Origin of the sequence: Arthrobacter sp. MW3 TE3886 (genome assembly GCF_041262145.1) — a bacterium.
Taxonomy (GTDB): Bacteria; Actinomycetota; Actinomycetes; order Actinomycetales; family Micrococcaceae; genus Arthrobacter.
Genome location: NZ_JBGCAN010000001.1, coordinates 2,233,077 through 2,290,747, shown reverse-complemented (window position 1 = coordinate 2,290,747; position 57,671 = coordinate 2,233,077). Strand labels below are relative to the sequence as shown.

The window sequence follows — 57,671 nt, the reverse complement described above, 5'->3', positions numbered from 1 at the left end:
CCGCGGCGACCTCAATGACCGCCTCGTGGCCACGGACGGCTATGGTCGCGTTCACTGGCACACCCGTCGGCCCACTAACGGTGACGGCGTGGGCAGTGAATCCCGCCGCGACTGCCGCACCGACGGTGCCCTCTCCCCCGTCGGCAATCGCAATGGAATCCACCGTCAGGTCTGGTCGCCCGGCCAAAAGGCCGCTGGTGAGATGCCACGCGACCTCGTCCGAGTCAAGGGAGTGCTTGAATTTATCCGTAGCGATCAGTACACGCACGAGGAGTCCTATCGGGATTGTCCGGGAAAGAAAGGGTCACCTTCGGGTGGCGACGGAGTGAATCGCCACGACCGTGTGGCTAGTTGATGCCGTTGAGTGACAGCAGGCTGTTCCACCGCTCTGCCGCCAGCTGCGGCTGCTCCAATGCACCGGCGGCGTCAGCAAGACGAACGAGCTCGGACAGGTGGGGCAGACTGCGGGCTGCGTGCAGTCCCCCGATCATGCTGAACGCTGCCTGGTGGCCATTAAGCCAGCTCAGGAAAGCCACGCCGGTTTTGTAGTGGTACGTCGGAGACTCAAAGATCTTCCGGGACAGTTCTTCCGTCGGCCCCAGGATCCGGCGGTAAGAATCGGGATCTCCGGCATCCAGTGCCTGCAGGGCAGCCGATGCGGACGGACCAAGTGCTGCGAAGGCGCCGAGCAAGGCGTCGGAATGGCCGTTGGCGTCACCGGCGATCAGGTCAACGTAATTGAAATCATCGCCGGTAAACATGGTCGCCGTGGCTGGCAGGAGTTCACGGACATGGATTTCCTTGCGGGCGTCGAGCAGGCTCATCTTGATGCCCGAGACCACGCCTGCGTTGTCGGCGACGATGTCAAGGGCCGTGGTTGCCGCTTCCTGGAAGTGCTTGGACCCGAAGTAGGCATCCAGAAGGGGGTCGAAGGCGGCGCCCAGCCAGTGCAGTATGACGGGGCGGGAGGCCCGGGACAGAACTTTCGAATAGACGCGGCGGTAGTCATCGGCATCGGCGGCCGCTCGAGCCAGATGCCGGCTGGCCATCAGCACGACCCCGGCCCCCTGTTCTTCGGCAAAGTGCAGCTGACTGGTGTAGGCATCGACGACGGCATCGAGGCTGATGACCTCGTCCTCGATGTGGTCGGTGTTTACGCCGACCACAAGTGCGCCATTGACGCTGCGTGCCTCCGCCGCGCTCCGCTTGATCAATTCTCGCGTTGCTACAGGATCAAGGCCCATGTTCCGCTGCGCGGTGTCCATGGCATCGGCGACTCCCAACCCCCAGGACCACAGGTGGTGCCGGTACTGCAGAGTAGTGTCCCAGTCGATATCGGCCGGGGCCCCGGGAACGTTGTCTCCCAACTGCTTCGGCACGACATGAGCTGCGGCATACGCCGTCCGGCTTTGCAGCGGGGCCGAGGGCTTCGTGTAGGCGGGTGCCTCCCGAAGCTCGTGGCGGATCAGGCCGTTTTTGCCAACGAAAAGCGCGCTGCTCACAGTTCACATCCCAGGAATCGTGCTGTGATGAGCGCATCCTCAGCGCTCCGCGGTACAAGAAACTTCCTCGTCACTTCATCACTCCAAACATTAGTAGGTAAATGGGCGGCAGCATGGCCGGCCCCGTGCGGTAGGGCAGTCGGTATCCCGCGTCTCCGCGTCTCTGCCAGGGGTTGTGGTCGCCAGGCCGGCTCGAGGTAGCCTGTTCCTGGCGGAGGGCGGGTCAGGCCGGGCAGGGTGTCAGCGTGAGGCCGTCGGTGCACAGATGCGGTGTTCGGCACCAGGTGGCTACATCCACGAGCCATACGACGGTGCCGTCTCCCGCGAGGTCATCGACTCTTGAGCGAGTCATCCACCTGGATCCGCGCCATACGTCAACGTGTTCGCCGGGAACAAACTGGATCCAGCACATTCTGGCGGGCCAGGTGCGCGTCATTGGTTCCGGGACCCGGGGTGGTCGATGACCACGTCGCGGCTGTCCGATTTCATTTTTCCTCCAGATCATTGGCGCCCCTCCGCGGTCCCGATGGCGCGGGCGGCACGATCGGGAGGCCCGCGGCGAGCTAGGTCAGCGAGTAGCCGCCATCCACAGGGACGACGGCGCCGGTGACGTAGCGGGCGGCGTCGGAAGCGAGGAAGAGAACTACTTCGGCGACATCCGCCGGGGTTCCCAGCCGTTGGAGAGGCAGCCTCGTCATGATGGGTCCCAGGACTTCCGGTTTGGCCAGGTTGTCCTGCGTCATTGGCGTAGTGATGTAGCCGGGAGCAACTGCATTGACCCGCACACCCTGCGGGCCGAGCTCGACCGCCAACCCCCGGCTCAGCTGAACCAGGGCCGCCTTCGTCGCTCCGTACGGGACAATCCGCGGGAGAACCCGCTCAGCAGCCATCGACGTGATGTTGATTATCGACCCCTGCACACGGGACAGCGGGTCGGCCGCTGCGCGCATGAGGCGATAGACGGCGGAGAGATTGATATCCAGAAGGCGCTGCCACTCGTCTTCGTCGACATCAATGGCGTCCTTGCGCAATTGGACACCTGCCGCATTTACCAAAACATCCAGGCGCCCGGACTCTTCAGCGGCCGTATTGATCGCCTCCCGCGCGACCTCAGGCTGCCTCAGGTCCCCCACCATCCACCGGGCCCCCATGCATTCTGCAGTCTCCTGCACACGGGGATCAGCATCGATAAGAAGCACATCGGCTGTTAGCTCGCGAAAAGCCTGGGCGATGACCGATCCTATGCCGCCGGAAGCTCCCGTAACGACGACTGTGCGGCCTGAAAATTCATCCTGCTGGGAGCTCACGGTTGGTCCATTTCTGTGTCTGGGGAGTGGGTCAGCACGGGCCGACAGCCTGTCATCCACCCATGACACCACAGAAAGTAACCGGTTACAAGGGTCTTGCTCGTGGCGCCTTCCGCATAATAGGCTCTAAAGATGCCCCGAAGCGAAGGCCAGTATTTTTACTCAGAAACCGGTTACATCCCGGTGGATGAATTCTGAACCGAACAGGGATCCGGCAATTCGGGGAACCCGAAAGGCGGGCGGTCGCCAGTGGCCCTGCGAAACGAAGGGTTTGTGCTGTGGGTGGAGGGCGTGGCCCTTCGGCCTTGGCCCGGAGCCAGGACATCAGCCGTCCCGGCCACGGAGGCGCGGATGCCGGGCTTCGCCTGATTACGTATCCACAATCCATAGGAATCGGTGCAATGAACCTTGATCGCTGCAGCATCAATTCAATTACGCTCCGCGCAGCTCGCCTGCAGGAGCTTATCGATGTCGCCGTCAGCCATAGCGTGCCCGGAGTGGCCTTGTGGCGCGACGTTTATTCCGGAGCGGGAGTTGTTTCAGCCGCTAAACAGATCCGCAGTGCCGGACTCCGGGTCACCAGCGTTTGCCGGGGAGGCATGTTTCCGGCGCGCTCGGCTTCTGAACGGGCTGCGATCGCCGCGGACAACCGCCGTGCCGTCGACGAAGCACATGAACTGGACGCCGAATGCCTGGTCATGGTCTGCGGAGCGTCCACCACGAAGGACCTGGCGGCTGCTCGCGAGCAGATTGAAAGCGGGCTGCGTGGGCTTGCCCCGTACGCTGCCGACGCAGGTGTGCGACTGGCGATCGAGCCGATGCACCCGATGATGATTGCCGACAGATCAGCCATCACCTCGCTCACCGAGGCGAATGACGTCGTCGAGCGCATCGGTGCGCCAAACCTCGGAATTGCCTTGGACGCGTATCACGTATGGTGGGACGTATCCATGGCAGCGCAGATTCAGCGGGCCGGCAAGAAGTTGTTCTCGGTGCAGGTTTGCGACTGGGTCACACCCATCACTGGCCAATTGAGCAGCCGCGGCATGCCCGGCGAAGGCGTCATTGACCTTAAGGACTTCGTGTCCCAAGCCGACGGCGCCGGTTACGAGGGACTCATTGAAATTGAGGTCCTAAGCGACCGCTGGTGGTCGGAATCGCTAGAGAATGCGACCCGAGCTGCCCTCAGCGGATTTGCTGGAATATAGAGGCCCCATTTGATGGCGCAGAGGGTTGAGGAGTCAGCATGGTAGAAAGCGTGCGTCAACGGAAGCGGCAGGGCCCTAAGACCGGAGTGACCATTAAAATGGTGGCGAGGGAAGCCGGCGTGTCGACAGCTACCGTGTCCCGGGTCCTCTCGCAAACAGGATCGGTCAATCCCGATCTGGAGGAACGGGTCAGGCGCGCCGTTAAGACTCTTGGTTACCAGCCCAATGCTGCTGCCCGCGGCCTGTCCATCGGCTCATTGCGCAACATTGGGATCATCATGCCGGACATGACGAACCCCTACTTTTTTCACGTGGTTGATCAGATCACCAGAGGGGCATCCGACGATGGCTATCGCGTACTGCTCGCCAGCTCCTATGGCGATCCCGACCGTGAGCTTGCAACTGCGCTTGAACTGAGGCCCCAGGTCGACGGACTCGTACTGCTCTCCTCCCGGATCGAAGCCGCAGGGCTCAGGCAATTGGCCCGGACCGATACGCCGACCGTGCTGGTCAACCGCGTGGAGCAGGGAGTGGAGCTTCCTGTCGCCGCGGTCGACAATGTGGCCGCCACCATGCAGCTGTGCGGGCACCTTCTAGGCCTGGGGCACAAGAAGATCGTCTACCTGTCTGGCTCCGAACTTTCCTGGCAGGACCAGGAACGCTGGAAAGGCATCCAGCTCGCCCGGCACATGGGGCTGGAGGCAGTTCGGGTACAGGCCGAGGGAACCATCGAATCCTCCTATGAGGCCACCGACCGCGCGCTGGAGGCCAAACCCACTGCCATTGTTGCCTTTAACGACCTTGGCGCCCTCGGAGCCCTCTCCCGGCTGCGCGATCTGGGCATCGATGTTCCCGGGCAGATGTCGGTTACCGGTTTTGATGACATCCCCCTCGCACGCCACATCCAGCCTCATCTCACCACGGTGCACAGCCCGACGCAGGAGCTGGGCGATCTCGCCTGGTCCTTGTTATCCCAGAGGCTCTCCGGTTCTGCCACAACCGAGGTCCAGTACGCCGTAGCGGAGCTTGTGGTGAGAGATTCGACCGCCGCTGCTGCCGTCTCTAAAGTATCGATCCAGTAGGCGTTTAAAGGCTGCTTCAACCCCTGGCGAGGGTAAAAGAAGAATTTTTCCGCTTTTTACTGGATCGGTCCAGTAAAGGTGTGTAACATCATTATTGGTAACTCAGGTCACAGCGGACTTGAGAGGAGAGGCAGCAATGGCACGAGCAACACTTGCAGACGTAAGCCTTCACGCGGGCGTCTCTCGTTCAACCGCATCGCTGGTTCTCAACAACAGCCCGGAAATTCCTGAAGCTACTAAGGAACGGGTCCGCGCCTCGATGGCGGAGCTCGGTTACGTGTACAACCGGCGGGCAGCGTCCCTGCGCAATCAGAAGTCCATGGCGCTGGGACTTGTCGTCACTGAGGTCCGGAATCCTTACTTCGCGGAGCTCGCAATGACGTTGGAGGATGTAGCTTACGCCCACGGCTACGCCCTGTTCGTCTGCTACAGCCGCGATGATGTCAGTCGGCAGGATGTGCTGATCGCCAGACTCCTGGAAAGAGGCATCGACGGACTGGTCCTCCTCCCCGCCGCCGCGACGGAAGCAGCCAACATTGACCAGCTGCTGGAAGGCAGCCGCACGCCGCTCGTCCTGCTGGCCCGACATTTCGGACTCCGGCATGACTACGTCGGCGCAGACAACCGACTGGCCGGGGAGCTGCTGGGCCGCCACCTTGGCGCTCTTGGCACAAAGACTGTGGCGATGATCGGCGGGCCCGTGGGCACTTCTGCGAGCCTGGAACGGGCGGAAGGCCTGAGCGCTGGCCTGGCGGAATCCGCTGTCCGGTTCACGCCTCCCGAGCGGTACTCAAGTCCCACTACCGCGCTGGGCGGCGCGCAGGCGACCGCGGCACTGCTGGATAGGGGAACCCTTCCCGATGCCATAGTGGCCTTCAGCGATGTGACCGCTGTGGGTGTCTATGCCGAACTCAGCGCCAGAGGCCTCGAACCCGGCAGAGACGTAGCAGTGGCAGGTTTCGATGACATTCCCGGGGCTGCGCATCAGGTCCCGCCGCTGACAACGGTGGCGACGTTTCCCGCGGCGATCGGGGAAAAGTGCGCCGAACTCCTACTGCAAAGAATTGCTGAACCCAAGCCCTCAGAGCGGGACACGAAACAACACCCTCCGCACATCCTTATCACGCCGGAACTACGGATCCGGGCCTCGACAGCGTCGTGGCGTCCCCGGAACACCTCGAGCTAACACCGCGCACTAACTGCCCGACCGCCGACCCCGCTCGGCCTCACAGCACCACAACCAGGCCACCCCGACCCGGGTGCCTTATGTTGTCGCGTCCGAAAGAAGCAAGGAACATGAACAAGAAACCCATTCTGACACCGCGACAGGCAGCGGACCTGATCAACGACGATGACGTCATATCCGTCAACTCGTCCTCTGGTCTGGGCTGCCCCGACGCCGTGCTTGAAGGCATCGGGACTCGCTTTAGCGAAACAGCGAGCCCCCGCGCCCTGACGACCATCCACCCAATCGCCGCAGGAGACATGTGGGGAATCAAAGGCATCGACCATCTGGCCAAGCCTGGACTCCTGCGCCGTGTTATCGCCGGGTCCCTTCCCTCCGGGCCCTCCAGTTCAGAACCGCCGCTCATCTGGCAAATGATCGAAAAGGATGAGATCGAGGCCTACAACCTCCCCTCGGGCATCATTTATCAGATGCACCGGGCCGCCGCCGCAGGGCAGCCCGGCGTTACAAGCAAAGTAGGCCTCGGGACCTTCATTGATCCGCGCAACCAGGCCGGACGGATGAATGCCGCAACCCCGCCGGCCATCGTCGAGTTGACCGAGCGCAAAGGCGAGGAATGGCTCTTCTTCGAGGCCATTGCTCCCAACGTGGCAATCATCCGTGCAACGACGGCGGACGAGTTCGGCAACTTGACCTTCGAAGAGGAAGCATCGATGCTCGGCGCCCTGGATCTCGCCTATGCCGCTCACAACAACGGCGGCATCGTCATCGCCCAGGTTAAACGGATCGCCGAAGGCCGTACCCTGAACCCCCGGGACGTCCGCGTGCCTGGAATCCTGGTAGATGCTCTCGTCCACGCACCCGAACAGTGGCAGACCACTCAAACGCCTTACGACCCGGCCATCTCAGGACAACAACGTAGGTCGCTGAGCACGCTGCCCGCGGTGCCCTTCTCACTGGAGAAAGTCATGGCCAGAAGGGCCAGCCTCGAACTGCAGAGCGGGGAGACCGTCAATCTCGGGTTCGGCGTCGCCGCCCTCGTCCCCCACGTCCTGCTGGAAGAGAACCTTCCACAGGAAGTCAGCTGGGTCATCGAACAGGGAGCCGTGGGAGGCGTTCCGCTCCTGGACTTCGTCTTCGGAGTGTCACAAAACCCTGATGCCGTCATGCCGAGCATTGACCAGTTCACCCTTCTCCAGGGAGGAGGGTTCCACCGAACGTTCCTGTCCTTCCTGGAAATCGACCGGCGGGGAAACGTCAACGTCCACAGCCTGCCCAAACGGCGCCACGTCACGGCCGGAGTGGGCGGATTCGCGGACATCACCTCTGCAGCGTCCGACATCGTCTTCGTCGGCGCATTCACCGCTGGCCGAAAGGACATCGTCATTGAGGACGGACAGCTGAACATACGGCAGGACGGCCCCCACACCAAGTTTGTCCAAAGCGTCGACGCCATCACCTTCTCCGGACAACGGGCACTCGACAACGGCAGAAGGGTCAAATACATCACCGAACGCGCCGTGCTGGAGCTACGCCCCGAGGGGCTGACCGTCACGGAGATCGCACCCGGGGTGGACCTGGAAAGGGACGTCCTGGCCAAATCGGACTTCCCACTGCTGGTCAGCGGCGCCCTGACCACCATGGACGCAGCCCTTTTCGTCGCTGAACCCATGGGCCTCAAACTCCCCCAGGTAGCCCCACATTCGCGTCTTGAACACCTGCAGAACACGGGGAACCGATGAAACCTGTCGAATCCATGACCGGCTTGAAGAACGACCTGGGTCCGGGAACCGTGCACTTCAACCTGAACGCCGACGGAGTGGCGACGCTAACCCTTGACCGGCCACATAAACTCAACGCCCTCAGCCTTGAGCTGCTGGCAATGCTCGAGGCCTCCCTCAAGGAAATCGAGGAATCCGACGCCAGAGTGCTCGTCCTTCGAACCACAGGCGACAGAGCATTCTGCGTCGGCGCCGACATCGCGCAGTTTTCCGCCTTCACTCCCGTTCAAATGTGGAAGACCTGGATCAAGGAAGGCCACCGGATTTACCGGCAGCTGGCCAACCTCAGCCAGCCCACAATAGCTGTCATCGACGGGCCCGCTCTTGGTGGTGGCCTGGAACTGGCTCTCGCCTGCGACTTCCGGGTTGCCGGGCCTTCGGCGAGTTTTGGACTCCCCGAAGTAGGCATCGGCACCATCCCCGGATGGGGAGGAACGGAACGCCTCACGAAACTGGTCGGCGAAGGACGTGCCAAGCACCTCATCCTGACCGGTCGTCGAATCACGTCAGACACCGCGCTGGCGTGGGGGCTGGTGACCGAGACGGCCGATGCAGACTCGCTGGAGGAATCGGTGCACGCCCTGGTCGGTGACCTCCTTAGGGGAGCGCCGATAGCGCAGCAAACCGCGAAGCAGCTCATTCATGCAGCCTCCCAGGGAGCCGATTCGGCACTCCTGGAAGCGATCGCCAGCGGATTCACCACCGCTACTGCCGATTTCCGAACCGGAATGAGCAGCTTCCAAGAGAAAAAACCGGCCGTTTTCACCGGCCGCTAGAAGCCCGACCATCAACTGTTCGACTCGGCAAGATCCCTTGCCACTCACGATAGGTAATGAAAAATGTCAATTAACAGTGACGTTAAGGACGCCCCGGGAAACCCCGAACAGGTGACCCGCGGTGACCTGCGCAGGGCGGCCTGGGCAAGTTCCCTCGGCAGCGCCCTGGAGTACTACGACTTTGCGCTCTACGGCCTTGCCTCGGCGCTGATCTTCGGCCCGCTCTTTTTCCCCGGAAGCAATCCGAGCACCGGACTGATCCTCAGCTTCGGGACCTACTTCCTGGGATTCGCCATCCGCCCCCTCGGAGGCGTGATCTTTGGCCGGCTCGGTGACAGGCTCGGCCGGAAATTTGTTCTGGTCACCACGATCAGCCTGATGGGCGGCGCCAGCACGCTGATCGGCTTCCTCCCGACGTACAACGGCGCCGCAGGCGACTGGTTCCATACCGGCGCTGGCATCTTCGCACCGATCCTCCTCATCATCCTCCGTCTCCTCCAGGGACTCGGTGCGGGAGCCGAAATGGCCGGGGCATCGATCCTGATGACTGAATACGCGCCCCGCAGGGAACGAGGATTCTGGGCCGCCCTGCCCTTCATGGGAGTTCAGCTCGGAACCGTAGTGGCAGCGCTGGTGTATTTCCTGCTGGTCAACGCCAACCAAACGACAAAGATCACGGAGACCTGGCTCTGGCGGGTGCCCTTCCTGGCCAGCATCATCATTCTTATTGTGGCTATCTTCATCCGGCTCAAGCTCAAAGAATCTCCGACCTTCAAGAAGCTCGCAGCACACCACATGATCGCAGACAAGCCAGTCCGGACACTCTTCAAGAATTCCCGCAGGACAATCTGGCGCGGCATTGGGCTGCGGATGGCAGAGAACGGGTCATCTTCCATTTACCAGGCCCTCGCCGTTGCCTACATCACCAGCGCAGCTGTCGGCGTGACGGGACCCATCGGAGCTTTGTCGCTGGTGTTCGCCGCCTCTCTCGGCGCCATCGTCGTCCCGATCGCCGGCAAGCTCTCCGATCACTTTGGACGCGTCAAGACATACCGCGGCTTCGCGATCTTTCAGCTCATCGCCGCATTCCCCATCTGGTTTGTCCTGAGCCTCGGAGACACGGTCTCGACCATCATCGTCATTTCCCTCGGTCTCGGAATCGGCACGTGGGGCATGTTCGGATCTCAGAGCGCCTTCATGTCAGAACTCTTCAGCGCACGTCAGCGCTACCTCGGCGTCTCTGTTGCCCGCGAGATCTCCGCAGTCCTCTCAGGCGGTATCGCCCCCTTGATCGGCGCATGGATCATTTCCCTGGTCGTCACCGCAGACGGCGGGGCGAAGGTCCCCGGAGCCGGGCAGGGCTCATGGATTCCGATCGCCTCTTACCTCGCACTGCTCACCGTCATCACCATCGTTGCGACCTTCTTCACTCCCGAAACCATCGGCCGCGACCTGGACAGCATCAAAGATGCTGTCGACGACCCTGCAACGGTGGAAGGCCACCACAAAGCCGACTACACAACGGCACGGTCGGCCGTGTAGGAAACCGGGCGGCTCAAGCGGCGCCTAACGGCTGCCCACATCCCAAGTAGCCCGGACAAATCTCTTGGCTCTGAGTCCGGCGGCGGTCATTGTTCAATGGCGGTCGCCGGACGGGCTGCTTAACGCTCTATCGCCGGGGCGAGGTCGCGCGGTCCGGTCATGGATTCCATTCCAAGGAGCCGCACCATCAGGCAGACCAGACACTATTCCCTCTACGTGCCTGAATGCCCTCAGCGTTCGAGTCCACCGCGTTCCAGGGTTTTGCGTTGCCGCCCTGTCTGGCCATCTTCGAAGTCATGGCCAGCGAGGGTTTCCGCGCCACTGCCGCCGTCGCCGGCGCGCCTTGCTGCTCTCCCGGGGGCGTTCGGCCACGGAGTCTCCGGGACGACATCGGTACGACCGTCGGCGTACCGGGGGGGCGCACGGGCAGGCATTCCTGGGGCGCGCGGCGGACGAATTCAGCTTCATGGCGCCACATCACGAAGGTGGGGACGGCTCGGCAATGTACTCCCTGCCGGAACGAGGCGGGGACTTGTCCATGGGGGAAATCGTCAGGCGACGGGCTGACTTGTCCATGGGGGAAATCGTCAGGCGACGGGCTGACTTCTCCAGGAGGGGAGGCTCGCAGATGCGCGCCCGAACGCTGGGGCTGGGGTCGCGGGTGATCGGCGCGCTACCCGTCGGGAGTGGGCACAGCGACTGGTCGCAGACGGCCAGTCGCTAAAGTCAGCGCTGCCTGGTCCCACTGGCGGGCCCAGCTTCAAACTTCACGCTCTTCGCGGCCGCCATTGCGCCGTCGACGCCCGGACTCGGAGGACAGTTCGCACACGAGACTGCCGCGGCGGCTCCTGAGGACTCTGCAGGCGCCACAGCATCGTTTCGGCCGCCACCTCGCCGAGTTTTCCATCAAGTGTCCCAACAGAGGTGAGAGTGGGAAACAGTGCGGATGCCAAAGGAATGTCGTCGAATCCGATGACCGCGATGTCCCTTCCTGGCTCGATGTTCCGTCTCCGCAGCTCAACATACACTCCGAGCGCTACGGCATCGCTGTGGGCCACAATAACGTCGGGGAGCATTCCATGGTCGAGTGCGAAGGCCGTCCCATAGGAACCTCCATCGAGGTTGTTCTTAGTTACGACCGCCTCATTCTCGGAAAATCTGACCTGTAGTCCCTCAAGGCCCGATGTGATGCCGCGGAGACGTTCTTGGCGTGCGGCGGAACCTTCCGGTGCCCCTATGAAAAGAGCGGATTTCGCGCCGATCGCAGCGATGTGAGCCGCTACATCTTTGCCTGCTTGTATGTTGTCGAGGCCCACATAATCGAACTCGTCGCTGAAGGACCGGACTAGTTGCACTATGGGTACGTTGCCAGCATCCACCGCCACTTGGCCAGTTGTTCCCAGCGATGGCTGGAGCAGGATACCGTCCACCCGCCGTTGGGCCATTGTCGTGATGAGTTCTTGCTGATCGAGTGGATCGTCATGGCTGTATCCGACGAGCAACGTATATCCAGCTTTGCGGGCCACACTCTCGATCGACATTGTTACTTGCGCGAAGAAGGGGTTTTGGATGTCGGTCGCAACAAAACCCAAGAGCATCGTCTGCTGCTGCCGCATGCCTGCGGCGTGCCGGTTGTAAACGTAGCCAAGTTCGGCCATTGACAACTTAACGCGCTTGCTGGTTTCGGAGGCCACACGTTGACTGCCGCGCGCTACCAGTGAGACCGTGGCCCGCGACACGCCAGCGTGTTTTCCCACATCTTCGAGAGTGACGTCTGCCATTCGTTGCTGTTATCCGTTCAGGAGCCAAATATCTTGAATTGAGCTTAGCACCATCCACTTGCTTGTAGATTGATCCACAACGTAGACGAAATCTTGCAGACTAGAAAACAGGCCGCGTTTAAAGGGTTTTCTCGGTTTGATGCCGTCCTGGCACGACGGCGGGCCGCCTCGAATCACGGATGTTGCGGTGTTTAATGTAGATTGATCTACATCAAACCCGGCGGACTGACGCTTCGAGGTTTCTAAGGCATTCAATGAGGAGTGAAGTGGTGTCATCAGCAACAACAGATATGTCTTTGGATCCAACAGGGCCCCTCGACTCAGCCGCCCACAAGGGCCTGCGCCGAGTCGTGGGAGCCGCGATGGTGGGTGCGGTGGCCGAGTGGTACGAGTTTTTTTTGTATGGAAGCGCCACGGCGCTGGTATTTGGGGCTCAGTTCTTCCGGCAGACAGGCAACGCTACTGATGGCATCATCGCGGCGTTCGCTCTGTACGGCGTTGGGTTTCTGGCACGCCCGATCGGTGGCCTTGTCTTTGGCCACTTCGGCGACAAATATGGGCGGAAGACGCTTCTCCAGGTAAGCCTGACAATCGTAGGTCTTACGACCTTCCTGATGGGCTGCCTCCCTACCTACGATCAAATCGGCATGTGGGCCCCAGTGCTGCTCGTAGCTCTGCGACTCTTTCAGGGCTTCGGGTTCGGCGGAGAATGGGGCGGCGCAACACTGATCGTCAGCGAACACGCCCCGGCTAACAGGCGCGGTCTGTGGAGCGCATGGCCCCAATCCGGGGTCCCTCTGGGAAACATCCTCGCGACGCTCGTCCTTCTACTTTTGTCTTCGACCCTTACAGAGAGCGATTTTCTTAGCTGGGGGTGGCGGGTTGCATTCTGGCTTTCCGCGGTGGTCGTTGCAGTCGGTTACTACATCCGCGCGAAGGTCGACGATGCTCCCATCTTTAAAGAGGCGCAGGAGAAGGCGGCCCGGGATAAGAAGAGCCAGCTCGGAATCGTGGAAGTGCTCAAGCATCACAAGAAGCACGTGGCCATCGGCATCGGCGCCCGGTTTGCCGAGAACATCCTGTACTACCTGGCAATCACGTTCTCCCTGACCTATTTGAAGACGGCCGTCCATATGGACACATCCCGCATCCTGCTGCTGATGCTGGGCGCCCATGTCCTTCACTTCTTCCTCTTTCCCCTGATGGGCCTGGCGTCGGACAAATTTGGGCGACGCCCCGTCTTCCTCATCGGCTGCGTCCTGACCGCGGCCTGGGGTTTCATCGGCTTCCCGCTCATGAACACCGGAACCGACGTTGGAGTTCTGACCGCAGTCGTGCTGGCCATGGCAATCAACTCGATGGTCACTTCGCCCTACGCATCCATGATGACGGAGATGTTCCCCACAAGGATCAGATACACGGCGCTGTCGCTGTGCTACCAGTTCGCACCCATCGTCGCCGGAGGGTTCGCCCCGCTGATCGCACTCGCACTCCTGCAACAGTTCGACTCGTATGTTCCGGTCGCGCTCTATCTGGTAGCGGCCGCGGCAATCACGTTCGTTTCGATCCTCTTCGTTCGAGAAACGCGCGGAGTGGATCTCCGCGAGGTGGACCGGCGCCTCGACTCGCATTCATAGTTCAGCCCAGACGGCGCCCCAGAACAGAAGCTCTGGGGCGCCGTCCAGGCGTACCATCCACCACCGCCACGGCGGTCTGCTTCGACGGAGATGTAGTAGTGACGAACTCAGTGCCCATGATGACTTTTGGTGCAGAGCAGGTTCCGGTAATGACAGTTTCCACCGTGATCGTCGGGACCGGATCGGCAGGCTTCTGCGCTGCTGACCGACTGTGGGAATTAGGCTGTGACGACATCGTCATGGTGGCCGACAAGGTGCGGGCGGGCGCTTCCCGTAACGCGGGTTCAGACAAGCAGACGTACTACAAGCTCACACTGTCTGGAAATGACCAGGACTCTGTGCGGGAGATGGCAGAGACTCTCTTCTCTGGCGGTGCCATGGACGGAGACAACGCACTGGCCGAAGCCGCCCTGAGTGCCAGGAGCTTTATCCGGCTCTGCGATTTGGGAGTGCCATTCCCTCAGAACCGCTACGGCGAGTTCATTGGATACAAGACGGATCACGATCCCCGCCAGAGGGCCACATCAGTCGGCCCGTATACCAGCCGGACTATGGTGGAACAGCTTGAGAAGAAAGTCCAGCGAAATGGCACGCAGATTTTCGGTGAGTGCCGTGTGGTCGACGTCGTGGTGCTCCCCGACGCCGAAGGTGGTAGTCGGGTGGCAGGCCTGCTGGTCCTACGGACAAACGTATCCCTGGACTCAGGTGATAGTCCGTTCCTCTTCTTCAAATGCCAAAACATTGTGTATGCAACCGGCGGACCGGCCGGCATCTATTCGACGAGCGTTTTTCCAAACGGGCAATGGGGCGCATCAGGCGCCGCTCTTCGGGCAGGAGTGCACGGAAAAAATCTGACGGAATGGCAGTTCGGTCTCGGGTCGATCAAGCCGCGCTGGAATGTCTCCGGAACCTACATGCAGGCCGTTCCCCGCTTTGTCTCCACCGACGCCGACGGGAACGACGAACGCGAATTCCTTACCGAAACGATCGAAGACTATGGACGACTGATTTCACTTGTGTTCCTCAAGGGCTATCAATGGCCGTTCGACGCTCGGAAGGCAGCGGACGGATCCTCGTTGATCGACCTGCTCGTGTACCGCGAAACCGTGCTTCGTGGCCGTCGGGTGTTCCTCGACTTCCGGCAAAATCCCGTTCGGGAATCGTTCGACCACATCGAACTGCAACCTGAGGCCCACGAGTATCTCCGCTGCGCAGACGCTCTGTTCGGCACACCTATCGAGCGGTTGAGGCGTATGAACGAGCCGGCATACCGGTTCTACCTCGACAGGAATCCATATATCGATCTTGAGAAGCACATGCTCGAAGTTGATGTGTGCGCCCAGCACAATAACGGAGGACTGACCGTCGACGCTTGGTGGCAGTCGAATGTGCGAGGATTCTTCCCTGTAGGTGAAGCCGCAGGCTCCCATGGCGTCTACCGTCCTGGCGGTGCTGCCCTGAACAGCGGACAGGTGGGTGCAACGCGGGCCTCGCAGTACATCGCGGCCGGCAGGGACATGCCGGTGCTCACAGATACGGAATTCGTCGATGCTGCAGCGCCGATACTCCGTGAAGCGCAGAACCTCATGAAGTTGGCGACACAGCGGGCGCAACAGGGAATACCGGACAACACCGGTGACCTCCTGTCACGAGTCCAAGTGCTCATGAGCGAAAAGGCCGGACCGGTGAGGTCAAACACGTCAATCCCCGAAGCACTCGAGAAGATCGACGATTGGATGAGGAGCTACTCGGACGTAGTATCGGCAGACGGGTCATCTCGGAGGTCTATCAGCCGGACGTTCCTTGTCAGGGACATTCTCACAACGGCCTATGTCTACCTGTCGGCAATGGCCGACTATGTTGCCCATGATGGTCACTCACGTGGATCTGTCATCTATTCGGATCCCAGGGGATCGCTCCCGCGCAAGGGATACGGCTCCGAGCCGGACGAAGAGCTGCAGCTGCCGGAAATCTTCAGGTTCCTGCTTGATAACGGCGCTCTAGATGACCGCATACAGGAAACGGTATTCCTTGACGGACAGGTTCCCCAGCCTGGCGAAGCGACGATCTCCGCCGGCGACAGCGGAAACGGTCCCGCCGAACCCGATCTGCGGCGGACGCCCGGCAAAGTGGCGTTCCACTGGAGGGCGCGCCGTCCGATTCCGGAACCGGATCATTTTTTTGAGAACGTCTGGAGAGACTTTCGGACCAACGGCAATGTCTACTGAACCGTCGCTGCCGTACGAGCCGATCACCGGCCCAGCCGCAGTGCCCATCGCGGCCTTGCCGATATCTAAGCGAGACTCACCCCCGAAAACGCCACTCGGCACCAACACCCTCCATAGATCCAAGTACTTGAATATTCGGCTGCTACTGGCTCCGGCAAACAAAAGGGGTACCGACACATGACCACACCACAATCAGGTCCTGACCTGACCAGAACTCCACTGTCTTCGGTTCTGAACGAGACCAAGGTCGTGGCAGTACTTAGGGCTGCTCACGCGAGGGACTATGCCCCCGTCATCGAAGCACTACAGCGGGGAGGCGTTCTCAGCATCGAACTAACTCTGAGCACACCGGGCGTGTTCGACGAACTCCCCTTGCTGAAGGACAGGTTCGGCGCTGGCCTGGAAATCGGCGTCGGCACCGTAACGACGGCCAGCGAAGCAGAAACCGCACTGGACCTCGGGGCAACGTACATCGTGACGCCAGTCATCGACCGGGGCGTCATTGAAACCTGCGTCCGTCGCGGAACGCCTGTCTTCCCAGGTGGGTTAACCCCCACCGAACTCCATGCCGGATGGAAACTTGGTGCCACGGCCGTGAAGGTCTTCCCCGCGGCCACGGTAGGGCCCGGCTATATCTCGCAGCTTCGCGGTCCGTTCCCGGAGATACAGGTCATCCCATCCGGCGGTGTGGGCATTGACGACGTGCCCAGCTGGATCAAGGCCGGAGCGGTGGCCGTGAGTCTCGGGGGTCCGCTGCTGGAGGACGCCTTCAAGGACGGTAACCTGCAGTCGCTCACCGCCAGAGCAAAGCGTGTTCGTCGGCTCGTGGACGAGGCGGGTGCATGATCGGGGTACTGCAGCCACCATCGCCGTATGTCCTGACATTTGGTGAAACTATGGCCTTGATGCGGGCTGATCAGCCCGGCCCCCTGGCCCACGCCTCCACCATGACCTTGGGTATCGGCGGATCCGAGTCCAATGTCGCCGTCGGCCTCCGGCGTCTGGGGATATCAACCGTCTGGTGTGGCCGCATAGGCAATGACGCGCTCGGGCAACTCGTCGAGCGTGAGATTCGGGCCGAAGGAGTCGACACCAGGGTCACCGTGGATGACACCGCTCCCACGGGACTGATGATCAAGGAACGGCGAACGTCCGCCAGTCAGCGCGTGACGTACTATCGCACCGGAAGCGCGGGATCACGCATGTCCCCGGAGGACCTGGACGCTCAGCTAATCTCCAGCGCGAGTCTGCTCCACGTCAGCGGCATCACCCCCGCACTGTCAGCGCAAGCGGAATCAACGCTCCTTCATGCCATTGACGTCGCGCGGTCTGCCGGAGTGCCCGTCTCCTTCGACCTCAACTACCGGGGAACCCTGTGGTCACGAGAAGCTGCCGGTGGCGTGTACCGAGACATCATTTCCCAGGCGGACATCGTGTTTGCCGGCGACGACGAGGCATCGATCGCCGTGGGAGGTGGCTCCGATCCGGAGGAGCTCGCCCGCCGTATTGTAGCGTTGGGTCCGCGCGAGGCAGTGATCAAGCTCGGCGCCAAGGGCGCCCTTGCGCTGGTTGAGGGCGAGCTGTTCCGCCAGTCCGCAGTTTCCGTGGAAGTCGTCGACACCGTGGGTGCAGGCGATGCATTTGTGGCCGGCTATCTGGCCGAATTCGTGGCTGGATTGGGCCCTGCCGAAAGACTGAGGACAGCAGTCGCCACCGGCGCGTTCGCGTGTATGGTCCTTGGGGACTGGGAAGGCTTGCCTCGGCGGAGCGAACTCCGTCTCCTAGAATCAAAAGAACCCGTATTGCGCTAGGTGGTTTCGGAATCCGAGCGGCCGCCACCCGTCGACGGAACGAGCAGCCGACAAGTTCCTGGACCGGCCACTGGATGGTGACGCGGAGGAACCTTTGGGCGCCGGAGCTGGAGGGCGGGTAGTTAAGATCCAACTCGAAGAGGGACTCGGCCAATCCCATGTCCAAACCGAGTGGTTCGCAGCTGCGTACCTCTCGGTGGGCAGGGGAATGTCGACAGCCTGATCTCCGGTATGGGAGGCAGAACGTATTGGATCACGAATGCCGGCGCTCGTCAGGTAATGACGTAGTACCAGTTGGGGCTTCCCCGGTCCATGGATGATCGAACCAAGTACTCGTGAATGTCAATGGCTCTTCGCTCCCCGGTATCTGTGCGAACCCAAAGAATCCCGAGATGGGGAGCTGTTATCTCAGTCTGTCCTCGCATCATAACCCTCCCTTGTTCGTCGTAGACCTCCACTTGGTCGCCGGGAGACAAGGAGCAAAGGAAGTCGATGTCGGCGTCAGTCGCTTCATGCTTCAAGACTTTTCATTCCTTCTTCGTGACGTTGATCGTTGCCGTGGACCTGCACTCGTGCGCGGGCAGATTCGGCGGGATTGTGTGTACGAGGATCAGGGAACTACGTGGGTTCCTGATCCGACCCAGGGGCCGATCGCTTTTTGCACCTTGCCCTGTGCTGTGCAGGGCCTACGGGCTGCAAACCATTCGGGAGCCGTCAAAGCGCCGTTGAAAAGTTGTTCAGCGCGTAGTCGAGGACCACCGAGAAGTCGTCTGCTTCGACGGCGTCAACGTAGCGTGCGTGTGGCAGCGGATCGCATCTGAATGTGTTGGGCCGCCCAAGGTAGGGCGACCATATTGTGGCTACCGGCCGGCCGTAGTTGTCCACCGCCACCCACTCCCCTTCCCCGGCCCGGCGGGCCTGTCCGAGGTGGGCCGTCGCGGGGCTGGCGAAGGTGTCCCGATCGCTGTGGAAGCCGAGGGGGCTTCTTTCGATCCGGTACCGGGCCGTATCGCGGGACGCGTTCGTTGTTGGGCCGGGCTGCAGATATTCGGGGCTCGTAAACCCGGGCATCTGTTTTTGGGCTTCGGCGAATACGGCTCCGGCAATGGAGAGGTCTTGCCAGGCCATGCCGGTGCCGACGAAAATTCGTGGTCCGGTGCCTGCGGAGACCGCGTACCGGCCCTGGACGATGTCGGAGAGGGTCGGGAGATCCCGGACGTACAGGAGGTTCTCGCTCTGGGGGATGAGGACTGCGCCGGCTTCGCGTTGTGCGCTATGGCGGGATTCGACGACGACGCTGCCGCGGGACACTAGCGTGGAATCGATGTCCCTGGTCGTTGGTGTGTGACTTCCGATGGCGAGGACCAGAGCGTGGTCCTTTACGGCGTCCCCTGAAAAGAGGGGGGCGCCCGCGCTGGACGTGCAGGCGATGATGTCTGCCGCGGACACCGCGGCAGGAGTAGCCAAGGAGGCAGGGATGCCTTCGGAGCGGAGCTGGCGGACGAAGGCTTCGCCTTTGGCGGAGTCACGGGCCACGACGTCCACGTGTTCAACTCCGGCGGTAGCGTGCAGCGCCGAGGCGTGTCCGTGGGCCTGGGCACCGGTGCCGAATACCGCGAGGCGCGGGAGGGGGCGGTCTGCGAGGTGTCTGATGGCCAGAGCCGAGGTCGCAGCCGTTCGCACCTTGGTCAGCGCGGCTCCGTCCAGGAAGGCGAGCGGTGCCATTGAGTCGCCGTCGAACAGGACGTATGCGCCTTGGATCGTGGGCAGTGAATCGGTGGCGTCCGGCCCGTTGCGGACGGTGAGGACTTTGACGCCGAGGCGTTGTCCTGTTGATGACGGCATGAGGAGCATGTGGCCGCCGGCAGCGTCGATGGAGTGGCGGTCGGGATCAGTTTCCGGGTCAAAACCATCGGCGAGTGTCGATTGGAGGGCGTCTACGGCCTGGGCCCAGGTGAGTGCTTCGAGGACACCGTTTGCCGAGAACGTCCAGGGCTCCGGAGAAGCGTCTGGAGGGTTTGGCGTCATTCTGTAGTCTCCGTCCTTCGATGGTCTGCCATGAGTTTGAACTGCTGAGCCACTGCTGGCTCGGGTCGTGGGCCCGGCCTCTGCCTTCCCCCGCGGCGGCTCGTGGCCGCCGCAGGGGAAGCGTTCGATTTTCCTAGGCTGAAACCTTGTCGGCGTACACGGCGGCCCGATGTCCCTCCAGCGTTGCGGGGTCGTTGATGGCGTCCCGAGGGTCGTCGAGGTCGCGGCCGATGGTTTCGGGGGTGAAGAACGTCGCCACGATGGTGATGAGGGTCAGCAGGGACAGGTAGCCGGCGATTGGCAGCCATGCGCCCGATCCGGCTTCCGGAACGCCGGGACCGCCATCCCCCGCTATCACCAGGGAAATGATCCAGGCACCAATCAGCGGTGCAATGCCGCCGGAGATGACGGCGGAGATCTCTCGGGCGACGGAAACGCCGAGGTACCGCTGACGGGCGCTGAAGAGTTCTGACATAAATGCACTCTGTGCGCCGAACATGCCCCACGTGCCGATGCCGAGACCGAGGGAGAGTACGACGATGGTCTGGACCGTGTCTCCGAGGCTCAGCACGTACCAGATGGGGAAGGCGGCGAGGAGCTGGAAGATGGCGAATGCGCGGTAGGTCTTGACGCGTCCGAAGTGGTCGGAGAGCTTGCCGGCGATCGGAACGACGAGGGCGCCCAGGGCGGCGGCGAAGACGAGCGACAACGCGCCGATCGGCCCCTTTACTCCTACCGCTGCACTGGTGACGTAGGCGATGGCGAGTGCCTGGTAGATCGAGGACGAGCCGTTCTCCGCGAGGCGGAGTCCGATGCCGCGCAGAAGGGTTGGGCGGGAGGTTTTGAGCAGCGTCGCCAGAGGCTTGTCAACGATCATCTCGTGGGCCTCGAGCTTGGTGAATGTTGGGGACTCTTTGAGCTTCAGACGGATAAAGATGGCGACGATGAGGATGGCCGCGCTGGCGATGAAGGGGGTGCGCCACAGCCAAGTGTCGGTGATCTTGGTCGTCTGATTGGCGTTGAGGAGGAGGAAGTAGACCAGAGCAGCAGTGACCGTTCCGACCTGGACTCCCAGGAACGGGAGGGAGGCGTAGAAGCCGCGTTCCTTCCGCGGGGCGTACTCGGTCATGAGAATGGACGCGCCGGCCATTTCGGCCCCCGCACCCAGGCCCTGGAGCAGCCGCAGCACGATGAGCAGGATCGGCGCGAGGATGCCGATTCCCCCGCCGTACCAGTCGCCTGAAGAGCCGTTGTAGGTCGGCAGGAAGCCGATCAGCGTGCTGGCCCCGCCCATAAGAGTGATAGTTGCGAGCAGCACAAATTTGCGTCCCACCCGGTCGCCGAGGCGGCCGAAGATGATTCCGCCCAGCGGCCGCACTGCGAAGCCCAGGAAGTAGGTTCCGAAGCTCAGGATCAGACCCGTTGAGGGGTTGGTCCCGGGGAAGAACAGGGGGCCGAAAACCAGGGCCGAAGCCAAGCTGTAGAGCGCGAAGTCGTAGTACTCCAAGGCGCTGCCTAAGGAACTTGCCCAGGCTGCACGGAGCAGGTCCGTGCGGGTCACCCCGGTGGCCGGGGCGTCCTTAACATCGTCGTTAATCGACATGGTGAATTACCTATCGTGAATGGCAAAGATCTTCTTGCCGATTAGATCGCTGACGATCCCGTGAGTTGTCAGGTACGCGCTGGTGCGGCCGGTTCTACAGTGCCGCTGTCCCGTCGCCGGGGATGGGTCCGCCGGACTGCCGCTTCAGGTGCGCCGGCTGTTGTTCGCCGCAGCGTTTGCATCAACTTTACCGGGGTTAGTAGATCGATGCAACAGATTTTATCGAGAACCCTTCGAATCATCGTTTCGGCGAGCCTGAGATCCAGAGATATCGAGTCGAACGCAGGCGCCTTGTCTAGTAGATCGCTCTACAAAACGTCGGCGGCTTTTGCAGTGTGGTTGACAGCCGGCCGTTGGCAGCCGCTGCGTCCCTAGGCTTTGGTTCCGCGGAGTATGCCGCGGAGGCTTGCAACGGTCACGTTCTCAAGTGAGCTGACGTAGTGGCGGCCGGGCCCGGGGGAAGGCCGGGCAATTCCGGGGACCACAACGACTTCCATGCCGGCGGCTTGCGCACTCGTGGTGCCGCTTACCGAGTCCTCCACCGCGACGCAATGGGAGGGTTGGACATTAAGGAGTTCTGCTGCGGCCAGATAGGGGGCTGGGTGAGGCTTGCCCTGCGGAACGGCATCCCCGGCGACCACAGCATGAAAGGTCCCGATGGGCGCGGCAGATGCCACGCGAGTGGCGACGGGGCTGAAGGCCATAGTGACCAGGGCTGAAGGAATGCGGGCGGCGGCGAGTTCGGCCAGGATCCTTTCCGCGCCGGGGAGCCATGGAATGCCCCCTTCCAGCTTTGCCACGACCCGTTCGAGGAGATCGTTGATGATCTCCGCCGCGGAGAGGGAAACACCGCGTTCCTGCAGGATCGTCGCCGTGACCGGCATGGCCTGCCCCACCGTTGCGTGCGCATCCTGCGTGGTCCAGTTGAGGCCGTACTGTCGCGCGATTTCGCTCTGCGCCGCCAGCCAGTACGGCTCCGTATCGACAAGGGTACCGTCCATGTCCCACAGAACCGCTTGAAGTTCGCGTTCGTCTCCTGCAGGCATGGCACAGTCCGTTTCATTGAGCCGGCCCGGGGCCGGGTTCGGTGTTTTCTGTGATGATATGCCTCGCCAACTACGAGGTTCGATCATGCCTGCTGACGGGGGTCTGGTAAGTGCGTGTCAGGTCGCAGCATTCGTTCCTGCGAGGGTGGCAAGGAGGTCGTGGACGGCTGCGGCCCCGGCGTTGGAGGAGAAGTCGGAGCTTAGCCCGATGACGCTTACCCCGGCGGCGAGGTACGTGGGGGCGGTGGCCGCTTTCATCCCTCCGGTAGCGACGAAGCGGACGTCGGGGAAGGGTCCCTTCATGGCTTTGACCCAGTCGGGGCCGAGAACGGAGGCGGGGAACGCTTTGAGCCAGGTGAGACCGAAGGCTCGGGCACGAAGGATCTCGCTGGCGGTGGCCACGCCCGGGAGATGCGGGATGCCGCGGCGGATGCTTTCCTGGATGATTCGTTCATCCAGTCCCGGGGAGACCGTGAAGGAGGCGTTCGCGGATGCTGCGGCGTCCAGCTGCTCGATCCGGATGATGGTACCGGCACCGACCGCCACACCGCGCTCGGCCGCGGCGCTGGCCACTGCTGCGAGTGTGGGGACGGCTTCGGGTGTTTCGATGGTGACTTCGACGTGCTGGACACCGGCGTCCCAGGCCCGGGTGGCGGACAGGACCGCTTCGCCGGGCGTGAGGCCGCGGAGTACGGCGATGACCGGGACCCGGAAGAAGTCGTCGTCAAACCAATCGTTTAGCAGGGTGCGTGCCAAGGTCTTCTCTTTCAGATGGTGTTGCCAGATGGTGCTGCGGGGCGGTGTCCCCCGGCATGGCCGGTGCGGTCAGCGCATGCTGCGTGATGCTGTCCGGGTCGTAGCTGCGGGGTCGGGCTCCGTGGCCGGGGCGGTAGTCGGCGCGCGTGCCCAGGGTCCAGGCGGCAAAGGAATGACCCAGGGCGATCCTGTCTTCGGGTTTATCCCCGCGGAGGAGGCCGGCCAGATATCCGGCTGCAAACGCGTCACCCGCACCTACGGGTTCTATCACTTCGACCCGGTGCGCCGGCACCCGGTGGATGCGTTCATCCCGGTTCTGGTCCCGGACGAATTCGACTGCTTCGGTTGCCGAGTCCTTGATGACCAGATGGCGGGGCCCGGGCAGGAGCGCCGACACTTGTTCTGCCGTGGTGCAGCCCCACAGGGTTTCTGCTTCATCGAGCCCGACGAGGACGACCGTTGCCCTGGCCGCCAGTTCCAGCAGGCGCGGTCCGGCGGCGTTGACGCCCCACAGGGCGGGGCGGTAGTTGACGTCGAAGGAAACCTTGTAGCCTTTCGCGCTGGCCTGGTCGAGGAGGTACTCCGTCAGCGCGGAACAGCTGACCGACAGGGCGGCATTAATGCCGCTGGTGTGGATCCAGCCTGTCTGTTCCAGCGGCCATGCCCCCGAATCCTCCGGCGCCATGGCCGAGGCCGCTGATCCGGCCCGGTAGTAGAGCGTCCTGGCACCGTGGCCCAGATCGGGGTCCTTGAAGTACACGCCCGTGGGGGCGCTGCTGTCGCGGGTGACCAAGCTGACGTCCACGCCCCGTGCGGCCAGTCCGTCCATGATTCGGTCTCCGAACGGGTCCTGGCCGAGGCGGCTGGCCCAGCCGGACCGGTATCCGAATTCGGCCAAGTGTGCAGCGACGTTGGACTCCGCTCCGCCGTATCCGAGCAGGCATTCTTCCGCCTGGCTGAGGGGCTCGGCGTTAGCGGGCGTGACGACGGCCATCGTCTCGCCGACGCAGAGTACGTCAAGGAGGGTCATTTCACGGCTCCGGCAGTGAGGCCGCCCACGAAGAACTTGCCCAGGACGAGGTAGAGCAGGACGGTGGGTGCGGCCACAAGCACTGCACCGGCCATCAGCTCGGAGTAGTCAACGGTGGTCGTCCCGATGAGGTTGTTTAGCGTCACGGTGGCGGGCCACGCTGCCGGGGAAGCAAGGATGAAGCCGAAGAGGAAGTCATTCCAGATGTTGGTGCACTGGAAGATGCCGGCGACCACGAAACCGGGGATGGAGAGCGGGAGCATCACGCGGAAGTAGGTTGCCCAGATCCCGGCGCCGTCGATGGAAGCGGCCTCGATGATGGCGCTGGGGATGCCCTCGTAGTAGTTGCGGAAGATCAGGGTGGTGATCGGGATGCCGTAGATGATGTGGACCAGGATCAGGCCGATGATGCTTCCCTGCAGGTGCAGCATGTTCAGGAACTGGAAGACCGGGATAATGACGGCCTGGAAGGGGATGAACATGCCGACCAGCAGCACCGTGAAGAGGGCATTGGACCCCCGGAACGGGAACTTGGCCAGGATGTAGCCATTGATCGAGCCTATGAGGCAGGAAATCAGGGCGGCCGGGATCGTGATCTGCAGGGAGTTGGCGAGCGATCCGTGGAGTTTCGTCCAGGCCCCTTTGAAGGCGTCCAAGCTGGGTGCGTCGGGGAAAGCGAGGAAGAAGTTGGGTGCGCCGGTGCTTCCTGACAGTGCCGTGGCGATGATGACGTACACGGGCACCAGCATACCCATGGTGGCAATTGAGCAGACCGCCAGGATGATCCAACCGCCTGCAGTCTTGGGGATGCTCCAGGACCGGGGCTTCGGGGCCAGCTTTCCGGGGCGCCGGCGCGCCGCGGGGGCGGGTTGGGACGGGGTCGGTTCGAGGGTTTCGACGGCCATTTCTATGCCTTTCGCTCTTTCCGGTATCCGCGGACGAGGTAGGGGACGATAACCACGAGGGTCAGCAGGAGGAGGATGATCGCCATTGCCGAGGCTTTGTCGTAACGGCTGGTGAGGTAGTTGTAGATGTAGATGCCGGGGACGTCGGTGACGAATCCGGGTCCGGAGCCTGACATGGCGACGACGAGGTCGAAGATTTTCAGGGCCACGTGAAGCAGGAGTACGAAGCAGGTGATGGTGGAGGGCCAGAGCTGGGGCAGCACGATGTAGCGCAGGCGCTGCCAGAGGTTGGCGCCGTCGACGTTGGCGGCTTCGAGGTGTTCTTCGGGGATGGAGGCGAGGCCGGCGAGGTACATGGCCATGGCGAAGCCGACCAGCTGCCAGGCGGCGGCAAAAATGATGGGCAGCAGTGCCACCGGGATGCCGAGCTGGACTTTCAGGAAGTCCGTGCCGGAGGGATCGTTCAATGCCCCCAGAATGGTGGGATCGGTGGTCCAACCTGGGGGGTTCTCGATTCCCATGTTCCGCAGGATTTCGTTGACACCGGTGGAGGGCGAAAAGATCCAGCGCCAGGCAACACCGGTGACGATGAAGGACAGCGCGTACGGCAGGAGGAAGACGGTCCGAAACAGACCTTTGCCGACTGCGACGTGGTGGATGAAGAGAGCCGCGACGAGTCCGCCGAGGATGGCCAGGACCAGGAAGATCACGGTGAACACAACTACGTTGCGGATGTCGGCCTGGAAGCGCTGTTCCTGGACCAGCTCACCGTAGGTGGCCCCCAGCGGCTGGCGGAGGCTCATATTCGGGCTCGTGCCAATCTTCCAGTTGGAGAGGGAGATGTAGGCGGTGATCCCAATGAAGACGTAGACGAAGAGGAAGCTGACCAGCAGGCTGGGGGCGAAGATCCAGGCCGCCCTGCGGGATGTCCTGACGTTGTGGGGTACTTGTTTCCTGGACCGGGGGTCGGGATCCACCGGCGTTGGCTGTGCTGTTGCTGTTGTCATGTGAGTACTGATCCTGTCCGGGGGTGTGGCTGCGGTGACCCGCAGCCACACCCTTTGCGACTTGGTTGGCTGACCGGCTATTACTACAGCTGGGTCTTCTGCGCCTGCGTCATGCTGGCAATGAACGCGTCGACGTTCCCACTGCCGTTGAACGTGGAGACGGCGTCGGCGTACGTCTGGGCGAATTCGGCTGTCGTGACCTGGCCATGGGCAAGGGAGGAGACAACCTTGGCAGCGGCGAAGCTCTTGGCGGCCTCCTGCTGGTATTGCGAGAGGCTGGAGATGTCGGCGTTGGTAACTGCGGGGATGGACCCCTTCTTTACCGCGAACTCTGTCTGGATCTTCGGGTCCATCAGGGTCTTCAGCCAGGCGTTCGCCGCGTCCGCGTGCGGGATGTTGTTCGCGGGGATGGAGAAGCCGTCACCGACGTAGTCGAAGATGTCTTCCTTGCCGGGGAAGGTGACCCATGCGAAGTCAGTCCCGGGTTGCTTCTTGGCGTTCAGCAGTTCGCCGTAGGCCCAATCCCCCATGAGGCTGACGGCGCAATTGCCGTCAGCCATTTTCTTCACGGCTTCGTCCCAGGTGACGGCTGAGTGGTCCTTGTTGGAAAGGGAAAGGATCGTTTTGTAATCCTCAAGTGCCTGCTTCATTTCCGGAGCGTCAAAGGAGTATTCATTCGTGAACAGCTTCTTCCAGTTGTCAGCGCCCACCCTGGACATGACGATGGATTCCAGCAACTCGGCCGAAGCGAAAATGTCCTTGTCTCCCAGGCATACCGGTGTGGTCCCGGTGGCTTGGACCTGTTTCAGGCTGGCGATCAGCTCGTCCACACTGCCCGTCGGGTTGATCTTGACGTTGGCTTTGGCAAGCACCGCGGGGTTGGTCCAGAGCACGTTGCCGCGGTGGACGCCGATGGGAACGGTGTAGTACTTACCGCCGACCTGCTGAGCCTCGGCCACGTCCTTGGGGAGCTTGGATGCCCAATCGTTCTGCGTCCAGAGATCTGTCAGATCCGCGACCTGGCCGCCGTCCACGTAGCTCTTCAGCTGGCCCGCCGGGTGGAGCTGCCAGGAATCCGGCGGGCTGCCGGCCTGAAGCCGCGCGGCCAGTGCCTGCCGTGCGTTGGCTCCGCCGCCGCCGGAGACAGCGGCGTTATCCACGGCGAGACCCGGTTTGGCCGCCTTCACGCCGTCAATCAGGACATTCAGGGCTTCGGCCTCCGAGCCGGAGGTCCACCAGGAGGTGATTTCCAGTTTGTCGGTGCCAGCGGCGGTGGAGCTTCCGGCCGGCTGGTTGGCGGAACACCCGGTTACTGCGATGAGGCTTGCGGCTGCCGTAACGGCCAGCGAGATCTGGAGCTTGTTTGATGCACGCATGACTACTCTCCTTTGGGTTGTCAGACGCCGGATAAGGCCCGGCTAGAGCCTGCGTTGTGGTCCAGATTACATAGATCAGTAGATCGATGCAATGGTTTTTGCGCTTATGACACTAATCCCTCCAAAATGCCGCCGCTGTTTTAATGGCTCACGGAAGAAAAGGCCTAGAACATCTGGATCTGTGCGGCGTGGTCCTTGTAGATCGCTCTACCGCAGTGGGCCGAAACATGGTAGAAATATTGCAATAGAGCCACATGGAGGTGGATGAGAGATGAGTAAAGTGACCTTGGACGACGTCAGTCGGGCCGCTGGGGTGTCTCGGTCCACCGCTTCGCTCGTCCTTCGCGGTAGTTCACGTATTCCGGAGTCCACCTCAGACCGCGTGAGGCTGGCCATGGCGGAATTGGGGTACGTCTACAACCGGCACGCAGCAAACATGCGGCGCAGCGAGTCCATGACCCTCGGACTGATCGTGACCGATATTCGCAACCCCTACTTCGCCGGCCTGACCATGGCCATCGAGGAGGCCGCGCACGAGGCGGGTTACACCCTACTGGTCGGGTACAGCCGGGATGACGTAGAGCGCCAGTACCAGCAGCTGGAGACCATGGTCCAGCAGCAGGTCGATGGCATTCTCTTGCTGCCGGCTATGGGCTCTGACCTGAACCCCATCTGCGGAATCATTGACCGCTCCGCGGTCCCGGTCTTGCAGCTTGCCCGCTACTTCTCGGAAGAGCTGGACTACGTCGGTCCTGACAACATTGCTGCCGGCCAACAGCTGGGCCGCCATTTGTCCTCCCTGGGAGCAACGTCCGCTGTGCTGATCGGTGGCCCCGAGCATTCCTCCGCCCGGGCGGAACGGATTAAAGGGCTGGAATCCGGCTTCTCGGGGAGTGGGGTGACTTTCGATGCCAACCGTTCGGAGGCGACGAGGAACAATGCCGCCGGCGGATCCGAAGGAATCGCCCGTGTCCTGGACCAAGGCATCTGGCCGGACTGCATCATCGCCTACAGCGACGCGGTCGCGCTCGGGATCTACGCCGAGCTCCGCCGGAGGAACCTCGAACCAGGCCGGGATGTCTCCGTGGCCAGCTTCGACGACATCGCGATGGCACAGCTGCTGCTGCCACCGCTGACATCGGTTTCCACCTACCCGGAACTCATCGGCAGGAAAGCAGCAGAGCTGCTGCTGGCCCGTATCCGTGACTCATCGCCGGAGCCTCAGCGTTCTCTCATCGAGCCGGCCCTGAAGGTCCGTGCATCCACCGCCCAATGGCGACCCCGAAACTAGGAGTAACACCATGTCAGCACTGAAATGGGGCCTGATCGGCGCCAGCGATATCGCAGCCACCCGCGTCATCGATGCCATCCGCAGCAGCGGCGGCACCGTCACCGGAGTCTTCAGCGGATCGTCCGCCCGGGCAGCGGACTTTGCCGCTACTCACGGACTGGGCAGAGCCACTTCCAACCTTGAGGAGCTCTTGGCATGGGACGTGGACGCCGTCTATATTTCCTCCACTAATGACAAACACTTTGACCAGGCAACCAGGGCGTTGCGGGCCGGGAAGCACGTCCTGTGCGAAAAGCCGTTGGCTCTGGATGCCGGCGAGGCCGAAGCGATGGTCCAGCTCGCAGAGGACACCGGCCTTGTTCTGGCCGCCAACCACCACCTGCCCGGCAGCCCCCTGCACGCCAAAGTGCGCGAGCTTGTCAACGACGGCGTCATCGGAACGGTCCTCTCCGCCAAGATCGCCCACGCCGTCCTTCTTCCCGAGCGGCTGCGGGGCTGGCGACTCGGACAGGGCACGCCCGGCAGTGGGGTGATCCTGGACATCACCTGCCACGACGCCTCGGTCCTGAACCCCCTGCTCGGCACACCCGTTGCCGTCAGCGCCGTGGCCGTCCAACAGGCCGCGTGGAACACCGGCGGGCAGGAAGATGCCGCCATGACCGTCATCCGATACGAAAACAACGGCCAGTCGCCGGTCCTGGCCCAGACCCATGACTCCTTCACCGTCGGATTCGCGATGACCTCGCTGGAAGTCCACGGCACAAAGGGCACCGTCCAGGTCTTCGACGCCATGACCCAGGACACCCAGGGAGAGATCGTCCTGACCACGGAGTCCGGCGCCAGGACGATCGACGTCGACTGCTCAGAGGACCTCTACCTCATCGGCCTACGGGCCTTCACCGCCGCCGTCCATGGCACCGGTGTCCCTACGGCTACGGGGCGGGACGGCCTGATGGCCCTCAAGGTCGCCCTGGCAGCCCAGGAATCGGCAACCTCCGGACGCACCGTCCACATCAACTAACACCCCAGAAAGAACATCATGCAGAAAGTACAGATCCTCTCGGCCCGCGAGGCAGCGGACCTCATCAACGACGATGACGTCATCACCGTCAGCTCCTCCAGCGCCCTAGGCTGCCCGGACAGTGTCCTGGCCGGCATCGGTGAACGGTTCGAAGAAACCTCGCACCCGACCAACCTGACCTCGATACACCCGATCGCCGCCGGCGACATGTACGGCGTCAAGGGCATCGACCACATCGCCCGACCAGGCCTGCTCCGCAAGGTCATCGCCGGTTCCTACCCCTCCGGCCCCTCCAGCGCCGAACCGCCCAGGATCTGGCAGATGATCGAACGCGACGAGGTGGAGGCCTACAACTTCCCCTCCGGCGTCATCTACCAGATGCACCGCACCGCCGCCGCGAAGCAGCCCGGCGTCTTCACCCAGGTCGGGCTCGACACCTTCATCGACCCCCGCCTGCAGGGCGGACGCATGAACGGCACCACCGCCGCGGCGCATGTCGAAACCGCCACGGTGGCCGGCCAGGAATGGCTCTTCTTCCCTTCGGTCATCCCCAACGTGGCCATTATCCGGGCCACCACCGCCGATGAATACGGCAACCTGACCTTCGAGGACGAAGGCTCCCCCCTTGGTGCCCTGGACCTGGCCTACGCGGCGCACAACAACGGAGGCGTCGTCATAGCCCAGGTCAAGCGTCTGGCCGAAGCCGGGAGCCTGCACCCTCAGCAGGTAAAGGTACCCGGTATCCTCGTCGACGCCATCGTGATCGCCGAAGACCAGCTGCAGACCACCCTGACCCCCAACGACCCGGCCATCTCCGGGCAGCTGCGCCGGCCCCTGAGCGCCCTCCCCCACGTCGGCTTCTCGATCGAAAAAATCACCGCCCGCCGCGCCGCGCAAGAACTCAAGGCCGGCGAAATCGTGAACCTCGGCTTCGGCGTTTCAGCACTCGTGCCGCACATCCTGGTCGAAGAAAACCAGGGACGGGAAGTGAGCTGGGTCATCGAACAGGGCGCAGTGGGCGGCATACCGCTGCTGGACTTCGCCTTCGGCTGCGCCCAGAACCCGGACGCGATCATGCCCAGCATCGACCAGTTCACCCTCCTGCAGGGAGGCGGTTTCCACCGCTCACTGCTCTCCTTCCTGGAGATTGACCGCCACGGAAACGTCAACGTCCACCATCTGCCCAAGAAGCGCCACGTCACCGCCGGCGTCGGCGGCTTCGCCGACATCACCTCCTCGGCCCCGGAGATCGTCTTCATGGGAGCCTTCACCGCCGGGCGCCGCGACATCGCCGCCGGCGAGACCGGCCTGGACATCCGCTCCGATGGGCCCTTCACCAAGCTTGTCAACGACGTCTCTGCCGTCACCTTCTCCGGACCGAGGGCCCTCGCCCGCGGCCAGAAGGTCAAATACATCACCGAACGTGCCGTGTTGGAACTGACCCCCGACGGCCTGGTCGTGACCGAGATAGCCCCGGGTATCGACCTGCAAAAAGACGTCCTTGACCGCAGCGAGTTCCCGCTGATCGTCTCGGACAACCTGCGCACGATGGATCTCGACCTCTTCGCCGATGCGCCGGTCGGCCTCCGCCTTCCCACGCTGCCGCTGCACGAGCGGATCGAACAGCGCTCCCCCACTCTGGCCGCGCGCTGACGCCCGGCCGAAACGTCTGAAAGGACTCCCGTGATGAGCAGCTTCCGCATCCTGACCCCCTACGAAACCGAACTCGCCGACGCACTGTTCGAGGCCATGTTCCCCTCCGACGGAGACAGCCCCGACGTCCGCGACGCCGGCGTCACCGAATACCTGGACCTGACGCTCGAAGGCTACGGCCGCAAGGACCTGCCCAGGTACCAGTGGCTCTTCGGCGCGCTGGACCACTACGCCGAGAACAAGCACGGACGGAACTTCGCTTCGCTGAGCCTGGAGGAACGCACCGACGCGCTGGTCCTCCTCGAGCAGGGCGAACTGACCGACCAGCTGCCGGTCAAGGACCAGCGCGACCTCTTCGGACTCGTCGTGGCCCACCTGCAGGAAGGGCTTTTCGCCGACCCGGCCCACGGCGGAAACAAGAACGCCGCCGGCTGGAAGTTCCTTAAACACCCCGGGGTATGGCTGGAAAACTCCGCCGAAGAAAACCTCAGCACCGAGCACGTGACCAAGGGCGGTGTCATCAAGACCCTCGCGGACGCAATGCAGGAAATCCCGCGCGATACCGAGGGCCACAAGCTCAAGCAGCTCGGCTACGAAAACGCCGTCAACCCCCAAATGACCGACGAAGTGGACGTCCTGCTCGTCGGCGTCGGCGCCATGGGCGGACTCAGCGCCCAGGTCTTCGCCGAAGCGGGCCTGAGCGTCGTCGGCCTGGAAGCGGGACCCTTCCGCCCGCTCGATGAGTTCCTCCCGGACGAACTCGAACACGCCTACTACACCCGCGGCGGCTTGGGCCCGAAGTTCCAGCAGGAGACCCCGCGCTGGCGCGAAACCACCGACGAGGAAGACAGCCGCGAAGCAACCTTCTCCCTGGGCCGCATGGTCAACGGCGTCGGCGGATCCGCCGGGCACTACGGATCCTGGCTGCGCCGCTTCCACCCCTGGCAGTTCGCCCCCAAGAGCCACTACGACGGACTCTACGGCCCCGGTGCCCTGCCCGAGGACTGCACACTGGCCGACTGGCCCGTGACCTACGAACAGCTCGAGCCGTTCTACACGAAGCTCGAGCACCTGATCGGCATTGCCGGCGACGAATCCAACCCGTTCGTCAAGCGCAGCAAACCGCTCCCCCTGCCGCCGACGCGCCCGTTCATCCTGGGAAACAAGTTCACCGAAGCCACCAAGGCTGCAGGCCTCCACCCGCACCCCGTCCCCGTCGGATTCACCACCGAATCCTACGGCGGACGCCCCGCCACCGGATACAGCGCCTGGAACAACGGCCTCGGCTCCTTCCGCGGCGACCGCTGGCACCCCGGACTCGGCCCCGTGCCCGCGGCCATCGAAACCGGCAACTTCGAACTGCGCACCCACTCCCGCGTCACCCGGATCATCATGGACGACTCCGGTGCTGCCCGCGGCGTCGAGTGGGTCGATCCCCTCGGCCGCGTCCGGCGCCAGTACGCCCGCGCCGTGATCCTCTCCGCCTACACGTACGAAAACCTTCGCCTGATGTACCTCTCGGCAGATTCCCGCCACGAAAACGGACTCGGCAACAACACCGGGCAGCTTGGCCTGCACTACATGACCAAAATGTTCGGCCACGTCGATGCGCTCTTCCCCGGCACCGAATTCAACCGGCACACCGGCCCGGCCGCACAGGGCGTCGTCCTGGACGACTACCTCTCCCCCGAGTTCCGCTCCCTTGACCACGGCTTCATCGGAGGCGCTACCCTGGGCGCCGAGCAGCAGGCACTGCCGCTGCAGATCGCCCGCGAAACCCTCCCCGGGGACGTCCGCCGCTGGGGCGCCGGATACCGCGACCACCTGAAGCTGTGGTCCCAGCAGGGCGTTATCAGGATCCAGCCCGACGCGCTGCCCTACGCCTCGCACCGGCTTGAAATCGATCCCCGGCACCGCGATTCCTCAGGCCTGGGCATGCCACTGGTCAGGGTGACTTACCGGTTGCGGGAAAACGAGCGCCGCCTGGCCTCCTGGATGGCGGACAAGGCAACAGGCCTGCTCCAGGACATGGGTGCCACCAAAACCTGGCAGGGCCCGTACTTCACCGGCGTCGGCTCCAGCCACGACCTCGGCGGTGCCCGGTTCGGCCATGACCCCGCCGGTTCCGTGCTGGACGAACACCTCGCCGTCCACGACACCCGCAACCTCTACATGTACTCCGGCGCCGCATTCCCAAGCTGCCCCGGCATCAACCCCACCCTGAGCATCTGGGCGATCGTTCTGCGGGCAGCTGAACACCTCGCCGACGAGCTCGGCGGCCAGCGAAAGGACCAGCCATGAGCACTGAAACTACGCCGGTTACCAACGAAGCCACCGGCCAGGTCACCGTCGAATACTCAGAGGACGGCCACACCGCCACCATCCTGATCGACCGGGCCGCCAAGCTGAACGCACTGACCCTGGGACTCCTTGAGGACCTGGCCTCAGCGGCCCGCGCGGTGGCCGCCTCGGCCGCGAGGCTGGTCATCGTCCGCACCGGCGGTGAGAAAGTCTTCTGCGTTGGAGCGGACATCAACCACTTCGCCGACCTGTCCGCGGCAGGGATGTGGCGGGACTGGATCGCCACGGGCCACCGGGCGTTCGATGCCCTCGCCGGTCTCCGTCAGCCCAGCATCGCCGTCATCGACGGTCTCGCGTTCGGCGGCGGCCTGGAACTCGCCCTGGCCTGCGATTTCCGCGTCATCGCCGCCGAAGCACGCGTGGCCCTGCCCGAGACCGGCCTCGGGACCGTCCCCGGCTGGGGCGGCACCGAGCGCGCCACCGAACTGGCCGGCCGGGCCCGGGCCAAGGAACTGGTCCTGACCCGCCGTCAGCTCTCCGGCGAGGAAGCCCTCGCCTGGGGCCTGGCCACGGCGGTCGCACCCAAGGACGCCCTGGAGGAGGCCGTCGCCAAGCTCAGCGCCGACCTGCTGGCGGGCGCACCGCTGGCCGTGCAGCTGGGAAAGCAGCTGATCGACGCAGCCGCCGACGGCGCCTCCTCCCGCGTGCTCGAAGCCCTCGCCGGCGGCCTGGCCGCCGCCACCGATGACCTGGCCGAGGGCGTCGCCGCCTTCCGGGAAAAGCGCACCCCGCACTTCACGGACAACTAACCCCGCCCCGCGGACCCACACACTTTCTAAGGACGAACGAGATGGAAACCAAGAACTACACCCTTGACGACGTCGAGCCCACGTACCGGCCGATGATCATCGACGGCGAAGACGCCCAGGCCCGGAGCGGAGAGACGTTCACCCGGCTGAGCCCCGCCCACGAAATCGAGGTCAGCTCCTACCCCCAGGGCGCGCAGGAAGACGTCGACCGTGCCGTCACCGCCGCCCGACAAGCCCTGGACCGCGGCTGGCGGCAGTCCACCGGATCCGAGCGGTCCAAGCTTCTGCTCAAGGTCGCCGACCTCGTCCGCCGCGACGCCGAAGAGCTGGCGCTGGCTGAGACCCTCGAAACCGGCAAACCCATCACCCAGTCACGCAACGAAGTCGCCGGCACCGCCGAGCTGTGGGAATACGCGGCCAGCCTTGCCCGCAACACCCAGGGAGAGGCCCACAACGCCCTCGGCCGCGACACGTTGGCCATGGTGGTCCACGAACCCATCGGCGTCGTCGGCATGATCACGCCCTGGAACTTCCCGTTGCTGATCATCAGCCAGAAACTGCCCTTCGCCCTGGCTGCCGGCAACACTGCCGTGGTGAAACCCAGCGAAAGCACCTCCGCGACCACCGTGATGCTGGGACGGCTCATCCGCGAAGCGGGCTTCCCGGCCGGTGTGGTCAACATTGTCACCGGTGACCGGGTGGTCGGTGCAGCCATCGCTGAGCATCCGGGAATCGACATGATCAGCTTCACCGGCTCCACCGGCGTCGGCAAGGGCATCGCCTCCGCCGCGGGCCGGGACCTGAAGAAGGTCGAACTCGAACTCGGCGGGAAAAATCCGCAGATCATCACCGCCAATGCCGACTTCACGGCCGCGGTCGATGCCGGTGTCTTCGGCGGATACTTCAACGTCGGCCAGTGCTGCAACTCCGGCAGCCGCCTCATCGTGCACCGCTCGATCGCCGACGAATTCGCCGCCGCCGTCGTCGAACGCGCCAAGCACATGCGCGTCGGTGACCCGCTCAAGGCCGACACCCTCGTCGGGTCCCTCGTCAACGACACCCAGCTCGCCGTCGTCGAACGCTATGTGGCCGAAGGCCGCGACGCCGGAGCGCACCTGCTCACCGGCGGGGGCCGGCTCGACACCGGCCTGAACGGCCGGTTCTTCCAGCCGACCGTCTTCACCGATGTCACAGCAAAGATGTCCATCGCCACCGACGAGATCTTCGGGCCCGTCCTGTCCGTGCTGCCCTACGACACCCTGGAAGAGGCCATCGGAATCGCCAACTCCACTTCCTTCGGGCTCTCCGCAGGGATCTGGAGCAACGACATCAACGAGGCACTCACCGCCGCCCGTGACCTGCGCGCGGGCACCGTGTGGGTCAACCGCTGGATGGACGGTTACCCGGAAGTGCCGTTCGGCGGCTACGGACACAGCGGCATCGGCCGCGAACTCGGCCGCCAGGCCCTGGCCGAATTCAGCGAGCTGAAGACCATCCAGCTCCAGGTCGGCATCCGCGAAAACCGTTGGGTCGACGCCCCCGATGCACCCCGCCCCTGACCCCTCTGAACTGCCTGGATCTTCTAAACCAGAGCACCATCCAAAGGAAATGAACATGACTGCCACCGCAACCACCGCACCGGCACACCCTCCCGCCGTGCTGCCCACGATGCTGCCGCTCACGCTCCCGACAGGCTACGAAGTCCCCGCAGAGTTCGCCGAAGCCGCCACGAAAGCCTGGAAGGCCGCCTCCGCAAAACTCAGCGGACTCATCACCACACACCCTGACCGGTTCCCCCTCTACACCGAGGACGGCAAGTGGGTCGTCGACGGCGAAGCCTGGACCAACTGGTGCGAAGGGTTCCTCGGCGGCCAGCTCTGGATGCTGTCCCGCCGGGCGGAGCCAGCGGACCAGGCCCGATTCCGCAGCGCGGCCGAGCACTACTCCGAGCTCATCGAAGAACGCAAGAGCGATGACACCGTCCACGACCTCGGCTTCCTGTTCTGGTCCACCTACCGGCGCTGGTTCGAAGCCACCGGCGACACCGCCAAGCGCGACGTCGTCGTGGAAGCAGGACGCACCACCGCCAGCCGGTACCGCGAAGCCGGCCGCTACATGCCCAGCTTCCGCCAGCCCGACAGCCTGTTCATCGACATCATGATGAACATCCACATGGCCCTCTACGCCGCGCAGCAGACAGGGGACCAGGACATGGCCCGCAAGGCCGTGGACCACTGCCTCACCACCCGCCGGTTCCTCATGCGCGGTGACGGTTCGGCCTCCCACGAGGGCATGTTCGATCTGGAAACAGGCGCCTTCATCAAGCAGACCACCCAGCAGGGCTTCTCCGATGACGGATCCTGGGCGCGCGGGCAGGCCTGGGCCCTCTACGGCTTCGGCACCGTGTACCGCTTCACCGGCGACCGCCGCTTCCTCGAAACCGCCATCGCCGCCGCCGACTTCTACATCGAAAAAACCGGCGACCGCCTCGTTCCCCCCAACGATTGGGAAGAACCCGCCCCCGTCCGGCCCTACGAAACCTCAGCCGCCGCAGCCGCAGCAGGGGGCTTCTGGCAGCTCGCCGGCCTCGTCCAGGACCGCACCAAGGCCCAGGTCTACGCCGACTACGCCGTGAACATCCTCCGCCGCCTCACCGACGACGACTTCCTCGCCAGCCCCGACGAAGAATGGGAAGGCGTGCTCAAACACGGCAGCTACCACGAAGGCAAGGACCTGGGCGTCGATGAATCCGTCATGTGGGGCGATTACTGGTTCCTGGACACCGTGGACCAGATCCAGCAGTTCGCCGAAGCCCAGCAGAGGCGGTGAGCACCATGTCCTGGGAAACCATCGACAAGGCACCCCGTCCGGAAGCGGCAGCAGAGGGCGCCGTCCCGGACGAGGTGATCCGTACCGACATCGCCATCATAGGCTCCGGCATGGGCGGTGGCACCATGGCCTACGCCCTGAAAGACTCCGGCGCTAAAGTCCTCATCATCGAACGCGGCCGACACCTGCCCGCGGAACCGCAAAACTCCGACCTGGACGAGGTCTACCTCAAAGGCCGCTACAAAAACGCCGACACTTGGTACAACGGGCAAACCGGAGCGCCCTTCAAACCCGGCGTCTACTACTGGGTGGGAGGAAACACGAAGGTCTACGGCGCCTGCCTGCCCCGCTTTCGCGCCAGCGACTTCGAAGAAACACAGCACCACGACGGGACATCTCCGGCCTGGCCCTTCAGCTACGCCGACCTCGAACCGTACTACACACGAGCCGAGCAGCTCTTCCAGGTCCGCGGGCAGATCGGCGAGGACCCCACCGAGCCGTTCCACTCCAGCGCCTACCCCTTCCCGGCACTGGACCATGAGCCCGTCATCCAGGACCTTGCCGACTCCTTCCGTAGGCAAGGTCTGCACCCCTTCCGGATGGCCAACGGACTGGAAGCCGACACCCCCGCAAAGCGCGCCCTCTGCGCCACCAGCGACGGCGCACCCAACGAGGCAGGACTGAAGTCCGACGCCGAAAAGATCGCCATCAACCCGGCGCTCGAGAGCGGCAACGCCACCCTCATGACGGACACTAAAGTCATCCGGCTGATCCCGGGACCGGACGGACGGACCGTCGTCGCCGCCCTGGCAGAACGCCATGACCAAATCATCCGCATTGAAGCCGACAAGTTCATTCTCGCCGCCGGCGCCGTGAACTCGGCAGCGCTCCTGCTGCGGTCAGCGACGAAGGACTACCCGCGAGGACTGGCCAACTCCTCAGGCCTCGTGGGCAGAAACTACATGGTGCACAACAGCACGTTCTTCATCGCCATTAACCCGTTCAAAGTGAACCGGACCCTGTGGCAGAAGACCCTGGGACTGAATGACTGGTACGAGGCCGGACCCACCAACCAGTATCCGCTGGGGAACCTGCAGATGCTGGGGAAGCTGCGGGCCAGCATGCTCAAAATGGCCCGCAGCTGGGCGCCAAACTCCATCCTGAAGGCGATGTCGGACCGCAGCATCGATATCTACCTCACCACGGAAGACTTACCGCGGCGGAGCAACGGCGTCAGCGTCGTCAACGGCAAAATCCACGTGTGGTGGGAACCGAACAACCTTGAACCGCACAAAGAGCTGGTTCGCCGGATCAGCCGGGCCGTCAGAAGAGCCGGGTACCCCGTGGTCTTCACCGAACGGATGGGCATCGAAACTAACTCCCACCAGTGCGGGACAGCAGTTGCCGGGCACGACCCGGGCAGCAGCGTCCTCACCCCGGAGTGCCGCGCCCACGACTTGGACAACCTCTGGATCGTGGACGGCTCATTCTTCCCCTCCTCGGCAGCCCTCAATCCCGCACTGACCATCGCAGCCAATGCCCTTCGGGTTGCAGACACCATCCTGGCCGAAGAGAACGCCCCGGCCCGCACCCGGCCGGCCGGCGGGGACGGGAACGATAGTTAAGTCAGTGACATTGGTAAAGTCGTCAGGCGGGGAGCGTGCAGCTCCCCGCCTACGACCCGTCGGCAGGAAAAATAGCATGGCCCCACGCATCACCCTCGAAGACGTGAGCAAAGCCGCCGGCGTCTCGCGTTCAACCGCATCCCTCGTCGTACGCGGCGACGCCCGCATCCCGGAGCCCACCGCCATCAAGGTACGCGAAGCCATGAATCGGCTCGGCTACGTCTACAACCGGCAGGCCGCCAACCTGCGGCAAAGCCGGTCAATGACTATCGGCCTCATCGTCACCGAGATCATCAACCCCTACTTCGCGGAACTGGCCATGGCCGTGGACCAGATCACCCACGATGCCGGATACACAATCTTCATCGGCTACAGCCGCGACATGGCGGAACGCCAGCGCGAAATCATCGCATCCATGATCGAACGTCAGGTTGACGGCCTGCTCCTGCTCCCGGCCCCCGACACCGACCCGGAGATGCTCGCGAAACAAGTCGACGCAGCCAATGTTCCTGTTGTGCTGCTCGCACGAAGGTTTCCGGGGTTCGACTACGTGGGAAGTGAAAACGTCAAGGGAGCGTCGCTGCTTGGAGACCACCTTGCTGCCTTAGGCTGCAGGACCGTGGCATTCCTCGGCGGCCGGCCCGCACCATCGCTCGCGGAACGGGAGCAAGGTCTTCGCGCCTCCTTGGAGGCAAAGGGGCGCGAACTATGGAGCACAGAGGAGCTGCGGAGCGCCATCAGCCCGGAAGGCGGGGCAGCCGCGCTCGGCAGGCTCTTGGACCAGGGCCGGCTGCCCGACGCAGTTGTCGCCTACAGCGACATCATCAGCCAGGGGGTCTATGACGAGCTGCGCCGCCGCGGGCTGGAACCAGGCCGGGACATCGCCGTAGCCTCCTTCGACGACACCCGCATCGCCGCCGGTCAGGTCCCCCCAATGACATCGGTCGCGGGCTTCCCCCAGCAGGTCGGCGCGAAAGGCACCGAGATGCTCCTAACACGCCTCACCGACGGCAACGCCGACATGCCCGCACAATTGAGCCTCGTCCAGCCCCAACTCAAGATCCGTTCCTCTACAGCGACGTGGCGTCCCAGAACTTAATCGCGGGACCGGCCTCCGGCGCACGAGAAAGCTGCGCTTACGTTTCACGATCAGCCAGAACCTGATTCGCCCTTGGAAGCACGCGTGGAATCGCGGGCACAGCACGGCGGTGTCACAACGTATTAAGCCCACTCCGCTGCCGCGCACATGGGCCTCGCTCTTGGGATGTTCAAAGAGACAGAAGCTAGGACCGGAGGGGCCGGTCCTAGCTTCTGCTACTGCAGGTATCGGGGGCGCGTCAGATGGAGGCGGCCCGGTCTGCCGGCTTCACGCGCCGGGTGATCCCGAGGCCCCGGGCTCCGATCTCGTTGAGGTCGTCCTCCTTGAAGCGGTTTTCCCAGTCGGTTTCGTAATCTTCTTTGGGGAAGTCGGTGGGGCTTTCGCCGAGGCGGAAGCGTTCGGCGACGTTCTCGGCATAGGCGGCATTCTTGGCGCACATCGGCGCGGCCGGGATGTAGATCACGTTGCCCCAGCCTTGCTGGTTCTCGACCGGCTCCACGCTGTGGATCAGGTCGGAGTGCCACCAGACCGAGTCGCCGGGTTCGACGTCGGGGATCCCAGAGACGGCCTCCATGAGCAGCGGATGCCACTTCTCGTCTGCAGCCAGGGCCATGCCGGCTTCAGCCCCGCAGAGAGAGTCTTCCGGGACGTCGTCGAGGAGCGGCCTGATGAGCATGTAGGCCATGGCCGCAGGAATCGGCACGACGTGCAGGACACCCTGGTCATGCTGCATCTGGGACATCGCAAGCCAGCCCTGGAAGCTGCGGAAGACGCTGCACATCGTTGATGACGGGTATTCATCGACCTCCGTCCGGTAGGCCGCGTCCCAAGGATCGTAGGAGGCGAAGTCGCCGTGGAAGAGGGAGGAGAAGACCTTCTGGTAGGCCGGGGTGAGCCAGCGCTCGACCGAGCCAGAGTCGGTGTGCGCTCCCAGTCCGTTCGAGGACGCTCCCGGCGGGCGCCGGCGGATCCGGTCCGGATACATCGTGTCCTGGTCAGGGTCGAACCAGGTCACTCCCTGCGACTCGCTCTTCCACTGCCGGTTCAGGAAACTCTGTACCTTGGCGGTGTGTTCGTGCTGGCGCGCCTCCATCTGAGCGGGCGACCAGTAGATGGGGTAGATCTCGGGTTTTGATGCCTTGAGTTTGCCGAAGAAGTTATCTGCCGGGCCACGATACTTCTGTTCGAAGTTGTTGCTGTCGACGTAGTCGACCAAGGACTGGTCCCAGTCGGTGGCGGTCTGCGCCGGAATTTGGCCGCGCACGACGGCACAGCCGCGGCGGCGGATCAGGTCAAGGGTCTGCTGCGGGACGGTGCCGTCTTCAATGTCGGTGTAGTTGACGACGGGCCATACGTTCTCGCCGCGGGCCTTGGCTGCCTTGATGTCAGCTACTTCTTCCGCGACGGCGGCTTCGATGGTTGCGAAGAGCTTGTTCACGTCGCCGATCTGTGCCCGCAGTTTTGCCTTCACCGCGCGGATGGCCGCCGGCACGTCCTCCGGCTGGGTCTCCCAGCTCGTCTGCTCCGTTGCATTCATGATTACTCCTTGAAATCTTGTTCAGTAATTGCTCTTTACTAAAGTGCCTTGTGTCGATATTAGCGCACCTCTATGATTGAGTAAAGACTCCTTACTGGAAAGATCTACATGTCCTCCACTGACGTATCGCCCCGACCGGGATTGCTCGCCACGATCACCGAGCACCGGTTCCTGGCTCTGTTGAATGAGTCGGAGAACCCGTTGTCCCGCTCTGATATCGCGCAGCTGTCAGGGATATCCAAACCGGCTATCTCGGACGCGGCCCGGCGGCTGGAGGACGCGGGCGTCATCGTGACAACTGGTATCCGGGAGGGGAGGCGCGGAGGCGTCGCGGCGCTGTATGGGATAAACCCGGCCCGGGGCCACTCAGTTTCCCTGGCAATGGATTCGGCCTTTGTCGCTGCACGTTCCGTCAGGCTGGACGGAACAGTCGCCTTCGACAAGACCGAGCCGCTGCCGCAGGACGCCAGCAGCGACTTCGTGATCGCGATCGCCAGCGGTCTGCTCGCATCCCTTGAGAAAGCCTCTCCAACACCGTTGCTGGCGGCAGCGATCTCTGTTGCGGACCCCGTGGACAGAATAACGGGCGAGATCATTCCGATGGCCGATTCTGTTTTTCCGGCCGGTCATTTCAATCCGGTCCGGGACCTCAACATCGAGGCAGCGGAAGTCAAGATCGACAATGACGTGAACTGGGCGACCCTTGCAGAACATCGTGTAGGGGCGATGAAGGGCGTCGGGGACTTCCTCTACGTCCATTTGGGTGCCGGCCTCGGCGCCGGGCTGTTTCTCGGCGGAAACCTCCAGCGCGGCGCGCGGGGCCTTGCGGGTGAAATCGGTCATTTGCAGGTGCAGGGCAGTGAGGACCTCACCCGTACATTGTCGCGTCTCGGTTTTGGAAACGCGGCCAGGGCCTATGGTCTCGATCTGGAAGCGTCCAGGCAGTTGCTATCAGGACCCGAGCTCTCGCCAACCACGCGTGAAGGGTTGGACCATCTCGCAGTAGCCATCGCAAACATGGTGACGCTGTTGAATTCCAGCGCAGTCGTCCTCGGCGGCCCTCTTGCCGGTATCGCGCCACTGGAGAACTACCTCTCGACAGCCATCCCCGACCTAAGCCTGGACCGTGTCGACGTCGTCCTCGGAACACGCTCACCCCTGGACGGAGCGAGCCATGAGGCACATCGCATGGCCCGTGCCGGGCTGGGGTTCTGATGGACTCCTCGGGGCACGAAGTTGGCCTGCCGGCGTGGGTGCGCGAAATCGACCTTGCATTTCCCGTGACCTCCCAATTCATAGTTGCGGGAAACATTCGGGACGTTCACCTCATTCGCGACCCCACCGAAAATGCGGCCCGCGTGCTGACCACAGCTCAGGTGATCGTCGATCTGTTGATTGCCCGCCGCTATGACCTGATCTACACCTACGACCCCGTGGATGGCATCCGGTTGGAGCACCATGGCGCCGAAGTAGATCCGGAATCCTTCTTCTCCTCCACACATCTCGGACGTTCGACAGCCTCGACAACGGGCCGACTGGCCGACCTGATCAAAAACGCACAGAAGCCGGAAGCGCCCCGGGTCGCTGTCGTCATCGCCTACGCGTCCCGGCTATGGGCCGAAGAACCCCACGCCGGCCCGGACCTCCGGGGATTATTTGCCCTCGCCGAGAAGCTCGCCAACAGCAATGACGCCGTCGACCAACTCGCGCTCAACCCGGGGCGGTTCGACTGCGGGATTTTCTGGCTGGCCGACGAGGCCCAGGACGCACCCACGTGGCTGTCGCACGCGTCGGGCGTCAGGCTGGTGCATATTCCGCTGCCTGCCCTCGGGCTCCGGAAGGCCGGTGCCGGGCTCTTTCTTCGCCGCATGGAGGACCCGGCAGCGATGGACGCAGCGGCGGCAAGAGCTGCCGAGACCGTCCTTGCGGATCTCTCACAAGGGATGACCCTCCGCGAGATCGACAGCGTCGTCACCCTGGCCATCGAGCAGGGAGTCGACGTCCCTCGCATCGATGAGGCGCTCAGAAGCTACCGGCTTGGCATTCTGGAAAGCCCGTGGGGAGATCCGCTGCTTCTACAGCGCCTCAGCCGAGGAACCGAAAGCATCAGCCGGCGCGTTCTCGGCCAGCCGCGGGCTATCCAACAGGCACTCACCGTGCTGACGCGGTCAGCCATGGGATTGACCGGGGCACACGTCGGAAACGCTTCCGGGCGGCCACAGGGAATCCTGTTCTTCGCCGGACCCACCGGGGTGGGTAAAACCGAACTCGCGAAGGCCCTCGCCGAGACGCTGTTCGGAGCCGAAGACGCCTACATTCGCTTCGATATGAGTGAATTCTCGGCCGAGCACAGCGAAGCACGGCTGATCGGCGCACCGCCCGGATACGTCGGCCATGCCGCTGGGGGCGAGCTGACAAACGCTGTCCGCGACAGACCCTTCTCAATCCTCCTGTTCGATGAAATCGAAAAGGCGCACCCCCGGATCTTGGACAAGTTCCTGCAGATCCTGGAAGACGGCCGACTGACTGACGGCTCTGGAGAAACTGTCTACTTCAGCGAGACCGTCATCGTTTTCACCTCAAATCTCGGCACTTATCGCTCATCCGCCGGACCCGAGGCAACCGATAACTTTGCCCGCTGGGGAGACCCCTACCCCGACACGGAAGCAAAAGTCAGACGAGCCATTGAGGTGCACTTCACCGAACAACTCCAGCGCCCCGAGCTGCTCAGCCGAATCGGCGACAACATCGTCGTCTTCGACTTCATCTCAGAAGCGGTCGGCCGGGAGCTCGTCCGAAAATACCTCGCCGCCGTCGTCCGCCGCGTGCAAATACGCCACGGCATCACCCTCCAGATACGCCCCGACGTCGCAAACATCATCGAAGAAAGAGCTATCGAGAACCTCGCCTTCGGTGGCCGCGGTGTTGGCTCCGCAGTCGAAGCGCTCTTCGTTAACCCGCTCACGCGCGCACTCATGTCGGCTGAAAAATTCTCGCCGGTGATGCTGGTCGGCCATCTTCGGCAAGTCGAGTCATTTTGGGAACTGACACTGACCAGCGCCGAAGATATCCAACCCGTGACTACCCAGTGCCTTTGACCGGGCAACGATCGGTTCACGATGCTTGCCGTGGTCTATGGCGGCGTGAGGTCATCCCTCACATGCCCGTTCAGCGTGTCTGCGCCATCCGCCCCAGGCAGTGCTCGTAACCTCAGGCATCAGAGAGCCCCGCTCCCTGCAGGCCAAACGTCGAGTGACGACGTCCCCAACCAGCAGTAGGACCTGCCCCCAACCCCAAAGCGTGCCGCCGATTTCCAGAACGGTCCTCGGTGAGGCCGCGACGGGCCGGGAGCCGCGGTTAGGTAAGGTCCGACCTGGCCGCATTGGATGGAATTTTGTGCTTCCGCGACGGCTGGCCGGAACAGTCATGTCGGCACACGTGCACTGAAGGCCCCGCGGGCTGTTAGGCCTCGCGCTATTGAGCGGATTGGTGGTGGACGTCGCACTTGCACGCGCGTCAGGGGGTCACAGCCGGGAGACGTCGGCCGGATTGTCCAGGATGGAGTTCCGCGCCTGGAGCCATGCCCCCCGCAGAGGTCCCTCGCTGCCGTACTTGGCAAGAACAACTTCGGGGTTGAATTCCGGGACCATTTGCGCCCGGGCGCTGATGAGGGCGTCGACGTGGGGTGCGAGCCACGGGTACAGCCGGGGCAGGGTTCCTCCCAAAACCACAAGATCGAGGTCGGTGAAATTACTCATGGTTGCTATGGCTCCGGCCAGCGCAGTTCCGGCATCTGTCAGCGCTGTGTGGGCACGCTCGTCGCCTGCCTCCAACTTGTCAACGAGCTCGGCCAGTGCCAGCACTTGGCTTGGGCCGCTGCCGAGCTCAATGCCCGCGCGGGCCATGATGGCGGGCAGGCGGAGGTAGAGGTCAAGGCAGCCGCGGGCTCCACAGCCGCACGCCGGTCCGTTCATGTTGACGGTGATGTGTCCGCATTCGCCCGCCAGGCCGTGGGCTCCGCGGTATACCTCCCCGTCAACAATGATGCCTCCCGATACCCCATCCGCCTCCATGATGTAGGCCATGGCGCGGGGGCGACGATCACTTGGAGTGGCGGCGTACTCGGCGAGACTGCCGAGCCGGCCATAGTTCATGAATATAGGTGTACAGGAATGCTTCATGGCTTCCGTAAGCGGGCCATGCAAGTCAGTTCGTCTGAGCCCCAGGCCGAGGGCCGCGGCAACGGTCGAGTCTTCTGTGACGAGTGCGGGCAGGAGGATGACCGGATCGGTAATCCAGGCACTAGGCACGGATGCGGCCTGGTCCATTGCAGCGTTGGTCATTGCGGCGAGAACGCGCACAAGGTCCTGTGGCCGTCCGGGGCCGATGCCGTGTTCCTCGCGGCGCTCCCACAGAATGACCCCAGCGAAGTCACGCACCTCCCCCACCACGTCGTGGGACGAGAGCTGGACGGCAACAGTGCGGACGCGCTCTGAGGCTGTTTGCAGGAGTCGTCGCGGCCTCCCCCGCCCTCCCTGCGCGTGCCCGGTTTCGGCGACCAGACCCCGGGCCATGAGTTCCTCGACGACGGTGGTTACTGTCCCGCTGACGAGCCTTGTCCCGGAGCGGATCTCGCTTCTCGAACAAGGCTCATTATCGGCAAGTGAGCGCAGCACGAGGGACATGTTGTGTCTTCGAACGTCTGCCGAGTCGGTGGGCGAAGTCATGGAGTCTATCTTGTGGCCAGCCTCCTGCTCAGAGCAAACCTAATTAAGTCAATGGTTGACTTAATTATCCAATGCGACTTAGTGTTATACAACACATCCGCCGCTCTGTTCCGCAGAGACAGGCGACCCATGGCGGCACTGCGGTGACGCTGCTGCGGCAGATTCCTGCCCGCCGCGCTTCAATGAGGAGGCTTCATGTCCACTACCATCCATTCAAAAAGATTCAAGACGGCCCTTTTATCGGTGTCGTTGCTGCTGTCCGAGGCCGGGGCCGTTTCGGCCACCTTGCCCGAACTCGCCAAAGCGTTCCCCCGGGAAAGCCAGACTTCTATCCAGAGCTTTATGACCATCGGTGCGGCCGCCATCATTGTGTGCACGCTCCTTGCCGGCGGGCTCGCCGGCAAGATCGGCAAGCGAAGGCTCACCCTCATCGGAATAACACTCATCGCTGTCGCCGGGATGGGTCCGCTGGTGTTCATCCCGATGGGAAATTTCACCGCCCTGCTGTTCTCGAGGCTCGTCGTGGGTGCGGGCATGGGTCTTCTTCAACCGCTTAGTTCGAGTGTTATCGCCGACTTCTTCCATGGCAGGGATCGCGAGAACATGCTGGGTTGGCAGAGCTCAGCGGTAGGCGCGGGAAGTGTTGTATGGACCCTCATCGTAGGAGCGTTCATGCTGTGGGACTGGAAAGCGGCCTTCTTCGTCTACGCCTTTGGACTTGTAAGCCTGGTCCTGTTCGCCCGCTATGTTCCGGAACCCCCGAAGCACGCCCTGACGGACGCCCCCGAAACACCTCTGGAAAAGGCTCCGCGATGGTACCGCCTGTCGGCCGATGTGTGGATTGCAGCCCTTCTCATGCTCGTCTTCAACATCGGATTCCAGACGCTCTTCGTCGCCATGCCACTGTCCTTTGTAGCTGAGAAACACCTCATCGAACCGCCCGCTGTTTCGTTGATCATGACATCCTTCGGGGTCGCATCGATTGCAGCGGGCATCGTCTTCGGGTTCGTCATGCGCCGGCTGCGCAACTGGACGGGGGCCGTGGCTGCGGGAACGGTCGCCGTTGCGCTCATCCTTTGTGCGAACGCGTCCAGCGCACCGTTCGGGTATGCCGCAGCGATCGTCGCCGGTCTCGGCTTTGGCACCTTCATGCCGTTCTTCATTACGACGACCAACAACAGGGCCACGCCTGAAACTTCCGCCATGGCAACAGCTGTATTGTTCACCGGGGCCGCTATCGGAACAGCTGTAACGCCCTATTACTTCGAAGCGTTTGGATCGTTCATCGGCGACGGAAGCGCGACAGTGCAGCTAATTGTCGGTGCCGCCACAGTCCTCGTTGTCGCGCTCCTCACCGGCCTCCGGTACGGCGCATCGCGCCACGTGGCACAAACTGAGATCAAAACCCTGGAGCAAGTATGATTCCCGTTTCATCTCCTTCGACGTTCATCGAACCGCGAGACGTCGACTATGCCGATTTCCCGGCGAGCACCCTCGTAAGCGAAGGCATGCAAGTCCTGCACGCAGACCTGAAACCCGAGCATGGCACCGCGATCCTCGGAGTGGAGTACGCCCGCAAGGACGGGCTGACCCTGCATCTGCAAATCCTGCTCCCGCCAATGGAGCCGGAGAGCACTGCCGTCTTCCCCCTGGTCGTTTTCGTTCAGGGCTCGGCTTGGTTCGAGCAGGACCTTGGCCAAAGCCTCCCGCCGCTGGCGCATTTCGCCAGAAGGGGTTATGTCGTGGCGATCGTTGAGTACCGCCCCTCCCCCGTCGCGCCTTTCCCGGCCCAGATCCGCGACACAGGAACGGCGATCCGCTTCCTGCGCCGGAAGGCCTCCGACTTCCACATCGATCCAAACCGCATTGTCCTCTGGGGTGACTCGTCGGGCGGCCACACGACAGTGCTGACATGCCTCACTGACGGTGACCCCTTTTTCAGCGACGAACCAGTAGACGAAGAGCCACTCAACATCCGCTGTTTCATCGACTACTACGGTCCGACAGACATCTCACGCATGAATGAAGAGCCTTCCATCCAGAACCACATCGAGCCTGAGAGCCCCGAGGGCATGCTCATCGGCGGAGCCAACGTCCTGGACCATCCGGATCTCGTCGCTCCAACAGTGGCAATGAACCACATTTCCCCAACCCCCCGGCGGCGGCCTCTGCTCATCGTCCATGGCAACAAGGACCGGCTGGTCCCGTTCGGACAGAGCGTACTCCTGCACGATGCACTCAAGAATGCGGGCCAGCCGGTTACTTTCTTCCAGCTGAAGGGCGCTGATCACGGCGGTCCATCGTTTTGGAAGGAAGAAATCCTGAGCATTGTTGACAACTTCATCCGCGTGAACATCTGAGCCAACACAAGGATGACCCTGCAATAGGGCGGCTGAGCCGCGCCCTTCGGGAGCGCGGCGATAACGTCGCTGATGAGTGCTCGGACTGATTTCTGTGGCAGCCGTTGCTCTTGTTCGTCACGCTCAGAAGTATTCGTACATGTCGTCCAGAGGGGGTGGGAAGGCTCGACCCAACCCAGGTTCGACAAGCGGCTAGATGGAGCCGGCGCGGCACGACACAACCGACATTTTCGAAACTTGTATTGCGCCGGACCCACCGGTCATCCACACTGGCTACAGATCCGCAGGAGATACTTCCGCCGATTCAGCCCGCCGAACACTACGGCCGGCCACCGCCCCATCAGAGAATGCCGGGCAATCCCTCTCGAACCACCGCTTCCCACCTCTGCGGGTGCGGCCGTCCACGGAAGCGCCTGCCCGATGTTCCGAAGAGAAAGAGACACGATGATCAAGCGCCACTCGGACGTCGTCCTGGAGATCACCGCACACGACCCGCACACAGTCGAAAACGACCTGAACACCGCCGTAGAAATCGCCCGCAAACACGCCATGAAGGAATGCCGCCACGGCATCCTCGTTACCCAGCACGGTTACACCAGCTACACCGTCGCTCTAAGCCGCAATGTCCCCTACGGGCAGACACACGAACGGTGCGATTTCCCCGAGAACTCAAAGAGCGCCTAAATCGGATTGAGTCTTTCGTATCCGTCTTCCAAACCCTCGGCTTACGCGACAATTCCGTTGGTGCGGCCGAACTTTCCAGCAGGTGCACGTGTCGTCAAGGAACGCCAGGACGACGAGTGGAGGCAGATAGGGCGGAGCGCGGAAGCGGATCCGTCAGCTGGAAACGGAAGTAGAGATCCTCAAGCGTGCAGCGAAGCTGCTCGGTGAGGACCGGCCCCACCCAAAAAGAATCCACCCGGTGATCGGAGAACTTACCGGTGCCGGGTTCCCCGCGAAGGTCTGTTGCCGGCTGCTGGGCGTGAGCAGTCCCGGCTACTACAAGTACCGGAACCGGCCTGGGGACTGATGGGTTATCCACCGCTACTGCTGCCGCGGGAGCTACCCCAATGGCTCCCAATTTCCAGCCGTGGATAACCCGGATTGGCCCCAATCGTGGACAGCTTGGAGTCACCTAGGGCGTGTCTCGTAAATCGTGGGTCTGCTGGCTGGAATGCTTGAGGGGTGTCGAGAACATCTGTCGTGAGTGATGATCAGTGGTCCCGGATCGAGCCGTTTCTGCCCAGTTCGGACGGGCGGCGGGGCCGGCCGTTCCGTGGCCACCGCCAGGTCGTTGAAGGCATTACTTACCGGTACCGGTGCGGTATCGCCTGGCGGGACTTGAACGCGGAGTTCGGTCCGTGGCAAACGGTGTGGAAGCGTCATAGTCGTTTCGCCTCCGACGGGACGTGGGACCGGATCCACGGGAGGCTTCTGGCCGAAGCGGACGCGGCCGGGCAGATCGACTGGACAGTTTCGGTGGACTCGACCGTCAACCGGGCCCACCAGCATGGGACGAACCTTCCCCGCACCACAGGGGGAACTCCCGAATTACAAGAAACTGTTTTAAGAACCGCCCGACCTCGCCATCGGCCGCTCCCGGGGCGGGCTGAGCACCAAGATCCACCACGCCTGCGACGGTAAAGGCCGACCGCTGGCGATGATTCTTGGCCCAGGACAAGGTGGCGACTCGCCGATGTTCCCAGTCGTCACGGGCGCGATTCGGGTTCCTCGTCTCGGGGGCGGCCGTCCCCGGACACGGCCGGATGCCCTGATGGGCGACAAGGCGTACTCGTCGCGGGCGAACCGGTCCCTCCTACGCGGCCGGGGCATCAAGGCCATCATCCCGGAGCCTTCTGATCAGATCGGACACCGGAAGCGCGGCGGTTCATGCGGCGGGCGCCCGGTGGGCTTCGACGCCGAGACCTACAAAGGCCGCAACAGCGTCGAAAGGTCCTTCAGCCTCTTCAAACAATGGCGCGCCGTTGCCACTGGCTACGACAAACTCGCACTGACCTACCGTGCCGGCGTCGTCCTCTACGCCGCCGTCATCTGGCTACGCCAATAAGGAGACACGCCATAGTTCTGCCAGAGCTACCTCTCCTGGACTCGCACGTCGGGGAACCAGCCGTTCGGGGCCTTTTTGGCTCCAGGTGTTCGGGGTCGCGGTGTTTTTGCATGTCGCATTTGTAGAAGGGGCCGCGTGGGTCGCGGAGCATGCTCATGTGGTGGTCCGCGTGGTCTTTGAACCAGACCCTGATACCGGTGGCGCCGTCGAGTCTAAAATGTTCCCACGCACGCCATAGCGCTTCTATCCGGGTGACTGCTTCGGGGTGCAAGTACCACTCGATGCACCATTTAGCTGCGCGGCCGTCGACATCTCGGACGTAGGTGGGCAGCAGTTGCTCGTGCAGAAATTCCTCTGCTGAGCCATAGATCAATTCCGGGGTTTCTGCTCCTGGCCAGAGTTAGCGCCAGTTTCCTCTCCGTCCGGGGTGGGAGCTTCACTGAAGCGTCCAATATCGATAGTCATCTTGGGACCTCTTACCCTGTGACCCAGGGATTAGCGGTAGCTCCGGCAGCAACCGGCACGGGCTCTTCTTCCGGGCGGGGGCTGTAGGTCTTGAGGGATGCCTCTACGGCTTTCTCATGGGACCCGGTATACCAGGGCATGGTCCGGACCAGGGTGGCTGGTGCGCCGGAGGCGAGGACCACGGCGCGGCCGCGGTCGAGTTCCGCGAGGTTTGAGGCGTCGAAGATGTGTTCCTTGCCCTCCTGCCGGGATCGGCTGGAGCCGGACTTGCCGGACGAGACGGACACGTTGGTGTAGCTGTAATCCCCGACCAGGTCCGAGAGTGCCCGGAGGAAGCTTTCTTCGGCGACGCCGCCGCCGTAGACCTTGACGTTCGCCGCGGACCAGATTTTGCGCATATTCGCCTCTCCCCACAGCTCGACCCACTGGGACCAGGACTGCAGGATGCCCATGGCGATCAGGCCCTTGGAGCCGTAGTGGCTGAACTGGTCCGGCAGGGCTGCCCAGCGGACAACGTTGGCCAGCTCGTCGAGGGCGAACAGCGCCGGTTTGGGCAGGCGGCCGCCGCTGCGTTCGGCCCTTTCCTCCATCGCCTCCGCGATCGCCACCGTCAGCGCTGTGGTGAGCGGGGCAGAAAGATGCGCCCGCCCGCCGCCGTCAGGAATCCGGCCGAGTTTCTTGACGTCGATGTGGATCATGTCTCCCAGAGCGTCGCGTTCGTAGCGGCGGCCGGTGGCCCGTGCAGCCGGATCCGTTCCCCAGTCACCGGGTCAAGGGTCCCACAGCCGGGGCGTGCTGGCCCTGGCGAGGATTCTGGAGACCGTTCGGGCGGCCCTTCGCGCCGCGGCAACCCGAACGACGCCAGATGACCCGGGTGAAATTGAAATAGCCGAGGTCGCATAAATTCAGCGTGGGCGCCCGGAACCACACGGGCCCAGCCACCAAACCGCCACCTCCACAAACACGTCAGAACGCCCCGCCAGACACACGGGGCGAACCGTCATACCCGGGCATGCACTTGACACGACATATAGCCAACCAGGGCCGTGATTCCGCTGTCGGGCCGCACGATCGCGAGTGGCCCGACAGCGGAATGATTCAGCTGATGTCGTCGAAGCTCAGTTCACGATTTCGCTGACATGCCCGCACAATAAGGCCTAACACCGCTGCGAGAGGGACCAAGACCCAAAGCCATTCAGCGAATCCCTCACCGCCGGCGAGGAAGGAAAAGTTGAGGATCGTTAGAACGATTGCAACCGCGAAGGCGACGAAAGCGATCATTGGAGCTACGACGGCAGTCCAGACGTTCTCCTCGTCTGGCGACTTCCTGAAATACATCACAACAGCGACCGAACTGCCGCACATAAGGAGCAGCACTCCCAGTGATCCGACAGCAATCAACCACGTGTAGAGCTGGTGGAACGGATCCGAACCGGTCACGATGAAAGCCCCGATCACCACTAGGACGGTAATCGCCGTGACAATGCTCCCAACGTGAGGAGACTGATGCTTTTTATGGCTTCGGCCGACAGCTGCGGGAAGAATGCCAGCACGTCCCAAAGCAAAAACATATCGGCTCATGACGTTGGCAAAGCCAAGGAGGATCGCAAAAAAGCTCGTTACGACAAGAACGCTAAGAATCTTTACCCAAACCGGGCCGACATATTTCCCGGCAACATCGAGGATGAAACCTGTCGGGTTTTCAGTGGCTACGTCCATTACCTTGTCCGCCCCTACGGCGTTGCTGACCGTAAGTGTGCTGAAGACATAGAAGACGCCCAAAACGATGATCGTGATGTAGGTGGCGCGAGGGATGGTCGTCTTTGGTGTGCGCACTTCTTCACTGAAGACGGGGGTTGATTCCACGCCAACGAAGGATCCTAGGGCAAAAAGTGCTGCCAGGCCGATACCGGGGCCAAACATCAGCTGGGGTGAGAATCCCTCGAAAGTGAATCCGCCAGAGCCGCCACCCTGAACCAAAATTGCAAAGTCGAGTACCAGGATGGCAGCCACGGCGAACACCAGCAGAACCCCCATGATCCGTGCACTGAACTCGACCCGGTTGTAGGACAAGGGAGTCAACACGGCCAGTGTAACAAGAGCCCAGAACCCCCAAGGAAGATCAACGCCGAAGAGCTCCATGGCCGCTTGCTGAAGGAAGACCGCGTGGATTCCATAGAGACTACTCAACACCGCCACGTAGGTCAGCAGCGTGACATAAGACGCGGCGACTCCCGCTTTGATACCAAGGCCCTTGACGATGAAGGCGATCAGTCCGCTGGCAGTCTTAGAACGACGGCTCATAGCCACATATCCCACGGCAAAAATGAGGAACAGTACCGTGGCAAGAAGATATATCCCTGGTGTTCCCGCGCCGCTCAGCATGAAGACCAACGGGGTGGCCCCCAGAAAGGCTGCCATTGGCCCAATCATGGCTACAACTGTGAACACCAGTCCCCCTGTGCCCATGGCGCCCGCTCGGAGTTTGGACTGATCAATCCCTGGGACAGTGTTGTCCGAAATTACTTTTGACATTAATTTCTCCTGTGGAGATGAATTCGATAGTTGAGTCTGCTCATATCCCTTATGAGGGAAGGTGGCAACAGGGGACGTATGGCCTCCTGTTTGGCAACCGTTCTGGTCATCGGCGCCCTTAGGTTGGGGATGCTGAGACCGCTCAACCGAGGTTTGATGACGTGTTGCGTCCGCCGGAAGGTCCAATCCGCATCCCACGCTCTTGGGAAGCGAAATGCGGACCGGATCCGGGCCTCGAAGAAGGTTGTGGAAGTACTTTCAGGTATTATGCGCCCTGAAGGTTGGCATCGTGCAAACTTGCATCTTGTTAGGGACGAATCGGCAGGGCTCAGCAGGTCAGCTGAGCGATAGGTCTGGCTTTCGAAAACGAGAAGCGGCGTTCGTACGATCGAGCCGCGCTGCGATCTTGAGAGTAGGAACACTGGGCGAGGCCCGTGTCCTGAAAATCTGACTCCGGGTTATTCCGCATTTTGCAGGTAGCAAAGGTGGTGTCTTCCCGCCAGGTGGACTGTCGTTGTTTGGAGCAGTCCACCTGGCAGCCGGAACAAGCACGCTAGCCTCGGAAGTTGGATCTCAACCTGACTTCAGCTGAGTGCTGCGGCATCTCGTCCGGCGCGAATACCGGTTGCGAGAGCGCCATCAATGAGGGCATAAGATCCGCTGGCGATGTCTGCCCCAGCTAGGAGCACACGCCCGTCGCGGGCTTCGATTGCGTCCAGTTGCTCTGGAAGTTGTCCAGGACCGGGAACGGCCCATGTGCCGCGATACAGTGCATCCTTAGTCCAGTTATGGCTGGCAACCTCCAGCACCTCAACGTCAGGCAGCCATGCCCGCAAGACCTTCTCGACCTCGGTGGTAGAGGAACCGTCGACGGCGCTGGCATCGGAGCCGAAGGCTACCGCAATGTGGTCGCCCTCGATCGGCCGGTCGTATTGGAGGAGTACGAAGGGGTTGCCCTCCGGTGCGAAGGCCATGTAAGCAGTCCGATTGCCCTTGATTCGGCAAACTACTTTTTGTCCGCCGGAGATTTGACCGGATGCGCCTAGCTGCTCCGCATGCTTATGGGGTGGATCGAAGGTTATGCTGGACAACACGTTCACCGGTACGGCGCAGACGACAGCCGTCGCCGAAACCGTTGCGTTGTCCGACAAGGTCAAGGTCACTTGAGAGTCGTTCTCGGAGACCTTAGTGACGGCCTTGCCCATGATGAAATCGGCTTTGATATCGGATCGGATTCCATCCGATAGTAGACCCATGCCTCCGACGATCTTGTAGCGCGAAATCACGTCCAGCATAAGACGCCAGTCCCAGCCTGCCAGGGCAAGCCACCGCAACGGCAGGGTAAGGCCGGCTTTGTTCAGAGGAGCCTGGCAGGCGGCGGCCCAGAAGGATGAAGTCATGTCTCGCTCGAGCTTGGACATTGGCACACCATCGAGGAACTCGCCCAAGGTCAGCTTGTCGTGCTCGAGTGCGGCGTTCGAGAACCGCGGTTCGTGCGGACGCTCGTACAGAGTTCTTGCAAGGTCCGCCAGCGCTGTCATGCCTTTATCCATGAGACCGAAGACCATCTCCTCAGATCCTTCCCGGACCTGCCCGTTGTCCAGGTACAGGAGTTGTTCCGGTGGGGTAAACTCCTCGAGATTTAGCCGGTAACGCTTGATTTCGGACCATACGTGGGGCTGGAGCCAGTGCACGTCTGTTCCGCCGAGTTCGATGCGTGTGCCAAGACGGTTCTCAGTCCAAGTCCGTCCGCCGAGGCGTTCGGATGCTTCGATCAGGACTACTGATTTCCCCAGGTGGCTGGCTTCACGTGCGGCTGCGAGACCGGCGAAACCGCCTCCGATAACAGCGACATCGTAGTTTTTGCTCATGCTCGGGCCCTCGGGATTTCAACGGAGAATTTTCGGAAAGGAGCGTGGAAGGTCCAAGTGGACTCGCTACCTTGGGGGAAGAAGGCGGAGTCGCCCGTACGCAAAACCACGTCCTCACCATCGGCTGACGAAATGTGTACCTCACCTTCGATGACCAAGATGTATTCGTCAGTTTCGAAGAGATACGGCACTGGAACCCGGTCCGGGTATTGGCCCTCGAGTACCCGATAGATTCCGGTGCGTACGTCATCGCGGCCAGGAACTTCGGAGAGTTCCCCTGTTACTTCACCTTCGACAATGAAGGGTTTGTATCCTGCCGACAGTTGGTCGGCAAAGATCAGATGGCGTTGGGTTGTCATGGTGATTTTTTCTTTCGTAAGGATGTCAGGTTTTTAGTGATCCACTGCAGCGCTTGTGGGAGCACTACTGGTAGGGGTAGTTCCGCCGTCCGTGGTTAACGGAGATCCACTTGAGGCTGGTCAATTCGTCAATGCTTGAATGGCCGTTGAGCCGGCCAACGCCCGATTGCTTTTCCCCGCCGAAGGGAACGATGGGCTCATCGGCAATAGTGGCGTCATTGACGTGGATCATGCCGCTCTGAATCTTTTTGGCGATCCGCACCCCGCGGGCAGTGTCGCGGGTATGAACGGCACCGCTGAGACCGAAATCTGTGTCGTTGGCGATATCAATGGCTTCCTGGTCATCGTTGAACTCCATCACGATGATGACGGGACCGAACAGTTCGTCGTGTGCTATCGGGGAGTTACGGTCGACGTTCTCAAGAACCACGGGCGGGAAGATATTGCCATCGGGTTCTCCGCGCAGTACGGCCTTGGCTCCCGCTGCGACGGCAGCGGTGACTTTATCATCCAATGCTGCGACCTGCCGTGCGTTGATGAGTGGTCCGATGATGGTGCCGGGGGCGGACGGGTCACCCGTAGGAAGGGCCGAAACCTTCTCAATGAACCGCTTCTTGAACTCTGCAGCGATGCTGGAATGCACGAGCAGGCGGTTGGCTGACATGCAGATCTGTCCCTGATGTGTGAATCGGCTAAAGACAGCTGCGTCAACGGCGTACTCAAGGTCGGCATCTTCGCAGATAATGAAGGCGCTGTTTCCGCCAAGTTCAAGGATTGACTTTTTGAAATGGCGGGCTGCAACCTCACCTACGTGCCGGCCCACGCCGGTGGAACCGGTGAACGCGATGACCCGGGGAACCGGGTGCTCCAGGAAGTAATCCCCTATGACCGGGATTTCTGTCACGGTCACGTTCAACAGCCCGGCAGGCAGGCCGGCCTCTTCGAAAATCGAGGCTAGGAGGGTGCCCCCTGTAATCGGCGTTTCCTCATGGGGTTTGATAACCACGCCGTTGCCCGTAGCCAGAGCTGGCGCCACTGACTTCATCGAGAGGAAGAACGGGAAGTTGAAAGGGCTGATGACGCCAACCACGCCGACCGGGACACGGTAAACGAAGTTTTCCGTGTCTTCGACGGGTGACGGGTAGATCCTACCTTCAATGCGCAGCGGCAGTGTCGCCGCCTCCTTGAGGGCGTCGACCACGAGACCAATTTCGAAAGCCGCTTTGAGGGCGGTTCCTCCTACTTCCGCCGTGATGAGCTTGCTGATTTCTTCCCGGCGTTCTTCAACGATCCTTGCTGCCGCCTCGAAGACACTTCTCTTCGCATAAGCATTGACCTTGTTCCAAGCCGACTGTGCCGCGGCAGCAGCAGCGTAGGCTTCATCGATGTCGTCGGTGGTTGCGACAGGAAACTCACCCAGGGTCTTGCCCGTGAACGGGTTCAGGTCGACCAGTACTTTCTCTCCTGAACCGGCACGCCAAGCGCCCCCAATGTACTGCTGTGAAAGCTGCGCAGTGTCCATGTGTTTC

The 57,671-nt window shown here is 62.5% G+C and carries 46 protein-coding genes and 1 pseudogene (1 of these 47 only partly in view); 26 read left to right on the top strand and 21 right to left on the bottom strand.

Features of this window, described 5'->3' with window-relative positions:
• From ABH915_RS10365 to ABH915_RS10350, 4 genes are all read right to left on the bottom strand, one after another.
• On the bottom strand, nucleotides 1-268 hold the 5' portion of the coding sequence (locus ABH915_RS10365; protein WP_370120713.1) for a glycerate kinase. The gene continues 941 nt to the left of window position 1, outside the view; only the first 268 of its 1,209 coding nucleotides appear in the window; it begins with the start codon at nucleotides 266-268; its stop codon lies off the left edge, out of view.
• Nucleotides 269-347: 79 nt separating this feature from the next.
• A complete protein-coding gene (locus tag ABH915_RS10360) occupies nucleotides 348-1,502 on the bottom strand; it encodes a dihydrodipicolinate synthase family protein (RefSeq protein WP_370120710.1) in 1,155 nt (384 codons plus the stop codon).
• A gap of 223 nt (nucleotides 1,503-1,725) precedes the next feature.
• Nucleotides 1,726-1,854, bottom strand: a complete 129-nt coding sequence (locus ABH915_RS10355; protein ID WP_370120707.1) for a hypothetical protein — start codon at nucleotides 1,852-1,854, stop codon at nucleotides 1,726-1,728.
• Nucleotides 1,855-2,065: 211 nt separating this feature from the next.
• On the bottom strand, nucleotides 2,066-2,809 hold the full coding sequence (locus tag ABH915_RS10350) for an SDR family NAD(P)-dependent oxidoreductase (protein WP_370120704.1): 744 nt from the start codon (nucleotides 2,807-2,809) through the stop codon (nucleotides 2,066-2,068).
• Between the two features lie 401 nt (nucleotides 2,810-3,210).
• On the opposite strand from ABH915_RS10350, the gene ABH915_RS10345 reads away from it, so the two are divergent.
• The 6 genes from ABH915_RS10345 to ABH915_RS10320 all read left to right on the top strand — a co-directional run bounded on the left by ABH915_RS10345 (nucleotide 3,211) and on the right by ABH915_RS10320 (nucleotide 10,384).
• Entirely contained in the window at nucleotides 3,211-4,017 is an 807-nt protein-coding gene (locus ABH915_RS10345) for a sugar phosphate isomerase/epimerase family protein (RefSeq protein ID WP_370120701.1), read from the top strand.
• Between the two features lie 38 nt (nucleotides 4,018-4,055).
• On the top strand, nucleotides 4,056-5,099 hold the full coding sequence (locus ABH915_RS10340; RefSeq protein ID WP_370120698.1) for a LacI family DNA-binding transcriptional regulator: 1,044 nt from the start codon (nucleotides 4,056-4,058) through the stop codon (nucleotides 5,097-5,099).
• Between the two features lie 136 nt (nucleotides 5,100-5,235).
• Entirely contained in the window at nucleotides 5,236-6,285 is a 1,050-nt protein-coding gene (locus tag ABH915_RS10335) for a LacI family DNA-binding transcriptional regulator (protein WP_370120696.1), read from the top strand.
• Nucleotides 6,286-6,395: 110 nt separating this feature from the next.
• Nucleotides 6,396-8,027 carry an acyl CoA:acetate/3-ketoacid CoA transferase gene (locus tag ABH915_RS10330; RefSeq protein ID WP_370120693.1) on the top strand — a complete coding sequence of 544 codons (1,632 nt, stop codon included), beginning with the start codon at nucleotides 6,396-6,398 and terminating at the stop codon, nucleotides 8,025-8,027.
• Nucleotides 8,024-8,842: an enoyl-CoA hydratase/isomerase family protein gene (locus ABH915_RS10325; protein WP_370120691.1), complete on the top strand. Its 819-nt coding sequence runs from the start codon at nucleotides 8,024-8,026 to the stop codon at nucleotides 8,840-8,842. Before ABH915_RS10330 ends, ABH915_RS10325 begins: the two co-directional genes overlap by 4 nt.
• Nucleotides 8,843-8,905: 63 nt before the next feature.
• The gene (locus ABH915_RS10320; protein ID WP_370120688.1) at nucleotides 8,906-10,384 is read left to right on the top strand and encodes an MFS transporter; all 1,479 of its coding nucleotides are present in this window, start codon (nucleotides 8,906-8,908) and stop codon (nucleotides 10,382-10,384) included.
• A 767-nt stretch (nucleotides 10,385-11,151) separates the two neighbouring features.
• Here the strand turns inward: ABH915_RS10320 and ABH915_RS10315 are convergent.
• Nucleotides 11,152-12,165: a LacI family DNA-binding transcriptional regulator gene (locus tag ABH915_RS10315; RefSeq protein WP_370120685.1), complete on the bottom strand. Its 1,014-nt coding sequence runs from the start codon at nucleotides 12,163-12,165 to the stop codon at nucleotides 11,152-11,154.
• A 269-nt stretch (nucleotides 12,166-12,434) separates the two neighbouring features.
• On the opposite strand from ABH915_RS10315, the gene ABH915_RS10310 reads away from it, so the two are divergent.
• From ABH915_RS10310 to ABH915_RS10295, 4 genes are all read left to right on the top strand, one after another.
• A complete protein-coding gene (locus tag ABH915_RS10310; protein WP_370120682.1) occupies nucleotides 12,435-13,802 on the top strand; it encodes an MFS transporter in 1,368 nt (455 codons plus the stop codon).
• Between the two features lie 149 nt (nucleotides 13,803-13,951).
• Nucleotides 13,952-16,030, top strand: a complete 2,079-nt coding sequence (locus ABH915_RS10305; RefSeq protein WP_370120679.1) for an FAD-binding protein — start codon at nucleotides 13,952-13,954, stop codon at nucleotides 16,028-16,030.
• Between the two features lie 177 nt (nucleotides 16,031-16,207).
• Nucleotides 16,208-16,876 carry a bifunctional 4-hydroxy-2-oxoglutarate aldolase/2-dehydro-3-deoxy-phosphogluconate aldolase gene (locus ABH915_RS10300; protein WP_370120676.1) on the top strand — a complete coding sequence of 223 codons (669 nt, stop codon included), beginning with the start codon at nucleotides 16,208-16,210 and terminating at the stop codon, nucleotides 16,874-16,876.
• A complete protein-coding gene (locus ABH915_RS10295) occupies nucleotides 16,873-17,841 on the top strand; it encodes a sugar kinase (RefSeq protein ID WP_370120674.1) in 969 nt (322 codons plus the stop codon). Before ABH915_RS10300 ends, ABH915_RS10295 begins: the two co-directional genes overlap by 4 nt.
• 714 nt (nucleotides 17,842-18,555) lie before the next feature.
• Here ABH915_RS10295 and ABH915_RS10290 read toward each other — a convergent pair.
• From ABH915_RS10290 to ABH915_RS10255, 8 genes are all read right to left on the bottom strand, one after another.
• Nucleotides 18,556-19,869, bottom strand: coding sequence for an ornithine cyclodeaminase family protein (locus tag ABH915_RS10290; protein WP_370120671.1), 1,314 nt, complete (start codon nucleotides 19,867-19,869; stop codon nucleotides 18,556-18,558).
• Between the two features lie 133 nt (nucleotides 19,870-20,002).
• Nucleotides 20,003-21,472 (bottom strand): MFS transporter, encoded by a 1,470-nt coding sequence (locus ABH915_RS10285; protein ID WP_370120668.1) that lies wholly within the window; start codon nucleotides 21,470-21,472, stop codon nucleotides 20,003-20,005.
• Nucleotides 21,473-21,843: 371 nt separating this feature from the next.
• Nucleotides 21,844-22,518: an HAD family hydrolase gene (locus tag ABH915_RS10280; protein WP_370120665.1), complete on the bottom strand. Its 675-nt coding sequence runs from the start codon at nucleotides 22,516-22,518 to the stop codon at nucleotides 21,844-21,846.
• 117 nt (nucleotides 22,519-22,635) lie between these two features.
• Nucleotides 22,636-23,274: a bifunctional 4-hydroxy-2-oxoglutarate aldolase/2-dehydro-3-deoxy-phosphogluconate aldolase gene (locus ABH915_RS10275; RefSeq protein WP_370120662.1), complete on the bottom strand. Its 639-nt coding sequence runs from the start codon at nucleotides 23,272-23,274 to the stop codon at nucleotides 22,636-22,638.
• Nucleotides 23,243-24,304 carry a sugar kinase gene (locus tag ABH915_RS10270; RefSeq protein WP_370120659.1) on the bottom strand — a complete coding sequence of 354 codons (1,062 nt, stop codon included), beginning with the start codon at nucleotides 24,302-24,304 and terminating at the stop codon, nucleotides 23,243-23,245. Before ABH915_RS10270 ends, ABH915_RS10275 begins: the two co-directional genes overlap by 32 nt.
• Nucleotides 24,301-25,209 carry a carbohydrate ABC transporter permease gene (locus tag ABH915_RS10265; RefSeq protein ID WP_370120656.1) on the bottom strand — a complete coding sequence of 303 codons (909 nt, stop codon included), beginning with the start codon at nucleotides 25,207-25,209 and terminating at the stop codon, nucleotides 24,301-24,303. Before ABH915_RS10265 ends, ABH915_RS10270 begins: the two co-directional genes overlap by 4 nt.
• 2 nt (nucleotides 25,210-25,211) lie before the next feature.
• Nucleotides 25,212-26,216 carry a carbohydrate ABC transporter permease gene (locus ABH915_RS10260; protein ID WP_370120653.1) on the bottom strand — a complete coding sequence of 335 codons (1,005 nt, stop codon included), beginning with the start codon at nucleotides 26,214-26,216 and terminating at the stop codon, nucleotides 25,212-25,214.
• An 83-nt stretch (nucleotides 26,217-26,299) separates the two neighbouring features.
• Complete coding sequence (locus ABH915_RS10255; RefSeq protein ID WP_370120650.1) at nucleotides 26,300-27,592, bottom strand: ABC transporter substrate-binding protein; 1,293 nt, start codon at nucleotides 27,590-27,592, stop codon at nucleotides 26,300-26,302.
• Between the two features lie 271 nt (nucleotides 27,593-27,863).
• Here ABH915_RS10255 and ABH915_RS10250 point away from each other — a divergent pair, with 271 nt between their 5' ends.
• From ABH915_RS10250 to ABH915_RS10210, 9 genes are all read left to right on the top strand, one after another.
• Nucleotides 27,864-28,883, top strand: coding sequence for a LacI family DNA-binding transcriptional regulator (locus ABH915_RS10250; protein ID WP_370120647.1), 1,020 nt, complete (start codon nucleotides 27,864-27,866; stop codon nucleotides 28,881-28,883).
• 10 nt (nucleotides 28,884-28,893) lie between these two features.
• Entirely contained in the window at nucleotides 28,894-29,904 is a 1,011-nt protein-coding gene (locus tag ABH915_RS10245) for a Gfo/Idh/MocA family protein (RefSeq protein ID WP_370120644.1), read from the top strand.
• 18 nt (nucleotides 29,905-29,922) lie between these two features.
• Nucleotides 29,923-31,557 (top strand): acyl CoA:acetate/3-ketoacid CoA transferase, encoded by a 1,635-nt coding sequence (locus tag ABH915_RS10240; RefSeq protein ID WP_370120641.1) that lies wholly within the window; start codon nucleotides 29,923-29,925, stop codon nucleotides 31,555-31,557.
• 33 nt (nucleotides 31,558-31,590) lie between these two features.
• Nucleotides 31,591-33,858 carry a gluconate 2-dehydrogenase subunit 3 family protein gene (locus tag ABH915_RS10235; RefSeq protein WP_370120638.1) on the top strand — a complete coding sequence of 756 codons (2,268 nt, stop codon included), beginning with the start codon at nucleotides 31,591-31,593 and terminating at the stop codon, nucleotides 33,856-33,858.
• Nucleotides 33,855-34,667, top strand: coding sequence for an enoyl-CoA hydratase/isomerase family protein (locus ABH915_RS10230; protein ID WP_370120635.1), 813 nt, complete (start codon nucleotides 33,855-33,857; stop codon nucleotides 34,665-34,667). Before ABH915_RS10235 ends, ABH915_RS10230 begins: the two co-directional genes overlap by 4 nt.
• 41 nt (nucleotides 34,668-34,708) lie before the next feature.
• Nucleotides 34,709-36,226, top strand: a complete 1,518-nt coding sequence (locus tag ABH915_RS10225; protein WP_370120632.1) for an aldehyde dehydrogenase family protein — start codon at nucleotides 34,709-34,711, stop codon at nucleotides 36,224-36,226.
• A gap of 55 nt (nucleotides 36,227-36,281) precedes the next feature.
• Nucleotides 36,282-37,496, top strand: a complete 1,215-nt coding sequence (locus ABH915_RS10220) for a glycoside hydrolase family 88 protein (RefSeq protein ID WP_370120629.1) — start codon at nucleotides 36,282-36,284, stop codon at nucleotides 37,494-37,496.
• Nucleotides 37,497-37,501: 5 nt separating this feature from the next.
• Nucleotides 37,502-39,121, top strand: a complete 1,620-nt coding sequence (locus ABH915_RS10215) for a GMC oxidoreductase (protein ID WP_370124984.1) — start codon at nucleotides 37,502-37,504, stop codon at nucleotides 39,119-39,121.
• Between the two features lie 76 nt (nucleotides 39,122-39,197).
• Complete coding sequence (locus tag ABH915_RS10210; RefSeq protein WP_370120627.1) at nucleotides 39,198-40,220, top strand: LacI family DNA-binding transcriptional regulator; 1,023 nt, start codon at nucleotides 39,198-39,200, stop codon at nucleotides 40,218-40,220.
• A 238-nt stretch (nucleotides 40,221-40,458) separates the two neighbouring features.
• On the opposite strand, the gene ABH915_RS10205 is transcribed toward ABH915_RS10210, so the two are convergent.
• A complete protein-coding gene (locus ABH915_RS10205; RefSeq protein ID WP_370120624.1) occupies nucleotides 40,459-41,757 on the bottom strand; it encodes a DUF1479 domain-containing protein in 1,299 nt (432 codons plus the stop codon).
• A 108-nt stretch (nucleotides 41,758-41,865) separates the two neighbouring features.
• Between ABH915_RS10205 and ABH915_RS10200 the strand changes: the two genes are divergently transcribed.
• Together ABH915_RS10200 and ABH915_RS10195 are read left to right on the top strand one after the other, a co-directional pair.
• Nucleotides 41,866-42,972 (top strand): ROK family protein, encoded by a 1,107-nt coding sequence (locus ABH915_RS10200; protein ID WP_370120622.1) that lies wholly within the window; start codon nucleotides 41,866-41,868, stop codon nucleotides 42,970-42,972.
• A gap of 38 nt (nucleotides 42,973-43,010) precedes the next feature.
• Entirely contained in the window at nucleotides 43,011-44,855 is a 1,845-nt protein-coding gene (locus tag ABH915_RS10195; RefSeq protein WP_370120619.1) for an AAA family ATPase, read from the top strand.
• 426 nt (nucleotides 44,856-45,281) lie between these two features.
• Here ABH915_RS10195 and ABH915_RS10190 read toward each other — a convergent pair whose 3' ends face one another.
• The gene (locus tag ABH915_RS10190; protein WP_370120616.1) at nucleotides 45,282-46,484 is read right to left on the bottom strand and encodes an ROK family protein; all 1,203 of its coding nucleotides are present in this window, start codon (nucleotides 46,482-46,484) and stop codon (nucleotides 45,282-45,284) included.
• A 195-nt stretch (nucleotides 46,485-46,679) separates the two neighbouring features.
• On the opposite strand from ABH915_RS10190, the gene ABH915_RS10185 reads away from it, so the two are divergent.
• The 5 genes and pseudogenes from ABH915_RS10185 to ABH915_RS10165 all read left to right on the top strand — a co-directional run bounded on the left by ABH915_RS10185 (nucleotide 46,680) and on the right by ABH915_RS10165 (nucleotide 50,912).
• Nucleotides 46,680-47,906, top strand: coding sequence for an MFS transporter (locus ABH915_RS10185; RefSeq protein ID WP_370120613.1), 1,227 nt, complete (start codon nucleotides 46,680-46,682; stop codon nucleotides 47,904-47,906).
• A complete protein-coding gene (locus ABH915_RS10180; protein ID WP_370120610.1) occupies nucleotides 47,903-48,844 on the top strand; it encodes an alpha/beta hydrolase fold domain-containing protein in 942 nt (313 codons plus the stop codon). The genes ABH915_RS10185 and ABH915_RS10180 overlap by 4 nt, the downstream gene beginning before the upstream one ends.
• A gap of 444 nt (nucleotides 48,845-49,288) precedes the next feature.
• Complete coding sequence (locus ABH915_RS10175; protein WP_370120607.1) at nucleotides 49,289-49,528, top strand: hypothetical protein; 240 nt, start codon at nucleotides 49,289-49,291, stop codon at nucleotides 49,526-49,528.
• A gap of 136 nt (nucleotides 49,529-49,664) precedes the next feature.
• Nucleotides 49,665-49,865 (top strand): annotated as a pseudogene (locus tag ABH915_RS10170) (IS3 family transposase); the annotation flags it as partial.
• Between the two features lie 164 nt (nucleotides 49,866-50,029).
• A protein-coding gene (locus tag ABH915_RS10165) for an IS5 family transposase (RefSeq protein ID WP_370120605.1) occupies nucleotides 50,030-50,912 on the top strand; the annotation gives its coding sequence in 2 pieces (ribosomal slippage) (nucleotides 50,030-50,415 and nucleotides 50,414-50,912; 885 coding nt in all).
• Here the strand turns inward: ABH915_RS10165 and ABH915_RS10160 are convergent.
• From ABH915_RS10160 to ABH915_RS10135, 6 genes are all read right to left on the bottom strand, one after another.
• A complete protein-coding gene (locus tag ABH915_RS10160) occupies nucleotides 50,893-51,285 on the bottom strand; it encodes a DUF4913 domain-containing protein (RefSeq protein ID WP_370120602.1) in 393 nt (130 codons plus the stop codon). The two genes, ABH915_RS10165 and ABH915_RS10160, sit on opposite strands and share 20 nt — an antisense overlap.
• A gap of 103 nt (nucleotides 51,286-51,388) precedes the next feature.
• Nucleotides 51,389-52,042 (bottom strand): type IV secretory system conjugative DNA transfer family protein, encoded by a 654-nt coding sequence (locus ABH915_RS10155; RefSeq protein WP_370124983.1) that lies wholly within the window; start codon nucleotides 52,040-52,042, stop codon nucleotides 51,389-51,391.
• Between the two features lie 433 nt (nucleotides 52,043-52,475).
• Nucleotides 52,476-53,912, bottom strand: a complete 1,437-nt coding sequence (locus tag ABH915_RS10150) for an APC family permease (RefSeq protein ID WP_370120600.1) — start codon at nucleotides 53,910-53,912, stop codon at nucleotides 52,476-52,478.
• 584 nt (nucleotides 53,913-54,496) lie between these two features.
• Nucleotides 54,497-55,783 (bottom strand): flavin monoamine oxidase family protein, encoded by a 1,287-nt coding sequence (locus ABH915_RS10145; RefSeq protein WP_370120597.1) that lies wholly within the window; start codon nucleotides 55,781-55,783, stop codon nucleotides 54,497-54,499.
• Nucleotides 55,780-56,142 carry a cupin domain-containing protein gene (locus tag ABH915_RS10140; protein ID WP_370120594.1) on the bottom strand — a complete coding sequence of 121 codons (363 nt, stop codon included), beginning with the start codon at nucleotides 56,140-56,142 and terminating at the stop codon, nucleotides 55,780-55,782. Before ABH915_RS10140 ends, ABH915_RS10145 begins: the two co-directional genes overlap by 4 nt.
• A 64-nt stretch (nucleotides 56,143-56,206) precedes the next feature.
• The gene (locus ABH915_RS10135) at nucleotides 56,207-57,664 is read right to left on the bottom strand and encodes an aldehyde dehydrogenase family protein (protein WP_370120591.1); all 1,458 of its coding nucleotides are present in this window, start codon (nucleotides 57,662-57,664) and stop codon (nucleotides 56,207-56,209) included.
• Between the last annotated feature and the right edge of the window lie 7 nt (nucleotides 57,665-57,671).

Coding starts and splice junctions, on each gene's coding strand:
- ABH915_RS10330 (WP_370120693.1), top strand. CDS start 6,396: ATGAACAAGAAACCCATTCTGACACCGCGACAGGCAGCGGACCTGATC.
- ABH915_RS10300 (WP_370120676.1), top strand. CDS start 16,208: ATGACCACACCACAATCAGGTCCTGACCTGACCAGAACTCCACTGTCT.
- ABH915_RS10205 (WP_370120624.1), bottom strand. CDS start 41,757: ATGAATGCAACGGAGCAGACGAGCTGGGAGACCCAGCCGGAGGACGTG.
- ABH915_RS10340 (WP_370120698.1), top strand. CDS start 4,056: ATGGTAGAAAGCGTGCGTCAACGGAAGCGGCAGGGCCCTAAGACCGGA.
- ABH915_RS10185 (WP_370120613.1), top strand. CDS start 46,680: ATGTCCACTACCATCCATTCAAAAAGATTCAAGACGGCCCTTTTATCG.
- ABH915_RS10230 (WP_370120635.1), top strand. CDS start 33,855: ATGAGCACTGAAACTACGCCGGTTACCAACGAAGCCACCGGCCAGGTC.
- ABH915_RS10355 (WP_370120707.1), bottom strand. CDS start 1,854: ATGACTCGCTCAAGAGTCGATGACCTCGCGGGAGACGGCACCGTCGTA.
- ABH915_RS10245 (WP_370120644.1), top strand. CDS start 28,894: ATGTCAGCACTGAAATGGGGCCTGATCGGCGCCAGCGATATCGCAGCC.
- ABH915_RS10290 (WP_370120671.1), bottom strand. CDS start 19,869: ATGACGCCAAACCCTCCAGACGCTTCTCCGGAGCCCTGGACGTTCTCG.
- ABH915_RS10140 (WP_370120594.1), bottom strand. CDS start 56,142: ATGACAACCCAACGCCATCTGATCTTTGCCGACCAACTGTCGGCAGGA.
- ABH915_RS10270 (WP_370120659.1), bottom strand. CDS start 24,304: ATGACCCTCCTTGACGTACTCTGCGTCGGCGAGACGATGGCCGTCGTC.
- ABH915_RS10210 (WP_370120627.1), top strand. CDS start 39,198: ATGGCCCCACGCATCACCCTCGAAGACGTGAGCAAAGCCGCCGGCGTC.
- ABH915_RS10335 (WP_370120696.1), top strand. CDS start 5,236: ATGGCACGAGCAACACTTGCAGACGTAAGCCTTCACGCGGGCGTCTCT.
- ABH915_RS10225 (WP_370120632.1), top strand. CDS start 34,709: ATGGAAACCAAGAACTACACCCTTGACGACGTCGAGCCCACGTACCGG.
- ABH915_RS10280 (WP_370120665.1), bottom strand. CDS start 22,518: ATGCCTGCAGGAGACGAACGCGAACTTCAAGCGGTTCTGTGGGACATG.
- ABH915_RS10315 (WP_370120685.1), bottom strand. CDS start 12,165: ATGGCAGACGTCACTCTCGAAGATGTGGGAAAACACGCTGGCGTGTCG.
- ABH915_RS10200 (WP_370120622.1), top strand. CDS start 41,866: ATGTCCTCCACTGACGTATCGCCCCGACCGGGATTGCTCGCCACGATC.
- ABH915_RS10305 (WP_370120679.1), top strand. CDS start 13,952: ATGACAGTTTCCACCGTGATCGTCGGGACCGGATCGGCAGGCTTCTGC.
- ABH915_RS10190 (WP_370120616.1), bottom strand. CDS start 46,484: ATGACTTCGCCCACCGACTCGGCAGACGTTCGAAGACACAACATGTCC.
- ABH915_RS10135 (WP_370120591.1), bottom strand. CDS start 57,664: ATGGACACTGCGCAGCTTTCACAGCAGTACATTGGGGGCGCTTGGCGT.
- ABH915_RS10145 (WP_370120597.1), bottom strand. CDS start 55,783: ATGAGCAAAAACTACGATGTCGCTGTTATCGGAGGCGGTTTCGCCGGT.
- ABH915_RS10180 (WP_370120610.1), top strand. CDS start 47,903: ATGATTCCCGTTTCATCTCCTTCGACGTTCATCGAACCGCGAGACGTC.
- ABH915_RS10215 (WP_370124984.1), top strand. CDS start 37,502: ATGTCCTGGGAAACCATCGACAAGGCACCCCGTCCGGAAGCGGCAGCA.
- ABH915_RS10220 (WP_370120629.1), top strand. CDS start 36,282: ATGACTGCCACCGCAACCACCGCACCGGCACACCCTCCCGCCGTGCTG.
- ABH915_RS10325 (WP_370120691.1), top strand. CDS start 8,024: ATGAAACCTGTCGAATCCATGACCGGCTTGAAGAACGACCTGGGTCCG.
- ABH915_RS10235 (WP_370120638.1), top strand. CDS start 31,591: ATGAGCAGCTTCCGCATCCTGACCCCCTACGAAACCGAACTCGCCGAC.
- ABH915_RS10295 (WP_370120674.1), top strand. CDS start 16,873: ATGATCGGGGTACTGCAGCCACCATCGCCGTATGTCCTGACATTTGGT.
- ABH915_RS10150 (WP_370120600.1), bottom strand. CDS start 53,912: ATGTCAAAAGTAATTTCGGACAACACTGTCCCAGGGATTGATCAGTCC.
- ABH915_RS10285 (WP_370120668.1), bottom strand. CDS start 21,472: ATGTCGATTAACGACGATGTTAAGGACGCCCCGGCCACCGGGGTGACC.
- ABH915_RS10175 (WP_370120607.1), top strand. CDS start 49,289: ATGATCAAGCGCCACTCGGACGTCGTCCTGGAGATCACCGCACACGAC.
- ABH915_RS10265 (WP_370120656.1), bottom strand. CDS start 25,209: ATGGCCGTCGAAACCCTCGAACCGACCCCGTCCCAACCCGCCCCCGCG.
- ABH915_RS10320 (WP_370120688.1), top strand. CDS start 8,906: ATGTCAATTAACAGTGACGTTAAGGACGCCCCGGGAAACCCCGAACAG.
- ABH915_RS10260 (WP_370120653.1), bottom strand. CDS start 26,216: ATGACAACAGCAACAGCACAGCCAACGCCGGTGGATCCCGACCCCCGG.
- ABH915_RS10240 (WP_370120641.1), top strand. CDS start 29,923: ATGCAGAAAGTACAGATCCTCTCGGCCCGCGAGGCAGCGGACCTCATC.
- ABH915_RS10345 (WP_370120701.1), top strand. CDS start 3,211: ATGAACCTTGATCGCTGCAGCATCAATTCAATTACGCTCCGCGCAGCT.
- ABH915_RS10250 (WP_370120647.1), top strand. CDS start 27,864: ATGAGTAAAGTGACCTTGGACGACGTCAGTCGGGCCGCTGGGGTGTCT.
- ABH915_RS10255 (WP_370120650.1), bottom strand. CDS start 27,592: ATGCGTGCATCAAACAAGCTCCAGATCTCGCTGGCCGTTACGGCAGCC.